Here is a 56,335-nt window from a genome sequence, read left to right on the forward strand (position 1 = left end):
GCTGCCGGACCCCGTGGGCGAGGCCTCGGGGATGTCGGGGGCCAGCTCGTCGTCGCGCGGCGGCGCCTTCCACTCGACCAGCAGCAGCGAGGCATCGTCGCTCGTGCGCCCCGCCCGGGCGGCCTTCAGCGCGTGCGACAGCCGGCGCACCGTCTCCGGCGCCGACACGCCCTCGGCCGACGTCCGCTCCAGCAGCTCGCGCAGCCGGTCCTCGCCGAACTGCTCGCCGTCGTCGAGCCGCTCCTCGACGACGCCGTCGGTGAAGAACAGGACCCGGTCGCCGGGCTCGAGGGTGACGGAGTGCTCATCGGAGGCCCCACCGCCGTAGCCGATCGGGCGGGTCGGCCGGCCGGTGAGCTCGCCGATCACGTGCCCGTCGCGCACCCACAGCGCGGGTGGGTGCCCGGCGTTGACCCAGCAGAGCTGTCCGGTGTCGGTGTCGAGCCGGGCGATCTGGCCGGTGGCGAACCGGCCGGGGAAGGTCTCGGCGACGACGCCGTCCATCTCGGCGTAGGTGCCGGTCAGCGGCAGGTCGCGGCGCCGGGCGTGCCGGTAGGCGGCCAGCACGAGGGTGGCCATGGACGCCGCGACGAGGCCGTGGCCCATCGCGTCGAAGACGGCCAGGTGCAGGACGTGCTCGTCGAGGGCGTAGTCGAAGCTGTCGCCGCCCACCTCGTAGGCGGGCTCGAGGATGCCCGCGAGGTCGACGTCCGGGGTGGTCATCGACAGCGGCGGCAGGCTCTCCCACTGCAGCTGCGCGGCCAGCTCCATCGGCTGCCGCTCGCGGACCCGGGCGAAGGTGTCGGTGTAGTGGTCCTTGGTGACCAGCAGGTCGGCGACGAGCCCGGCGACGCGCTGGGCGAGCCGGCGGTCGGCGGCGGTGGGGTCGTGCAGCACCAGCGACAGGACGCCGACCCGGTCGGAGCCGTCGAGCATCGGCAGGTGCAGCCGGACCCGGCCGCCGCCCAGCGGCTCGTCGACCGTCTCGTCACGGGCGAAGGCGGCGCCGGCCGGGCTGCCGTCGATCGGCACGGGCGCGCCGGACAGCCCCGGCCCGGTCAGCGGGTGCAGGTCCACCTGGTCGACGTCCTGCAGGAGGATCGCGACCTCCTCGATCCCGGCGTGGGCCAGTTCCTGGGCCACCAGCGGGCCGACCAGGCGGGGCGGGATCAGGTGCGCCCGGTCGAGCAGGGAGCCGAGCAGCCGCTCGCCCACGCTCTCGACCGCCGGGTACCTCCCCTCGGGGTCACCGAACGCGCGGTACGCGTCGTCCCCGGTCGCCACGGGTGGTCGGTTGCACGGACCGCGCCGTCCTAAACCCCGGGGCGGCGCCGCAGCCGGGCCGCCCACCGGCGGCGGGCGGGCACGGGCACGGGGCCGGGCGGACCGTCGTCCGGACCGTCCCCGGGCTCCGGGTCGACGGCGGCCGCGGCGGCGTGCCGCTCGTGCAGCCGGGTGCGCACCTCGTCGGGCGTGTGCGCCCGCCGCTGCCGCTCGCCGCGCACCAGCACCGCGCCGGTGGCGGCGACGCCGGCGAGGCCGGCCAGACCGAGCAGCTTCAACGCTCGCGAGGAGGGACGCACGGTCGCCTAACGTAGCCGCGTGACCCCGCCCCGCGCGCTCCCGCTCGACGAGGCGGTCGAGCTCACCCGCACCGGCGACGTCTGGGTGTTCCGCGGCGCGTCGGTGGCCGACCGGGCGATCCGGGCGCTGACCAACGCGCCGGTCAACCACGTCGGCATGGCCGTCGTCCTGGAGGACCTGCCGCCGCTGCTGTGGCACGCCGAGCTCGGCCGGTCGCTGCCCGACGCGTGGACCGGGAAGCACCAGCGCGGCGTGCAGCTGCACGACCTGCGCGACGCCGTCGTCACCTGGCGGCAGCGCTACGGGCAGCGCGCCTGGCTGCGCCAGCTGGTCGGCCCGGCCGACGACGGCGGCGTGACCCGCGAGATGGAGGACGCCGTCCTGCGCACCGTCGCCCGCTTCGACGGCCGGCCCTTCCCGACGACGCCGGGGCTGGTGCGCGGCTGGGTCAACGGGCGCCTGCGCCGGGGCACCGCCGCGGAGACGGTGTTCTGCGCCGAGCTGGTGGCCGCCACCTACACCGCGATGGGCCTCCTGCCCGCCGACCGCCCGCGCAACTGGTACGACCCGGGCAGCTTCTGGTCCGGCGACGACCTGCGGCTGCTGCGGGGCGCCACGCTCGGGCCCGAGATCCCGGTCGACGTCCCCGCCGCCGGCTGACCGCTCCCTCCGGCCGGGCCGTCCCCAGCGGGGTCGTCCCGGGCCGGGTCGTGCTCTGCACGCACCCGTGTGCAGAGCACGACCGTGCTCCGGTCGGTGCCCCGGGAACCGTCGGACCCCCGGCGTAGGAAGGGCGCAGAGCACGGGGACCCGCCCAGGAGGCCCGACATGGTCACCACCACCCTCCCGACCCGCCCGCTCGCACCCGCGCCCGCCCGGTCGCGCACCGGCGACGACGTCCTCGCCGTCGCGTGGGCGCCCGGCGCCGCGCCGCCCCGGGAGGTCCGCGTCCGGCCCGAGGTGCTCGAGCGCCTGCGCACCGTCCCCGACGCCGCCGGCCGGCCGCTGCTCGGTGACCCGGCCGGCGTGCCCGTCGTCGTCGACCCGGCGCTGCCGCGGCACCCCGGCTTCGAGGTCCGGCGGGTGCCCCCGCGCTGAGGCCGCGCTCCCCTCCGGCGGGGAGCGGGATCCCCTGCGCGGGGGAGCACCCGGGCAGCGCGCGTCCCGAGGCTGGACGGCGTCCGCCCGGGAGCCCCGGGCCGTCCCCGGGAGGTCCCCGTGCCCGCCACCGCGTCCCCGCCCCTGGTCCCCGCCGCCCGCACCGGCGGGCCGCCGCGTGCCCTGCTGCTGGCCGCCGCGGCGTGGAGCGTCCTGCACCTGGCCCTCGGCCTGCGGTGGGTGCTCGACCCCGGGAGCCGCCCCGGCCTCGACGGCGACGGCGAGAACGGCGGCGCCGGCCTGCTGACCGTCCTGCCCCCGGACCTCACCGCCTGGCTGGTGCTGGGCCTCGCCGCCGGCGGGCTGGCCGCGACGGCGGTCGCCGCGCGAGGACGCCCGTCGGCCGGCGCCGCGGCCCTGGCCCTCGCCGTCGCCGGCGGGCTCGCCGCGCTCACCGCCGACCTGCGGGTCCTGGTGCTGCTCGGCTACCTGTGCGCGATCGTGGCCCCGGCCGGCTTCCTCGTCGTGTTCACGATCGGCGCCGTGCGCAGCCGGCGGGCGCGGCCGTGGCTGCTCGCCGTCGCCGGCGTGGTGGCCGCGGGCCTGCTCAGCGGCGTGCTCGACCCCGACAGCGTCGCCCGGCTCGCCGGCGAGCTGCGCGACCCGCTCGCCCGCGAGCTGGCCTCGCGCGGGCACCTCGCCCTGCTGCTCGGCGGCACGGTGCTCCTCGCCTGGCTCGGCGTGCGGGTGCTCCGCGCCGCCCGCGGGGTCTGCGGCACCTGCGGGCGCCCCGGCCCGGCCTGGACCCGGCCGGAGGCCGCGGCGCGCTGGGGGCGCGTCGCGACGCTGGTCGCCGCCGCCTGCCCGCTGCCCTACGGCCTGCTGCGGATGACCTGGCTGACGCCGTGGGGCGTGGGCCTGCCCGACGGCGCGGACCCGGCGCTGCGGCTGTTCGGGCTGGCGCTCGGCGTCGCGGCGCTCGGCGGCGCGGTGGCCACCCTCGGACTGATCCGGCCGTGGGGCGAGGTCTGGCCGTCCTGGGTGCCGGTGCTGCGCGGCCGGCCGGTGCCGGTGCGGGTGCCGGTGCTCGCCGGCGGCACCGTCGCGGTCGTCCTGCTCGCGTCGGGCCCGTCCATGCTGGCCATCGGCATCGCCGGGCTCGGCTCGGGCGACCCGGTCGAGGCATCGTTCCTGCTGCTGTTCCCCACCCTGCTCTGGGGGCTCGCGCTGGGGCTGGCGGTCCTCGCCCACGCCCTGCGCCGGCGGGGGACCTGCCCGGTCTGCGGCGTCCGGTGAGCCGCCCGGCCTGCCAGGATGGCGCCGTGGTGCGCGTCCACCCCTCACCGGCGCTGCGCAGGTCGCTGCACCGCTGGGTGTACCTGCTCCTCGGCGGGGCGCTGGCCCTCGCCGTCGGTGTCGTCCTGGCCTGGCCGGCCCAGCTCCTGCTCACCGCGGGCCTGCCGGGGCCGCTCGCGGTCCTCCTGGCCCTCGTCGTCGTGGCCGTCCCGGTGGCGGCGCTCGGCGCCCTGGCCGAGTCCCGCTCCGTCGAGGGCGTGGCGGTCGGGGCGCTGCTCACCGGCCGCGCCGACGACCGGGTGGGCCCCTCGGGATCGGCGGCGCAGCGGGCCCGCACCGCCGTCCTCGTGGTCGGGCACGTCCTGGCCGGCGGGCTCGCCGGCGCCCTGCTCGTGGTCGGGCTGCCGACGGCGGTCGTGCTGGCCGCCGCCCCGGACGACCCGCTCCTCGACGGTCTGCCGGTGCCCGGCGACCCCGCGCTGCGCCTGGCGGCGGCCGTGGCGCTGGCCGTCGCCGCCGTCGTCGCGGGGGACCTGCTCGGCCGCGGGCTGGCCGTCCTCGCGCCGCGGCTGCTGGCCGGCTCCACCGCCGAGCGGCTGGCGGCGGCCGAGGCGGCGGTGGCCGTGCTCGCCGGCCGCGACCGGCTGGCCCGCGAGCTGCACGACAGCGTGGGCCACTCGCTGAGCCTGGTCAGCGTGCAGGCCGGCGCCGCCCGCCGGCTGATGACCCGCGACCCGGCCGCGGCCGAGGCGGCGATCCGGGCGACCGAGGACGCCGCGCGGCGGGCGCTGGTCGACCTCGACCACGTGCTCGGCCTGCTGCGCGAGGACGCCGACGGCCCGGCCGCGCCCGCGCCCGACCTGCGCGACCTCGACGCGCTGCTGGCCACCGCCCGCGACGCCGGCGTCCGGGTGGACGTGTCCGTCGGCGGCGAGCCGGGCGCGCTGCCCGCGGTGGTCTCCCGCGCCGGCTACCGGATCGTGCAGGAGGGGCTGACCAACGTGCTGCGGCACGCGCCCGGCGCGGCCTGCCGGCTCGAGGTCGACGCCGGCGCGGACCTGACGCTGCGGCTCGTGGACACGACGCCCGGCTCCGTGCCCGGCGCGACCGGCGGCGGCCGCGGGCTGCGCGGGGTGCGCGAGCGGGTGCGCGACCTGCGCGGCACGGTCACGGCCGGCCCCGACGACGACGGGCGGTTCGTGCTCGACGTCCGGCTGCCGGTGCACGCGCGGTGAGCACCGTCCGCGTCGCGCTGGTCGACGACGAGCCGCTGATCCGCAGCGGGCTGGCCGCCGTGATCGGCGCCGAGCCCGACCTGGAGGTGGTCGGCCAGGCCGGCGACGGGTCGGAGGTGCTCGACCTGGTGGGCCGCACCGCGCCGGACGTCGTCCTCATGGACGTGCGCATGCCCGGGCTCGACGGCATCGCCGCCACCCGGGCGCTGGTGCGGGCCGGCTCGGCGGCGCGGGTGCTCGTCCTCACCACGTTCGCCAACGACGCCTCGATCGTCGACGCGCTCGCCGCGGGCGCCGACGGGTTCCTGCTCAAGCGGTCGACGCCGGAGGAGGTGCTGCACGGCATCCGCACGGTGGCCCGCGGCGAGTCGCTGCTGTTCCCCGACGCGGTGCGCCGGCTGGTGCGGCGGCAGGCGGGCGCGCCCGACCCGGCGGTCGTGCCGGGGCTGTCCCGGCTCACCGCGCGGGAGGCCGAGGTGCTGCGGCTGGTGGCCGACGGCCGCAGCAACGCCGAGATCGCCGCCGCGCTCGTCGTCGGGGTGGAGACGGTGCGCAGCCACGTGGCCGCGGTGCTGGCCAAGACCGGCGCCCGCGACCGCACCCAAGCGGTGGTGCTGGCCTACCGCTCGGGCTTCGTCAGCTGACCGGCACCGGGGCGGTCGCGCCGAGCCGCAGCACCGTGTCGCCGGGCCGCTCGACGGCGTCGTCGTGGGTCACGCAGACGACCACCCGGCCGGCCAGGGCGCGGCGCAGGTCGGCCACCAGCGCGGCGGCGGTCGGCGGGTCGAGGTGCGCGGTGGGCTCGTCGAGCAGCACGACGTCGCGGTCGGCCAGCAGCGCGCGGGCCGCGGCCAGCCGCCGCCGCTCGCCACCGGACAGCGCGGTGCCGCCGGCACCGACGGGGGTGTCGAGGCCGTCGGGCAGGCCGGCCACCAGCGGGCCGAGGCCGGCGGCGGCGAGCGCCCCGGTCATCCGCCGCTCGCCCTCGGGGCCGGTCAGTGCGCCGCGGGGCGCGGCCAGCGCGAGGTTGGCCCGGACGCTGGAGGCGAACACGTGGGACTCCTGCGGCAGCCAGGCCGTCCGCGAGCGCACCGCGTCGCCGGTCAGCCGGGCGGTGTCGGTGCCGCCGAGCGCGTAGCCGCCGGCCCGCGGGCGCAGCGCGGCGAGCAGCACCGCGAGGAGCGTCGACTTGCCGGCGCCCGACGGGCCGCGCACGACCAGCCAGCCGCCGTCCGCGGAGGCCCGCGCGGACAGGTCCCGCAGCACGTCCGGGCCGCCCGGCCAGCCGGCGGTGAGGCCGGTGACGGCGAGGTCGCGCACCGGCGCCGGGGCGGGCAGCGGGTCGGCCGGGTCGGCGGGCACCGGGGCGGTGAGGACGGCGTCGAGCCGGGCGCGGGCGTCGGCGAGCGCACCGCGCCGCTGCAGCGCCGAGACCAGGCCGGTCAGCGGCTCGGCCAGCGCGAGCGGGGCGAGGCCGAGCACCGCGACCAGCGGGCCGGTCACCCCGGTGGCGGCACCGGCCGCGGTGGCCAGCACGGCGGCCAGGCCGGTGCCGAGCACCACCAGGCCGGTGCCGAGTGCGCCGGCCCGCTCGCCGGTGGCCGCGACGGCCGAGCGCCGGCCCGCGACCGCGGCCAGGTCGGCGGCGGTGGCGGCGGCCAGGCCGTGCGCGCGGAGGTCGGGTGCGCCCTCGAGCGCGGTGGTGACGTCGCGCAGCGCGGCCACCCGCAGCGCACCCTCGGCCCGGGCGGCGCCGGCGTCGACCCGCCGGTGCACGGCCAGCACGCCGGCGACGGTGAGCGCCAGGACGACGGCGACGGCGCCCGCGGCGGCGGGGGACAGCACCGCGAGCACGGCGACGGTGAGCGCCGGGACGGTGACCGCCACCAGCGCCGGCGGCACCACGCGCACCGAGAGGTCCTGCACCAGGCCGACGTCGCCGACCACCCGGGCCAGTGCGCTGCCCGGCGTCCGGTCGGCGGCCACGCCCTGCGCGGCCAGCGCCCGCCAGACCCGCACCCGCAGGTCGGCGGCCATGCGGAGGGCGGCGTCGTGGGCGGTGAGCCGCTCGGTCCAGCGCAGCAGCGCCCGGCCGAGCCCGGAGGCGCGCACGCCGACGATCGCGACGAGCAGCGTGAGCACCGGCGGCATCTCCGCGGCGCGCACGATCAGCCAGCCGGACAGCGCGGTGAGCGCGACGCCGGCGCCGGCCGAGGCGGTGCCCGCGGCGACGGCGCGCAGCAGGGCTCGCCGCGGCCAGCCCAGTGCGGTGGTGGCTACGGCGGTGGTGGCGGCTGCGGCGGTGGTGGCTGCCGGCGGGGAGGCGCCCACCTCGGCGACGTGGTCGCCTCCGGCCGCCGGTGATGACGAGACCGCCGATGTGGCGGGGAGGACGGGGGCGCCGGGCAGCGTGACCGTGCGGTCGGCGAGCGCGGCCAGCGCCGGGTCGTGGGTGACCAGCAGGACGGTCACCGTGCCCCGCAGGCCGGCCAGCACGGCGGCCACGCGGGCGGCTGCGGCGTCGTCGAGGTGTGCGGTCGGCTCGTCGAGCAGCAGCAGCCGGGCGCCGCGACGGACGCGGACCAGCGCCCGGGCCAGCGCCACGCGCTGCAGCTCGCCGGGGGACAGGGTGGTGCAGTCGCGGCCGGCCAGCGCGGTGGCGCCGACCCGGTCCAGCGCCTCCACGACGAAGGCCTCGGCGACGACGGCGTCCACGCCCGGTGCCGGCGCGGCGTGCCGGCGCAGCTCGTCGGCCACGGTCGGCGCCGTCGTCCGCGGGTGCTGCGGCACCAGCGCGACGCCGCCGGCCGGGACGCCGGTCACGGTGCCGGCGACCTCCGCGGCCGGGTCGAGGGCGCCGGTCAGCGCGGCCAGCAGCGTCGACTTGCCCGAGCCGCTGGCGCCGCGCAGCACGACGAGCTCGCCGGGCCGCAGCGCCAGGTCGGTCGGCGGCAGGGCGGGCACCGCGCGGCCGGGGTGGCGCACCGTGAGCCCGGTGACGGCGACGTCGGCGCCGCGCGGGTCGCCGTCGCCGGCCGCGCCCTCCGCCGGGGCCGGGGCGGCGAGCACCGCGCGGGCCTCGGCGGCGGCGAGGGTGGCGGCCTCGCCGGCGTGGTGGGCGGTGCCGAGCGCGCGCAGCGGCGCGAAGGCCTCGGGCGCGAGCAGCAGCGCGGTGAGCCCGACGGCGAGGCCGAGGTCGCCGTGCACCAGGCGCAGGCCGACGGTCACCGCGACCAGTGCCACCGACAGCGTGGCGATCAGCTCCAGCACCAGCGCGGAGAGGAAGGCCAGCCGCAGCGTCGCCAGCGTGCGGCGGCGGGAGGCCTCGCCGAGCTCGGCGAGCGCGGCGACCTGCTCGGCGGCGCGGCCGAGGCCGACGAGCACGGGCAGGCCGCGGACCAGCTCGGCGACGTGCGCGGCGAGCCGGTCGAGGGCGCGGGCGGCGTCGGTGGTGCCGTCGCGGGTCGCGAGGCCGACCAGCGCCATGAACAGCGGCACGAGCGGCAGGGTGACCGCGACCAGGCCCGCCGACAGCAGGTCGGTGGCGGCGAGGACGACCAGCAGCACCGGCGGGACGACGGCGGCCTGCGCCAGCGCGGGGAGGTAGCCGGCCAGGCCCGGCGCGAGGTCCGCGAGCCGGGTGGTGGCGAGCACCGCGGCCGGCGCCGGGCCGCCGGCGGCGGTCACCGCGGCCGGGGAGGCGGCCAGCCGGTCGAGCAGGGCGCGGCGCAGCGCGTCCTCGGCGCGGCGGGCGTCGCGGGCGGCGGCCCGCTCGCCGAGGGTGCCGGCGACCGCGCGCAGCACCGCGCCGGTGGCGGCCAGCGCGAGCGGCCCGGTCAGCGCGCCGTCGGCGAACCCCGCGGCGCGGGCGAGGGCGTGCGCGAGGCCGGCGGCGAGCAGGACCAGCCCCGCCGTCGACCCCAGGGCCGCGGCGGCCGCCCGCGCCAGGGCGCCGGGCACGCCCGGCACCCCGGCCAGCGGCGCGAGCGGCCCCCGGGCCGCGCCCGCCGCGCGCGGGCGGCGGGCCCGGGAGGGGCCCTCGTCGCGCGAGCGGCCCATCAGGCGGCCACCGGGTCCGCGGCGTCGTCGTGCTGGGGCTCGGCGGTGAGGCGCCGGCGGAACACCCAGTACGTCCACGTCTGGTAGGCCAGCACCACCGGCAGACCGACCGCGGCCACCCACGTCATGATGCCCAGCGTGTAGTCGCTGACCGAGGCCTGCGCGACGGTGAGGTCGAAGGCCGGGTCGACGGTCGAGGGGACGACCACCGGGAAGGCGGCGCCGAACAGGGTCGCCGCGGAGGCCAGCAGCACGGTGGCCCACCCGGCGAAGGCCTGTCCCTCGCGGTCGAGGCGCACCCGGGTCCAGGTGACGACGACGGCCAGCGCGGCGACCAGCCACAGCACGCCGGTGACCACGGTGCCCGAGCGCAGGTGCACCAGCCCGGCCCACGCCAGCAGCGGCAGCGCGCCCACCGGCGCGGAGCGGAGCGCGAACGCGCGCGCCCGCAGCCGCAGCGGGCCGTCGGTCTTGAGCGCGAGGAACAGCGCGCCGTGCACCAGTGAGTACGCGACGACGGCGACCGCGCCGAGCAGCGAGGACCAGCCGAGGCCGGCGAACGCGCCGCCCACCCGGGTGCCGTCGCCGTCGATCGGCAGCCCCAGCGTGGTGGCGCCGAGCGCGGCGCCGATGCCGGCCGCGGCCACCAGCGAGCCGCCGGTGATGACGCGCGTCCAGGTCGCGTCCCAGCGCGGGTCGTGCGACTGGTGCCGCCACTCGAAGGCCACCGCACGCACGATCAGGCCGAGCAGCACCACGACGAAGGGCAGGTAGAGCGCCGGCAGCCAGGTGGCGTACCAGCCGGGGAAGGCGGCGAACACCGCGCCGACGGCGGTGACCAGCCAGACCTCGTTGCCGTCCCAGACAGGGCCGATGGTGCGCAGCATGAGGTGCCGGTCGGCGGTGCGGCGGCCGAGCACCGGCAGCAGCGCCGCGACGCCGAAGTCGAAGCCCTCGAGCAGCAGGAAGCCGGTCCACAGCACCGCGACGGCGGCGAACCACAGGGTCTGCAGGTCCATGGGAGGGAGCTCCTAGTAGGCGAAGGAGAGGACGTCGTCGTCGGACCGCGGGCCGCCGTCGGGACGGTCGTCGTCGTCCCGGGACGAGCTGCCCACGGCGGGCGGCGTCGGGGTGGTGTCGCCGGTGGTCACGCCCCGGCGGACGAGCCGGGTGAGCAGGACCAGCTCGACGACGGCGAGCGCGCCGTAGAGGACGCCGAGGCTGACCAGCGAGGTCCAGACCTCCGCGGTGGTGACGCCGGGGGAGACGGCCTGGGCGGTGAAGAAGTACACCTGCTCGCCGACCGGGACGTCCGGGTTCGGGTAGACGACGAAGGGCTGGCGGCCCATCTCGGTGAACACCCAGCCGGCCGCGTTGGCCACGAAGGGCGCGCCGACGGCGAGCAGCGAGCCGTACACGCCGACCCGTGAGGTCGGCACCCGGCCGCCGCGGGTCGACCAGAGCGCGTAGGCCGCGACACCGGCCGACACCGCGCCCATGCCGATCATGAGCCGGAAGCTCCAGTAGGTGACCGCCAGCACCGGGGTGTAGTCGATCTCCTCGCCGGCGCGCTCGCCGAACGACGGGTCGTCGGGGTAGGTCTCGCCGTAGACGTCGGCGTACTGCTCCTGCAGCTCGTTGACCCCGGGGACGGCGGTCTCGAAGTCGCTGTGGGCGAGGAAGGAGAGCAGGCCGGGGACGGTCCAGCTGTGCACGTCGTCGCACTCGTTGGAGCCGAGCTTGGCCCAGGCGAAGATCGAGAACGGGGCCGGGGCCTCGGTCTCGCAGAGCGCCTCGGCGGAGCTCATCTTGAGCGGCTGCTGCTGGTACATGAGCTTGCCCTGCCAGTCGCCGGTGACGGCGACGAGGACGAACGCGGCCAGCGACACGAAGCCACCCACCCGCACCGAGCGGCGCCACACCGAGTGGTCGACGTCGGTCGTCGGTGCCTCGGCCAGCTTGCGCTTGCGCAGCTGGTAGAGGCCGACGCCGACGAGCAGGGCACCCGCGACCATGAGCGCGGCGACGATCGCGTGGCTGAACGCGGCCAGCGCCGTGTTGTTGGTGAGGACGGCGAGGAAGTCGACGTGCTGCGGCCGGCCGTCGGGGCCGACGGTGACGCCGACCGGGTGCTGCATCCACGAGTTGGCCGCGATGATGAAGTACGCGCTGACGATCGAGCCGATGACCGCCGCCCACAGCGCGGCGAGGTGCAGCCGCTTCGGGATGCGGCCCCAGCCGAAGATCCACAGGCCGAGGAAGGTCGACTCGAGGAAGAAGGCGAGCAGCGCCTCCATCGCCAGCAGCGAGCCGAAGACGTCGCCGACGAAGCGCGAGTACTCGCTCCAGGCGAGGCCGAACTGGAACTCCTGCACGAGGCCGGTGGCCACGCCGAGCACGAAGTTGACCAGGTAGACCTTGCCCCAGAAGCGGGTCATCCGGAGCCACTCGGGCCTGCTCGTGCGCACCCACATGGTGTGCATGACGGCGACCAGGATCCCGAGACCGATGGTCAGCGGGACCATGAGGAAGTGGTAGACGGTGGTGATGCCGAACTGCCAGCGGGCGACGTCCAACGTGTCCAGGGCCAGGAGGTCCACGGGGCCTGCTCCTCACGCCGGCTCGACCCTCGTGCCGACACCTCCTTTCTACGCCTCGTAGAACTGCCTTTCTACGTCTCGTAGAACGCGTCGAAGTGAGGTGCGCGACAGGGTCCGTGCGCCCGCCCGGCTCCGCGTTCTACGCTGGGTAGAAACGAGGAGGGGAGGCGTCGTGGCGTCGCTGGGTGACCTGGAGCGGACGGTCATGGACGTGCTGTGGGCGGCCGACGGGCCGGTCGCGGCGGCCGAGCTGCGCGACGCGCTCGCCGACCGCGAGCTGGCGCTCACCACCGTGCACACGGTGCTGTCGCGGCTGGAGGCCAAGGGCTTCGTCGAGCACGACGAGGCGCGGCCGCGCCGGTTCCGCCCGCGCGCCACGCGCGAGCAGCACGCCGCCGAGCTCATGCACGAGGTGCTCGGCGCGTCCGCCGACCGGCAGGCCGTGCTCGCCCGCTTCGTCGGCGGGGTCGACCCGGAGGAGGCCCGCCTGCTGCGCGCGCTGCTGGACGGCACGGCGCCGGGCGCCGCCCGCTGACCCGCCACCGCTGACGTGCTGCCCGCGACCGCCGCGGCGCTGGCGGTCCTGGCGGCCCTGCTGGCCTGGCCGGTGCCGGCGCTGCTCGGCCGCGCCCGCTGGCCGCGGCGCGACCCGCTCGTGGCGCTGGTCTGCTGGCAGGCGATCGGGCTGGCCGGTGGCCTGTCGATCATCGGCGCGCTGCTCGTGCACGGCCTGGCGCCCTGGGGACACTCGCTGCCCGAGGCCGGGTGGGCGGTGCTGCGCGGGCACCCCGCCGTCGACCCCGTCCGCGGCGACCACTGGGTCACCCTGACCCTCGCCGCCGTCCTGGCGGCCGAGCTGCTCGGCGTCCTCGCGCTGTCCTGGGCGCGCACCGCCCGCACCCGCCGCCGGCACCGCGAGCTGCTCGAGCTGGTGGTGCGGCCCTCGCCCGCCGCGCCCGACGCCCGGCTGCTCGAGCACCCGGCGCCGGTCGCCTTCTGCATCCCCGGCGCCCGCCCGCTGCTGGTGCTCTCCTCGGGCATGGTCGCCGAGCTCGACGACGACCAGCTCGCCGCCGTCGTCGCGCACGAGCGGGCGCACCTGGCCGAGCACCACCACCTCTACCTGCTGCCGTTCGTGGCGTGGGAGGCGGCGCTGCCGGTGCTGCCCGCGGCCGCCCGCGCGCACGCCGCGGTGCGGGAGCTCGTGGAGATGCGCGCCGACGACCGGGCGCTCGCCTCGCTGCGCGGCCCCGACCCGCGGCGCACCCTGGCCCAGGCGATCGTGGTCGCCGCCGGGGGAGCGGGCGGCGGGGTGCCCAGCGGCGCGCTGTCGGTGGCCGGCGGCGCGCTCGGCGCCCGGGTGCTGCGGCTGGTCGACCCGCCGGCGCCGCTGCCCGCCGCGGCCCGCGCCGCCGCCCTGCTGTGCGCGGGCCTGCTCCTGCTCGTCCCGACGGTCCTGCTCCTGCTCCCCGCCCTCTGAGGGGCCTCAGTAGCGCTCTCGGCCCCCTCCGAGGGGGCCGAGAGCGCTACGAGGGCCGCTCGGGTCAGTCGGGGACGGCGGACGTCGCGTTGCCCGGCAGCGGCGCGAACCGCCGCAGCCGCAGGCTGTTGGTGACGACGAACACCGAGCTCAGCGCCATCGCGGCGCCGGCGATCATCGGGTTGAGCAGCCCGGCCATCGCCAGCGGGATCGCCGCGACGTTGTAGGCGAACGCCCAGAACAGGTTGCCCTTGATGACCGCGAGCGTGCGGCGGGCCAGCCGGACGGCGTCGGCGGCGGCGCGCAGGTCGCCGCGCACGAGGGTGAGGTCGCTGGCCTGGATGGCGACGTCGGTGCCGGTGCCCATCGCGAGCCCCAGGTCGGCCTGGGCGAGCGCCGCGGCGTCGTTCACGCCGTCGCCGACCATCGCCACCGTCCGCCCCTGCGCCTGCAGCCGCCGGACGGCGTCGACCTTGTCCTGCGGCAGCACCTCGGCCACCACGTCGTCGATGCCCACCTCCGCCGCGACCGCGCGGGCGGCCGCCGACGAGTCGCCGGTGAGCAGCACCGGCCGCAGCCCGAGGTCGCGGAACTGCCGCACGGCGGTCGCCGACGTCGGCTTGACGGTGTCGGCGACGACCAGCACGCCGCGCACCGCGCCGTCCCAGCCGACGGCGACGGCGGTGCGCCCGGCGGCGTCGGCCTGCTGCACCGCGGCGGCCAGCTCCGGCGGCAGCGCGCCGACGAGCGCGGGCCGCCCGACGACGACCGCCGTCCCCTCCACGGTGCCGCGCACGCCGAGGCCGGCCTCGTTCGCGAAGTCGGTGACGGCCGGCAGGGCGCCGAGCCGCTCGCGGGCGGCGGTGGCGACGGCCGCGGCGATCGGGTGCTCGGAGGCGTCCTCGAGCGCGCCGGCCCGGCGGAGCACCTCGGCGTCGTCCTCGCCGTGGGCGGCGGCGACGTCGACCAGGCTCATCCGGCCGGTGGTCACCGTGCCGGTCTTGTCGAGCACCACGGTGTCGACCCGGCGGGTGGACTCGAGCACCTCCGGCCCGCGGACCAGGATGCCGAGCTGCGCGCCGCGGCCGGTGCCGACCATGAGCGCGGTCGGCGTGGCCAGCCCGAGCGCGCAGGGGCAGGCGATGATCAGCACGGCGACGGTGGCGGGGAACGCCCCGGCGAGGCCCGCGCCGGTGCCCAGCCAGAAGCCGAGCGTGGCCAGCGCCAGGGCCAGCACGACGGGCACGAAGACCGCCGACACCCGGTCGGCGAGCCGCTGCACCTGCGCCTTGCCGTGCTGCGCCTCCTCGACCAGGCGGGCCATCTGCGCGAGCTGGGTGTCCGCGCCGACCCGGGTGGCCCGCACGACCAGCCGCCCGCCGGCGTTCACGGTGGCGCCGACGACGGCGTCGCCCGGGCCGACCTCCACCGGCACCGGCTCGCCGGTGAGCATCGAGGCGTCGACGGCCGAGGAGCCCTCGACCACCTCGCCGTCGGTGGCCACCCGCTCGCCGGGGCGGACGACGAACAGGTCGCCGACGCCGAGCGCGTCCACCGGCACCCGCTGCTCGGCGCCGCCGCGCAGCACCGACACGTCACGGGCGCCCATCTCCAGCAGGGCGCGCAGCGCCGAGCCCGCCCGCCGCTTGGCGCGCGCCTCGGCGTACCGGCCGGCCAGCAGGAAGGTCATCACCCCGGCGGCGGCCTCGAGGTAGACGTCACCCGCGCCGTCGGTGCGCGACACCGCGAAGCTGAACGGGTGCGTCATGCCGGGCTCGCCGGCGGTGCCGAGGAACAGCGCGTACAGCGACCAGCCGAGCGCGGCGAGGGTGCCGAGGGAGACCAGGGTGTCCATGGTCGCCGAGCCGTGCCGCAGGTTGGTCCAGGCGGCGCGGTGGAACGGCCAGCCGCCCCACGCGACCACCGGGGCGGCGAGGGTGAGCGAGGCCCACTGCCAGTACTCGAACTGCAGCGCCGGGACCATCCCGAGCAGCACGACCGGCAGGCTCAGGACGGCGGAGACCAGCAGCCGCTGGCGCAGCCCCGCGTCCGGTCGAAGGACCCCGTCCCCCTCACCCCTCGCAGGCTCGGGGCGAGCCTCTGGACGGGGCCGGACGGGTTGGGCGGTGTAGCCGGCCTTCTCCACGGCGGCGACGAGGTCCTCGGGGACGACGCCGTCGGCGTAGTCGACCCGCGCCTTCTCCGTGGCGTAGTTGACGGTGGCGGTGACGCCGTCGAGGCGGTTCAGCTTGCGCTCGATGCGGTTCGCGCACGAGGCGCAGGTCATCCCGCCGATCGAGAGCTCGACCGAGCTGGTCACGGGGTGCTCCTGGCGGTGGCGGTCACGGCGGCGGTGCGGACGACGTCGCCGTGCCGGAAGTCGAAGAACAGCCGGTGGTCCCCGGCCGCGGGCACCTCGACGGCGAACCGGACCTCCGCGCCGGAGGCCGCCGTCGGGTGGACGTGCAGGTAGCCGAGGTCGCCGGCGCGCAGCGCGACCAGGTGGCCGTTCGCGCCGAGGTACGGCTGGAGGTCGGTCACCGGGACGCCGTCGCGGGCGACGGTCACCACGACCTCCGACTCGCGTCCGGCGACGAGGTCGCCGGCGAGGGTGACGGTGTAGCCGTCGACCTCCGCGGTGGGTGAGGGCGCGGGCAGCGGCACCGGGTCGCTCGCGCCGCCGACGGCGAGGTCGGCGCCGAGGACGAGGCCCTCCCCGTGCGCGGTCGGCGTCGCGTCGGCGAGCACCCGCCACGAGCCCGGCGTCAGCGCGACCGGCGTCGTCCAGGTGCCGTCGGGCGACAGCTCCGGGTGCAGGTGCTGGTAGCCGGTGAGGTCCCGCCGGACGACGACGAGGTGCAGGTCCTGCTCGTGCACCGTGTCGTACGCGGTGACCGGCGCGCCGTCGGGCCCGAGCAGGCGGAACGACAGCGGGACGGCGTCGCCGGCGGGCAGGGCGTCGTCGGCGAGGTCGAGGGTGTGGCCCTCCGCGGAGACGGCGAGCCCGGCGGGGAGGTCGTGCCCCTCCGCCTCGGGCGCTGCGTCGTGCCCGCCCTCGGCGGACCCGTGCTCCCCGGCCGCCGCGTGCTCCTCCGCGGCGCCGGGGCGGTCGACCGGGCCGGCGAGCGCGCCGGCACCCCAGCCGGCGCCGAGGACGGCGGCCGCGACGCCCAGCGTCGCGGCGGCCCGGGTGGCGGTGCGCACGGCCCTCTCCCCTCGACGCGCCCGCGTCAGCGGGCGGCGACCTCGTAGCCGGCCTCCTCGACGGCGGCGCGCACGGCGGCGTCGTCGACGGGGGCGTCGCTGGTGACGGTCAGGCCGCCGCTGGCGAGGTCGACCTGCACCCCGGTGACGCCGGGGATCTCGCTGACCTCCTCGGTGACCGAGGCGACGCAGTGCTGGCAGGTCATGCCGGTGACGGTGTAGCTGGCGGTGCTCACGGGGGTCTCCTCGCGGGGGTGGGGTCAGGAACGGACGAGGCGGGCGATGGCGGCGGAGGCCTCGCGGACCTTCTCGTCGGCCTCGGGCCCGCCGGCGGCCACGGCCTCGGCGACGCAGTGGCCCAGGTGCTCCTCGAGCAGGCCGAGGGCGACCGACTGCAGGGCCGAGGTCACCGCGGACACCTGCGTGAGGATGTCGATGCAGTACTTCTCGTCCTCGACCATCCGCTGCAGGCCACGCACCTGTCCCTCGATGCGGCGCAGCCGCTTGAGGTGGTCGTCCTTGTGGTGGATGTAGCCGTGGACGCGACCGGGGCTCTGCTCGTCGGGCACGGCTGCCACAGTACCCTTACCCCCCAGGGGTGTCACGCGTCGTCGGTCGGGTCCTCCGGGCGCTCGTCGCGGAGGCGGGCGACGGCGTCGCGCAGCCGGTCGCCGTCGGCGCGGGCGTCGGCGAGCTGGTCCTGCAGGCCGACGATCACCTCGGCCGAGGCGAGCGGGTGGCCCTCGTCGAGCAGGCCGCGCAGGCGGGCGGCGAGGACGAGCTGGTGGCGGGAGTAGCGGCGGTGGCCGCCGGGGGAGCGGTGCGGCGACAGCGCGCCCGAGCCGTCGAGGCTGCGGAGGAAGGCGGCCTGCACGCCGAGGAGGGCGGCGGCCTGGCTCATGGTCAGCGCCGGGTAGTCCGGGTCGTCGAGCCGCCGGACGGCGTCCGCGGCCGAGGGGGCCGCGGGCACGGGAGCCGTGGCGCCTGCCGGGTCCCCGGGCGCGCCGTCGTCGCGGCCCGGCCTGTCGCTGCTCGCCATGGGGACTCCTCGGGAACGGCACGGGGCCGGGCCCCCGCGGGCCCGGCCCCGTGTGCGGGACGCGCCGGTCAGCTCTCGACGGCGCGCTGCTCGCGCCCGGCCGACTCGTGCTCGATGGTGCGGCCCTCCACCGCGGCCGGCACGTCGGCCCGGGTCACGGTGATCTTGCGGGCCCGCGCCTTCTCGGCCACCGGGATGCTCACGGTGAGCACGCCGTCGTGGTAGCTCGCCTCGAGCCGGTCGGTGTCGAGGCTGCGGCCGAGGACCAGCTGCCGCGTGTAGGAGCCGTACGGGCGCTCGGCGACGGCCCACTCGGCGTTCTCCAGCTGCGGCACCGAGCGCTCGGCGGTCACGGTGAGCGTGGTGCCCTCGATCGACAGGTCGATCGAGCCGGGGTCGACGCCGGGCAGGTCGAAGTGGGCGACGAACTTGTCGCCGACCCGGTAGGCGTCCATCGGCATGCCCGACAGGGCGCGGGCGGGGCCGGTGCGGCCGGCGAGCTGGTCCAGCGCGCGGAAGGCGGCGGACGTGGCGGCGAACGGGTCGTAGGCGGTCAGCATCATGCTGGTGCACCTCCTGGGTCGTGCTGGTCGGTCGCTGCCGTGGGGTGAACCTCCAGCGGCGACTAAAGATTACCTCAACCGACGGCCGCTGTAAACATCTCTCCGCGCATGTCGTCCGCGTCGCGCATGGGATCGCGCGGCAACGGGCAGTGCCCGGGCATGGACGAGTCCGTACCGCCCAGCGAGGGGCACGCCGACGACGCCGCCGCCCCCGAGGTGACCGCCGCCCTCGACGGCGACGTCAGCCGTGTCACCGTCACCGGCGAGCTCACCGAGGCCGCCCGCCGGCCCCTGGTCCGCGCGGTCACCGACCAGCTGCTGTCGGTGCCCACGCTGTCCCGGCTGGAGCTGCACCTCGACCAGGTGACGTTCATGAACTCCGCCGGGATGGCCGTGCTGGTGCAGCTGCAGCGGATGACGCAGCCCCGGGCCGTCACCGTCGCCCTGGTCTCGCCGCCGGCCGCCGTCGCCCGGCCGCTGCAGCTGACCGGGCTGTGGCGCCGCTTCGAGGTGGTCGACGACGAGGCCGGCCCGGCCGACGCCGGGGGCTCCCCGGTGTCGGGCGCGCAGGCGCCGCGGCCCGACGGCCCCGACGGCCGCAGCGCCTGACCACTTGGCGCTCCTGTGTCGGGCGGTCCGGGGCGGGCCGCTGCTCCTAGCCTGACCGGGTGCCGCCCTCCTCCCACTCCCACGGCCCGGACCCCGACGCGCCGCCGCCGAGCGCGGAGACGCTCGCCCGGCGGCGCCGCGCCGTCTGGCTGATGCTGCTGCTGCTCGTCCCGGCGGCGCTGGCCACCGTGGTCGGGCTGTTCGTGCTCTGGCCGGGCGACGAGCCGACCCGCGCCCAGCAGGCGGCCGAGCAGTTCCTGCCGCCGGGCACCACCTACCCCGAGGGGCGGATCGTCTCGCTGCAGACGCTGTCGTGCGGGGAGACCGGCGGGGTGCAGGCCACGTGCGCGACCGCCGTCGTCGAGGTGCTCGACGGCGAGGGCACCGGGGAGTACCAGCAGGTCGACCTCGCCGCCGACGTCGTCGCGAACGGGATCGGCGAGGGCGACACCGTGGTGCTCACCCGCGACGCCGGCGCCGAGGGCAGCCCGGCCTACCAGTTCTTCGACTTCGAGCGGACGACGCCGATGCTCGTGCTCGGCGTCGCCTTCGCCGTCGTGGTCGCGGCGGTGGCCCGGCTGCGCGGGGTCGCGGCGCTGGTCGGGCTGGCCTTCGCCTTCCTCGTCCTGCTGCAGTTCGTCATGCCGGGCCTGCTGTCCGGGGACTCGCCGACGCTGGTCAGCCTCGTCGGCTCGGCGGCGATCATGTTCGTCGTCCTCTACCTGGCGCACGGCCTGTCGGCCCGGACGACGACGGCGCTCATCGGCACCCTGTTCGGCCTGGCGCTGGTCACCGGGCTCGGGGCGCTGGCGGTCGGCGTCGCCCGGCTCACCGGCCTCACCAGCGAGGAGACCGTCCAGCTGCAGACCTTCGACGCCGGCCTGAGCTTCTCCGGGCTCGTGATCGCCGGGACCGTCGTCGCCGGGCTCGGCGTGCTCAACGACGTCACGATCACCCAGGCCTCGGCCATCTGGCAGCTGCACGAGGTCGACCCGGCGATGGGCTCCCGCGAGCTGTACCGGCGCGGCATGGCCGTGGGCCGCGACCACATCGCCTCGACCGTCTACACGATCGTCTTCGCCTACGCCGGGGCCGCGCTGCCGCTGCTGCTCCTGTTCACCGTCTACTCGCAGCCGGCCGGGGTGATCCTCACCAGCTCGGCGATGGCCGAGGAGGTGGTCCGCACGCTGGTGGGTGCGATCGCGCTCGTCCTCGCCGTGCCGGTGACCACCGCGGTCGGCGCGTTCTTCGCCACCGCGGCCGGCACCGAGGCCGGGGCGGCCCCGGAGAAGCGGATGTCGGCACTGCGTGCGAGGTTCGCCCGATGAAGGACCCCACTCCCCCCCACCACTCGCAGGCTCGCGGCGGGTCCCTGCAGCGGGGCCGTTCCAGTCCCTTGCTGGCCGCCGCGGAGGCCGCCCCGGGCTTCATGCCCGACGACGAGGGCCGCGCCCTGTACGAGGCGGCGCGGTCGGTGGCCGTGCCGGGGCCGCTGCTGGAGATCGGCTCGTGGATGGGGAAGTCGGCGCTCTACCTCGCCGCGGCCGCCCGCGAGACCGGCCGGCAGGTGGTCACCGTCGACCACCACCGCGGCTCCGAGGAGCACCAGCCCGGCTGGGAGTACCACGACCCGTCGCTGGTCGACCCCGCCGTCGGCCGGATCGACACCCTCCCGCGGTTCCGCCGCACGATCGCCGACGCCGGTGCCGAGGACGTCGTCGTCGCCGTCGTGGCGCGCTCGGAGGTGCTCGCCCCGCTGTGGACGACGCCGCTCGCGCTGCTGTTCCTCGACGGCAGCCACACCGAGGAGTCCGCGCGCCGCGACCAGGACGCCTGGGTGGCGAAGCTCGCCGTCGGCGGCACGCTGGCGATCCACGACGTCTTCCCCGACCCCGCCGACGGCGGCCAGGCGCCCTTCGGCGTCTACACGCGGGTGCTCGCCTCCGGGGACTTCACCGAGCTGCCCGGCACGGGCTCGCTGCGGGTGCTGCGCCGTGAGCGCTGACGCGCTCGGCGCCGAGCGGGCGGCCGCGCAGGCGCAGATCGAGGCGCTGACCCGCCAGTTCGACGAGATCGTCGCCGCGTCACGGGCGTCCAACGCCGACGACGAGCACGACCCGGAGGGCGCCACGATCGCCTTCGAGCGCCAGCAGGTCGCGGCGCTGCTGGAGCAGGCACGCCGCCGGCTGGCCGACGTCGACGCCGCCGTCACCGCCGTCGAGTCCGGCACCTACGGCCGGTGCGAGACCTGCGGCTCGGCGATCGCGCCCGAGCGGCTGGCCGCCCGGCCCACCGCGCGCACCTGCATCAGCTGCGCGCGCTGACCGCCGGCCGCTCCGGCAGCCGCACCGACAGGCGGGGCAGCAGCACCTGGGTCAGCGGGCCGATGAGCAGGGCGTAGGCGACGGTCGCGACGCCGAGGGTGCCGCCGAGCAGCCAGCCGGTGGCCACGACGGTGGCCTCGATCGCGGTGCGCACGGCCCGCACCGACCCGCCGGTGCGCCGCACCAGCCCGGTCATCAGGCCGTCGCGCGGTCCGGGCCCGAGGTGCACGCCGACGTAGGCGGCCGTGGCGACGGCGTTGAGCGCGATGCCCGCCGCGGCGAACGCGACCTGCACGGCCAGGTGCGACGGCGCGGGCAGCACGGCGAGGGTGCCGTCGACGGCGACCCCGATGACGACGACGTTGCTGACGGTGCCCAGGCCCGGCCGCTCGCGCAGCGGCACCCAGGCCAGCAGGACCAGCGCGCCCACGACGGCGGTGACCAGCCCGAGCGACCAGCCCAGCCGGTGCGCGAGGCCCTGGTGCAGCACGTCCCACGGCGTGACCCCGAGCGAGGACCGCACCAGCAGGGCCATCGAGGCGCCGTAGAGCGCGAGGCCGGCGTAGAGCTGGACGAGGCGGCGCGGGAGGCGCGGGGGCCGGCGGACCGGGCGGGGCTGGAGCACGGCGTCCACCCTGCCGTGGGAGTGGCCCGGTCCCTGCGGGCCAATCGCCGGGATTGGCCTGGTCCCGCTCGGGGTCGGCCTCCCGAGATGCGCCCCGCGGTCGTCATCCGGCAGCGGATGACGACCACCGCCCGCATCTCGGCGCGGGACTGCTCGCCCGTCGTCGACCTGGCGTCGTCTCAGGGCCGTCGAGGCGACCACAGGTCGACAGCGGGCGCCGTGCGGCTCCTCAGCTGACGTACCTGCGGGCGGTCGAGCGGCGCTGGACGGCGTCGAGCGCGGCGAAGCGGGCCTCCGCGTGGGCGGGCAGCACCCGCCGCTCGCGCAGCACCCACGGGAGCCCGCGGACGGCGTTCCACAGGCCCTGGGCGGTCACCCGGTCCCGCGGCAGCGTGCGCAGCAGGTGCACCGTGCGGCGCAGGGCCGGGCGCAGCGGGCGGCGCAGCCACGTCGTCCAGAGCGTGTTGCGGATGCCGTCGCGCCGGCGCCGGTGCGAGTCCCGCGCCCTGGACGCCTGGTGGTGCACGGTGAGCGCCGGGAGGTAGCACAGCTCCCAGCCGGCGGCGGCGAGGTCGCCGGCCATCAGCTCCTCCTCGCCGCCCAGCCACAGCCGCTCGCTGAAGCCGCCGACCTCGAGGAACGCCTCCCGCCGCACCACGCTCGCGCCGGCCAGGAACGAGCCCAGGGCCGGCCCGGGCAGCCACTCGGCGCCGGGCACGGGGGAGTCGCGCAGCTCCGGCACGATCGGGTCCTCGCGGCCGCCGGGCTCCACGAGGATCCGCGCGGTCACCACGGCCAGCCGCGGGTGGGCGTCGAGCACGTCGGCCGCCGTCCGCAGGGATCCCGGGTCCCACCACGTGTCGTCGTCGCAGAAGGCGACGTAGGGGGTGTCGAGCCGGGCGATCCCGACGTTGCGGCCGACGGCGCCGAGGTTCTCCGGGCTGGCGACCAGCTCGACGGCCGGGAAGCGCTCGCGCACCGCCTCGGCGGTGCCGTCGGTGGAGCCGTTGTCGACCAGCACGACGTGCGGCTGCTCGGGCAGCGCCAGCAGCCGCGACAGCGCGAGCAGCACCTCGTCGCGCCGCTGGTGGGTGATGACGACGACGGCGACCCGCGGGTCCGGCGCGAGCCCGGCGCCCTCGGGCCGGGCCTCCGTGGCGGTCACGCCGGGTCCCCGGCGAGCAGCCGCCGGTCGGCCAGCACGGACGCCGGCAGCCGGCGGCGGCGGCGCAGCGCGGCGGGCAGGTCGGGCAGCGCCCGCAGGAGTCCCCGCCGGCCGGGTGCGCCGGCGCGCAGCGCCTCGGCCACCGTGGCGGCGACGTCGCGCACCGGCAGCCGCAGCACCGCGGTGAGCACCCGGGAGCGCAGGACCGCCGCCTGCCGCGCGGCGCGGTCGTGCCGGCGGGACGAGGGGTGGTGGTGCACGGTCACCGCGTCGACGTAGGCGATGTCCCAGCCGGCCGCGGCGAGGTCGAGGGACAGCCGCTCCTCCTCGCCAGGGAAGCGCACCACGGAGTCGAAGCCGCCGACGGCGAGGAACGCCTCCGTGCGCACCATCGCGGCGCACGCGATGAAGCCGAGCAGCCGCGGCCCGGGCAGGTGCGCCGGGCTGCCGAGCGGGCTGGCCGCAAGCTCCGGGCACAGCGGGTCCAGCCGCTCCTCGGGGCCGACCAGCACCCGGGCGTTGAGCACCGCCAGCCGCGGGTGCGCGCGCATGACCTCCGCGGCGCGGGCGAGGTCGCCGGGCGCCCACCAGGAGTCGTCGTCGGCGAACGCCACGAACTCCGTGCCCGCGTACCCGGCGCCGATGGTGCGCGCCCGCGCGCCGGCGTTCTCCGCCAGCGGCAGCACGGTCACCTGCGGCAGTGCCGCGCGGACGGCGTCCACGGTCCCGTCGCCGGACCCGTTGTCCACCAGCACCACCGGCGCCTCGTGCCGGGGGAGCGAGGCGAGCAGGTCCTCGCGCCGGTCGCGGCTCATGACGACGACCGTGACGCCGTCAGGGGCAGGTGGGGAGGGGGCCGGGGAGGGCGCCGGGGCGGGGGAGGAACGGGTCACGGTTGCGCCCTGCCCGGCAGCGGCGCGGCCGAACCCGTGGGTCTCGCCGCACCAGGCGCGGGCAGGGCGGTGGGGTCGGCGAACAGCGTGGACGCCGGCGTGCCGCCCGCCAGGGCCTCGACGGCGAGCACCACCGCGGCCGCCGTCCAGGTGGTGCGCTCGACCGGCCAGCGGGCGTCGTCGGCGTAGACCAGCCCGGTCCAGTACGAGCCGTCGTCGGCTCGCAGGTGCTGCATGGCGGCCACCTGCTCGCGGGCCGCCTCCGGCTGCCCGGCCGCGACGAGGGCGAGCGCCAGCTCGCAGGTCTCCGCGCCGGTCACCCACGGGCGGTCGGCCACGCAGCGGGCACCGAGGCCCGGGACGACGAAGCGGTCCCAGCCGGCGGCCAGGCGGGCGCGGGCCGCCTCGCCGGTGACCGCCCCGGCGAGCACCGGGTAGTACCAGTCCATCGACCAGCGGGAGCGGTCGGCGAACGCTGCCGGGTCGGTGCGCAGGGCCTCGCCGAGGCCGGTGACCGCCAGCTCCCAGTCGGGCTGCGGCTCCCCGACGAGCCCGGCCAGCGCGATGCCGCAGCGCAGGGCCTGGAACAGGCTGGCGTTGCCGGTGAGCAGCGCCGTGTCGTCCGGCGTGCCGTCGGGCCGCAGCGCCCAGCTGACCGCGCCGCTGCCCAGCTGCATGCGCACCACGAGGTCCAGGCCCCGGCGGACGACCGGCCAGAGCTCGGCGACCAGCGCCTCGTCCGGGCGGGAAAGCCAGCCGTGCCACAGCCCGACGGCGAGGTAACCGGCGTGGTTGCTCTCGACGCCGGGCTGCGTCTCGGCGTCGCCGCGGTACTCGGCGGCGAGGGAGCCGTCGGGCCGCTGCCGGGCGGCCAGCCAGCGGTACGCGGCCGCGGCGCGCCCGTGCTCCCCGCCGACCTGCAGCGCCATCGCGGCCTCGACGGAGTCCCACGGGTCGAGCTGGCCGCCGCGGAACCACGGCAGCGCGCCGTCGGGGGCCTGCTCGGCGGCGATCGCCGCCACCGTGCGGGCGACGTCCGCCGCGTCGAGGACCCCGGGCAGCTCCGGCAGGTCAGCCCGCGGCAGCGGTCTTCTCCCGCTCCGGGACGGCCTCCGCCGTGACGTCCGCCGTGACGTCCGCCGTGACGTCCGCCGTGACGTCCGCCGCGACCGCCGGCCGGTCGGCGTAGACGACGAGGCTCTTGCCGATCAGCGGGTCGAGCACGCGCTCGGCGGTGCGGGTCAGCCACGGCCGCTTCATGAGGTCCCACACCAGCAGCCGGTGGTAGGCGCGGACGACGGCGGCGTCGCGGTCGACCCCGACCGCGCACTTGAGCCACCAGTAGGGCGCGTGCAGCGCGTGCGCGTGGTGCGTGGCGCCGGGGACGAGGCCCGCCACCGACAGCCGCGCCCGCAGCACGTCGCCGCGGTAGATGCGGATGTGGCCGCCCTCGTTCGCGTGGTAGGCGTCCGACAGCGCCCAGCAGACCCGCTCGGGCCCCCACCGCGGCACGGTGACCGCCACCCGGCCGCCCGGCTTGAGCACGCGGGCGATCTCGGCCATCGCGCGGGCGTCGTCGGGGACGTGCTCGAGCACCTCGGAGGCGATCACCCGGTCGACGCCGGCGTCGGGGAAGGGCAGGTGCAGCAGGTCGCCGCGCACCACCTCGAAGTGCGCCCCGGCCGGGGCCTCGCCGGCCTCGGCGATCGCGCCGAGCCAGCGCTTGGTCGTCTCCACCTCGGACACGCCCCAGTCGACGGCGACCACCCGCGCGCCGCGCCGGTAGGCCTCGAACGCGTGCCGGCCCTCGCCGCAGCCGAGGTCGAGCACGGTCATGCCCGGCCGGAGGTCGAGCAGGTCGTAGTCGACGGTCAGCACGGGCGCCCCTTGTCCTCCAGCACGCGCGCGTACCAGTCGGCGGTGCGCTCCGCGGTCCGCCGCCACGTGTAGTTCGCCAGCACCCGGCGGCGCCCGGCGCGGCCCAGCTGCTCCTGCAGCGACGGCTTCTCCAGCACCAGCCGCAGCGCCGCCGTCAGCTCCCCGACGTCGCCCGCGGGCACCCGCAGGCCCGCCTGCGTGCCGACCACCTCCGGCAGCGCGCCGGCGTCGGTGGTCACCAGCGGCGTGCCGCAGGCCATGGCCTCGACCGCCGGCAGCGAGAAGCCCTCGTACAGCGACGGGATGGCGGCCACGGTGGCGGTCTGCAGCAGCGTGACCAGGTCGGCCTCGGGCAGCGGCCCGGTGAACCGGACGGCGTCGCGGATGCCGAGCCGGTCCAGCGCGGTCTCGGCCGGCCCGCCGGGCCGGGCGGTGCCGACGACGGTCAGCCGCACCGGCCGCTCGGTGCGCAGCTTGGCCACGGCCTCGAGCAGGTGCACCAGGCCCTTGAGCGGGACGTCGGCGCTGGTGGTGACGACGATCGAGTCGGTCTCCCGCGGCCGGCCGGCCGGCGGCGGGGTGAAGACGTCGGGGTCGATGCCGACCGGGACCACCTCGATGCCGGCGGCCGGGACGTGCAGGTGCGTCTCGATGTCGCGGCGCGAGCTCTCCGACACGGTGGTGACCGCGTCGAGCCGCGGCGCGACCCGGGCCTGCATCGCGGTGAAGCCGTACCAGCGGGTGAGCGTCAGCCGGCGGCGCAGGGTGGGCGCGGCGGCGAGGTCGAGCTGCCGGTCGATGGCCACCGGGTGGTGCACGGTGGCCACGGTCGGGACGCCGGCCCGCACCAGCCGCAGCAGCCCGTAGCCCAGCGACTGGTTGTCGTGGACGACGTCGTAGTCGGCGGCGCGGGGGAGCAGCGCGCGGGCGGCCCGCAGGGAGAAGGTGAGCGGCTCGGGGAAGCCGGCGGTGCACATCGCGGCGAACTCGGCGACGTCGATCCAGTCGCGGAACTCCGAGGGCCGCGGTGTGCGGAACGGGTCGGGCTCGCGGTAGAGGTCCAGGCTCGGCAGCCGGACCAGCGGCACGCCGTCGTCGAGCTCGGGATAGGGCTGCCCGCTCCACACGTCGACGGCGTGGCCGAGCGCGGTGAGCTCGCGGGACAGCGCCCGGACGTAGATGCCCTGGCCGCCGCTGTGCGGCTTGCTCCGGTACGACAGCAGTGCGATCCGCAGCCGTCGTCCCATGCGCCGGACACTACCGACCCCGTACCGTCCGGCCGCCTGACAGGGTGGGGCCCGTGATCCGACACGTCGTGCACTTCACCTGGTCCGACGCTGCCGACGCCGACCGCCGCGCGCAGACCGTCGCCGCCCTGCGCCGCCTGCCCGAGCAGGTGCCGGGGTCGCTGGCCTTCACCGTCGCGCCCGACGCCGGCCTGGTCGAGGGCAACGCGCAGACGATCCTCGTCGCCGACTTCCCCGACGCCGAGGCGTTCCGCCGCTACGCGACCGACCCGGTGCACCTCGAGGTCATCGCCGAGCACGTCCGCCCGTTCCTCGCCGCGCGCAGCGCCGTCCAGTACGAGGTCTGACCCGTACGGGCGGGGTGACCTGCGCGTCCGCCGGGCCGCGGTTAGCGTCCGGCCCATGCGCGCACGCCGTCGGCCCGTCCTCGCCGGAGCCGCCCTCACCGCCCTGCTGCTGGCCGGGTGCGGGGGTCAGGACGTCGCGGGCACCGCGTCACCGGCGCCGGGAGAGGGCCCCTCGTCGTCCGCGTCGCCGTCCTCCTCGGCGCCCTCGTCCTCCGGGTCGGCGGGCTCCTCCGACCCGGGCGGCACCGACCTCGCCGCGGGCCTGCTGCCGGCCGGGGCGTTCGGCCCGGGCGCGCAGGTCGTCCCGGTCGGGCAGGAGGAGCTCGAGCAGGGCGCCGCCCTGTCGGCGGGCTCCCTGGAGGGGCTGCAGGTGACCCCGCCGGAGTGCGCCGAGGCGTTCCAGCAGAGCCAGCCGTCCTTCGACGCCTACGACGACATCGCCGCGCAGGTCGCCACGGTGGGCACGACGACCACGGTGGAGGCGCTGGTGACCGGCGGCCCGGCCGCTGACGCGCTGTCCGGCTTCCAGGGGCCGCCCGCGGGCTGCGAGGCGATCCAGGCGACGTCGCCGCAGATCGGCACGGTCTCCGTGCAGTACGCCGCGCTCGACGTGCCCGACCTCGGCGACGGCGCCGCCGGCTTCTCCGTCACGACGACCGTCGCCGGCCCGGACGGCCGGCAGATCACCGTCCCCGCGCTGATCGGGGCGGCCCAGGACGGCGAGCGGGCGCTGGTGCTGGTGAGCACGAGCGTCGCCGGCGGGCCGCTGGACCAGGCCGGCTTCGCGGGCCTGCTCGAGGAGGCCTTCCGGGTGCAGGCCGACGCGCTGGACTGAGGAAGGACCCTCCTGCCCCCCCACCACGCGCTCCGCGCGCGGCGGGCCCCTGCAGGAGGGCCGTGTCCACAGGCGCCGCCCGGTCCACAGCTCGGCCGGGCCGCGTCCTCGGGCGGTGCCCACGCCCCAGGGTCGGCCGGGTGGACGAACCCGCGATCCCCGTCATCCGGCTCGGCGACACCGGTGAGGTCGCCGCGGCCCTCCCGCACCTGCTGGGCTTCCGCCCCGCCGAGTCGCTCGTGCTGGTCAGCCTCCGCGGGCCCGGCGGCAGCCGCGTCGGCCTGACCGTGCGCGCCGACCTCCCGCCGCCGTACGCCGCCGCGTCCCTGGCCCGCACCCTGGCCGCCAAGGTCGTCACCGACGACCCCGCCGCGGTGCTGCTCGCCGTCGTGTCCGAGGCCCCCGACGTCGGCGCGCTGCCCGTCCCGCCCGCGGACGACGGCTCCCTCGAGGCCTGGCCCGAGCTGCCGCACCGCGACGTCGTGCACGAGGTGGTGCTCGCCCTCGACGCGCGCGACGTGCCCGTGCGCGAGGCGCTGCTGGTCCGCGGCGGCCGGTGGTGGGACTACGACTGCCCGTACCCCTGCTGCGCGCCGGGCGCCGGCACCCCGGTCCCCGACGGCGACAGCCCGCTCGCCGCGGCCGCGGTCGCCGGCGGCGCGGTGCTCGCCGCCGACCGCGCCGCGCTGGCCGCCCGGATCGCCACCCCCGACGGCCCTGCCGCCGCGGCCATGGCCGACGCCTGCCTGAGCGCCGGGCGAGCGCACGCGCAGCGGCTGCGCGCCCGGGGCATCGCCGCGGTCGCCGCGGAGGGTGACGCCGCCGTGGCCGGGGCGGCGGCCGCCTGCCGGCCCGGACCCGACACCGCCGGCACCCGGCTGCCCGACGCGCAGGTGGCCGCCGTGCTGTGGGCGCTGACCGTCCCCGCCGTCCGCGACCGGGCGCTGGCCCTCGCGCTCGGCGACGACGCCGCGGCCGCCGAGGTGCTGTGGACCGAGTGCACCCGCCGCGCGCCCGTGCCGCTCGACGGCGCTCCGGCCACGCTGCTGGCCGTCAGCGCCTGGCTGCGCGGCGACGGCGCGATGGCCAACGTGGCGCTGGAGCGGGCGATCTCGGCCGACCCGGACGCGCGACTGCCCCAGCTCCTCGCCGAGGGACTCGACACGTGCCTCCCGCCGGCCGACCTGCGGGCGCTGATCGGCCGGACGGTCGCGGCCTCCTGGTGACGTGCTGGAACGGCCGCCCTCGGGGGAGAGGGGGGTCCTTCGTCAGACCAGCTCGGGCCGGCGCCACTCCTCGCCGAGGACGTGCTCGGCGAGGAAGGCGATCACCGTCTCGTACCAGACCGTCGCGTTGCCGGGGGTGAGCACCCAGTGGTTCTCGTCGGGGAAGTACAGGAACCGCGAGGGCACGCCGCGCTTCTGCAGGTCGTACCAGAGGCGGAGCCCCTCGCCGATCGGCACGCGGTAGTCCTTGTCGCCGTGGATGACCAGCATGGGCGTCCGGATGGCGTCGGCGAAGCGGTGCGGCGAGTTCTGCTCGTAGCGCTTTGGGGTGGCCAGCGGGTCGCCCCACTCCCGCTCCCAGTAGTAGGCGGCGTCGGTGGTGCCCACGAAGCTGTCGAGGTCCCACAGGCTGGCGTGGGTGACGATCGCCCGGAACCGGTCGGTCTGGGTGGCCACCCAGTTGGCCATGTAGCCGCCGAACGAGCCGCCCATCGCCGCGGTGCGGTCGGCGTCGAGGTCCGGCCGCTCGAGCGCGGCGTCCACCGCGGCCATGAGGTCGGTGTAGGGCGCGCCGCCCCACTCGCCCCAGCCGCGGCGGACGAAGTCCTGGCCGAAGCCCTGCGACAGCGCCGGGTTGGGCAGCAGCACGGCGTAGCCGCGGGCGGCGAGCACCCACGGGCACCAGCGCCACGACCACGAGTTCCAGCTCATCAGCGGGCCGCCGTGGATCCACAGCAGCAGCGGCGCCGGGTGCTCGGCGGAGGCGCCCTCGGGGAGGACCAGCCAGGACTGGACCTCGGCCCCGTCGGCGGCGGTGGTGCGGACCTCGGTCAGGGTGCCCGGCAGCGGGCCGACGGCGCCCGGGGCGGGCAGCGGGTCGGGGTGCTGCCCGGTCGCCACGGGGTCCAGGCGTACGGGCACCGGCGGCTCGTCGTAGGCCGAGCGCAGGGCGTAGAGGGCGCTGCCGTCGCGGGCCACCTGCAGGTCGCTGTAGGCGCCGTCGGCGGTCAGCCGCACCGGGGCGCCCCCGCCGACCTCGACGCGGAACAGCGCGTGCCGGCCGTCGTCGTCGGCGAGGAAGAAGACGGCGGTGCCGTCGGCGGCGAACTGCGGTGCGCTGGGCCAGCGGTCGAAGCCCCCGGTCAGCTCGCGGGCCGAGCCGGTGGCGGCCTCGACGAGGAGCAGCGTGTAGTCCGGCGGCTCGGCGTAGGTGGTCAGCGACTCGCGCACGCAGACCACGCTGGTGCCGTCGGGGGAGAAGGCGCCGGAGTAGACGTCGGCGAGCGGGTCGTCGACCAGCACCCGGCTCTCCCTGGTGGCGGTGTCGACGGCCACCAGGCGGGTGCGCCGGCCGGCCGGGCCGTCGGGCACCTGCTCGTGCCGGAGCGCCAGCGTCCCGTCGGGGGACAGGGTCACCGACTCGCCGGCGCCGATCGGCGGGGCGGCGTCGGGCGTCAGGTCGCGCAGCTCGACCGGCGCGGGCATCTCGCCGGCGACGTCCTCCGCCGGCAGCGCGCCGGCCCAGAACAGGTGCGGCGCGGCCGGGCCGAGGTCGGCGTCCCAGTACCGCACCGGGTAGCTGTCGTGCAGGATCGCCGACACCCCGGCGTCGCGCCGGGCCTTGCGCCGGGCCTCGTCGTCCTCCGCGTCCGCGGCCCCGGGCGAGGTGGAGGACACGACGACGACGTCGCCGCTGTCGGCGGCGACGTCGAACCCGCTCACGCCGCCGGGCCGGGTCACCACCGGGCGGGCCTCCCCGCCGCCGGGGGGCAGCGCCCACAGCGCCGGCTTCGGGTCACCGGCGTCCGGGCCGGCGGCGGGGTCGGGGCGGGCGGAGACGAACAGCAGCGTGCCGTCGGGCGCGAAGGCGGGCGCGGACTCCCCGGGCGCGCTGCGGGTCAGCCGCCGCGGGGCGCGCTGCCCGGCCGGGTCGACCTCCCACAGCGCCGACTGCCACTTCTTCCGCTCCGGGTCCAGGGTCTGCACCGACACCGCGAGGCGGGTGCCGTCGGCCGACAGGGCCAGGCCGCCGACCCGCGGGATCGCCATGAAGTCGGCGAGCCGCTCGAACGGGGTCGCGGGCTGGGGCTCCGCGGTGGCGCCGGGCTCGTCGGTCGGGGGTGCGGGCTGGCTCACCGGGGCTCCTCGCGGGGGTGGTCGCGGACGCTGGCGGACGCGGTGCCCCACCGTAACGAGCAGCGCCCGGCCCCTCCGCCGGAGCGGAGGGACCGGGCGCCGGGAACGGGCCGGACGGGCCTCAGAGCTGGGCCGCGGCCTCCGCCGGGGTCAGGTCCTCGTCGAGCGCGGCGACGAACAGGTGCTGCGCGACGCCGTGCGGCAGCGGGTGGTCGTCGACGGTGACCGTGCCGTTGGCCGAGCGGGCGACCACCGTGGCGCCGGGGCGTACGCCCAGGTCGGCCAGCCGGCGCAGCATCTCGCCGTCCTCCTGCAGCTGCTCGCTGATCCGCCGGATGGTCACCCGGCGGCCGTCGGCCGTGGCCGTCGTGGACAGCAGCGTGAGGGCGTCGAGCACGGCGGAGGTCTCCCCGCCCAGCGCGTCGAGGCCGGGGATCGGGTTGCCGAAGGGCGAGACCGTCGGGTTGCCCAGCAGGCTGAGCAGCTTGCGCTCCACCGCCTCGCTCATGACGTGCTCCCAGCGGCAGGCCTCCTCGTGGACGTCGGCGTAGTCCAGGCCGATGACGTCGACGAGCAGGCACTCGGCCAGCCGGTGCTTGCGCATGACCGCGGTGGCCAGCGCCCGCCCGGTCTCCGAGAGCTGCAGGTGGCGGTCGCCCTCCACGGTGAGCAGCCCGTCGCGCTCCATGCGCGCGACCGTCTGGCTGACCGTGGGGCCGCTCTGGTGGAGGCGCTCGGCGATGCGGGCCCGCAGCGGGACGATCCCCTCCTCCTCCAGCTCGAAGATCGTGCGGAGGTACATCTCCGTGGTGTCGATGAGGTCGTTCACAGGCACTCCTCCGTGTCGGTGCCGATCCTACGGGCCCCGTGCCACCCCGCCCGGGTCCTCCGCGGTGGTGCCGCGGGCGACGCGGCGCAGGTCACGGCGGAGGCGGCCGGTCCCACACCCGAGGCCGCGGGGGACGCGCGGGGAGCGCGGCCGCCAGGCACCGGCGGTAGCGTCCGGACCGGGGACGACCCCGGGACGACGGCGTCCCGGCGGCGGGTCCCGACGTCGACAGGAGGGCCCGTGAGCGACTCGGTGGCCGTCGTCTGGGACGACGCGCTGCTCGGCTACACCATGGGCGGCGACCACCCGCTGCACCCGGTGCGGCTGGACCTGACCATGCGCCTGGCCGACGGCCTCGGCGTCCTGTCCACCCCGCGGGTGGAGGTGGTGCGGCCGCAGCCCGCCGGGGAGGACCTGCTCACCCTGGTCCACGACGCCGACTTCCTCGAGGCGGTGCGGCGCGCGCCCACCGACCCCGACGAGCGCTACGGCCTGGGCACCACCGACAACCCCGTCTTCGAGGGCATGTACGAGGCCGCGGCGCTCATCGCCGGCGGCAGCGTGCAGGCCGCCGAGCTGGTGCACAGCGGCCGCGCGCAGCACGCGGTCAACATCGCCGGCGGCCTGCACCACGCCATGCGCGACCGGGCGTCGGGCTTCTGCGTCTTCAACGACGCCGCGATCGCCATCGCCTGGCTGCTCGGCCAGGGCTACGAGCGGATCGCCTACGTCGACCTCGACGTGCACCACGGCGACGGCGTCCAGGCCGCGTTCAGCGACGACCCGCGGGTGCTGACCGTGAGCATCCACCAGACCCCGCTCACCCTCTGGCCGGGCACCGGCTACCCCGAGGAGACCGGCGACCCCGACAAGGCCCTGGGCAGCGCCGTGAACATCGCGGTCCCCAACGGCACCGACGACTCCTCCTGGCTGCGCGCCTTCCACGCCGTCGTCCCGGGGGTGCTGCGCGCCTTCGCGCCGCAGATCCTGGTCACCCAGTGCGGCTGCGACGCCCACCACGAGGACCCGCTCGCCGACCTCGCGCTCACCGTCGACGGCCAGCGCGCCAGCTACCGGGCCGTGCACGACCTCGCCCACGAGCTCTGCGACGGCCGCTGGATCGCCCTCGGCGGGGGCGGCTACGGGCTGGTGCGCTGCGTGCCGCGGGCCTGGACGCACCTGCTCGCGGAGGCAGCGGGGGAGCGGCTGGACCCGGTCACGGCGATCCCGCAGTCCTGGCGCGACGACGTCGTCGCCCGCGGGCTGCGCGCCCGGCCGCCCACGCACATGACCGAGGGCGGCTACACCGGCTTCTCCGCCTGGGACCCGTTCACCGAGTCCCGCGTCGACCGGGCCATCGCCCGCAGCCGCAAGGCGTCCTACCCGCTGTTCGGCCTCGACCCGGACGACCCCCGTGACTGACGAAGGACCCCGCCGCCCCCCGCTCCTCGCAGGCTCGCAGCGGGACCCTGCGCCGGGGCCGCCCCCGGACCGTTCCGACGCCGCGCCGAAGCCGCCGGCGCACTGGGAGGCCGACATCATCGCCGCCGACGGCGGCACGGTGCACCTGCGCCCGATCTGCCCGGAGGACGCCGAGGGGTTGACCGGGCTGATGGACCGCAGCTCCGACCAGACCCGCTACTACCGGTTCTTCGGGCCGATGAAGCGGCTGTCGGAGAAGGACCTGCACCGCTTCACCCACGTCGACCACGTCGACCGGGTGGCCTTCGTCCTGCTGCTCGGCGACGCGCTCGTCGGCGTCGGCCGCTACGACCGGTACCCGGGCACCACCGAGGCCGAGGTCGCGTTCCTCATCGAGGACGCCCACCAGGGCCGCGGGCTCGGGTCGGTGCTGCTCGAGCACCTGGCCGCCGCCGCCCGCGAGCGCGGGATCACCACCTTCGTCGCCGAGGTGCTCGCGCAGAACAGCCGGATGGTGCGGGTCTTCCTCGACGCCGGCTACCAGCCCCGCCGCTCCTACGAGGACGGCGTCGTGCACCTGACCTTCCCGATCGCGCCCACCGAGACCTCGCTCGCGGTGGCCTACGAGCGCGAGCAGCGCAGCGAGTCCCGCTCGATCGCCCGGCTGCTCACGCCGCGGTCGGTCGCCGTCGTGGGCGCCAGCAACGACGAGGCCAAGATCGGCAACCTCGTCCTGCGCAACCTGCTCGACTACCGCTTCGACGGGCCGGTCTACCCGGTCAACCCGAACGCCCGGCACGTCCGCGGCGTCCCGGCCTACGCGTCCATCGAGGCCATCCCCGGCGACGTCGACCTCGCCGTCGTCGCCGTCCCCGCCGACGAGGTCGCGGGCGTGGTCGAGGCCTGCCGGCGCAAGCAGGTCCGCGGGCTGGTGGTCATCTCCGGCGGGTTCGGCGAGACCGGGCCCGAGGGGCGGGCGGCCGAGCGGGCGCTGGTGGCCGCGGCGCGGGCCTCGGGCATGCGCGTCGTCGGCCCCAACTGCCTGGGCATCGTCAACACCGACCCGGCGATCCGGCTCGACGCGAGCCTCGCGCCGCAGGTGCCCGGGCGCGGCCGGGTCGGGTTCTTCGCCCAGTCCGGCGCGCTCGGCGTGGCCCTGCTCGAGCGGGCGCGCAGCCGCAACATCGGCCTGTCCAGCTTCGTCTCGGCGGGCAACCGCGCCGACGTCAGCGGCAACGACCTGCTGCAGTACTGGGCCACCGACCCCGGCACCGAGGTGGTGCTGCTGCACCTGGAGAGCTTCGGCAACCCGCGGAAGTTCGCCCGGCTCGCGCGCAGCGTCGGCCGCACCAAGCCGGTGGTCGCGGTGAAGAGCGGCCGGCACGGCGGGCTGACGCCGGGCCTGGCCGGCACGTCCGTGTCGGTGCCCGAGCAGTCGGTGGCCGCCCTGTTCGCCTCGGCCGGCGTCATCCGCGTGGAGACCGTCGCCCAGCTGTTCGAGGTCGGCATGCTGCTGGCCCACCAGCCGCTGCCGCCCGGCGACCGGGTCGCCGTCGTCGGCAACTCCACCGCCCTGGGCGTGCTCGTGGCCGACGCCGTGCTCGACCAGGGGCTGGCGCTCGCCCACGAGGCGCCGGTCGACATCGGCACCGCGGGCAGCCCCGAGGCCTTCCGCGCCGCCCTGCAGGAGGCCGTCGACGACGACGGGGTCGACGCCGTCGTCGCGGTGTTCCTCCCGCCGCTGGTGCGCACCTCACCCGAGGCCTACGGCCGGGCGCTGCTCGAGGTCTCCCTCGGCTCGGACAAGCCGGTGCTCGGCACCTTCCTCTCCGCCGAGGGCCTGCTCCCCGAGCTCACCGTCCCCGACGCCGACGGCATGCCCGCCCGGGGCTCGGTGCCGTCCTACGCGACGCCCGAGCGGGCGGTCATCGCGCTGGCCCGCGTCGCCGAGTACGCCCGCTGGCGGCGCCGGCCGGTGGGCACGATGCCCGACCTGCCCGACGTCGACGTCGACCGGGCGCGCTCGGTGGTGCGCGGCGCGCTCGCCGAGTCGCCGGGCGGGCGCCCGCTCACCGACGACGAGGTGCTCGCGCTGCTGGCCGCCTACGGCGTGCCGCTGCTGGGCACCCGCACCGCCACGACCGCCGACGAGGCGGTGGCCGCCGCCGAGGCGATCGGCTACCCGGTGGTGCTCAAGTCGACGGCGCCGTGGCTGCGGCACCGCACCGACCTCGGCGGCGTGCGCCTCGACCTCGGCGACGCCGCCGCCGTGCGGGCCGCGTTCGACGCCATCCCCGCCGGCGACCCGGTGATCGTGCAGGAGATGGCCGCGCCCGGGGTGGCCACGGTCGTGGAGATCGTCGACGACCCGTCGTTCGGCGCCCTGGTCAGCTTCGGCCTCGGCGGCGTGGCCACCGAGCTGCTCGGCGACCGCGCCTACCGCACCCTGCCGCTCACCGACCTCGACGCCGCCGAGCTGGTCCGCGCGCCGCGGGCGTGGCCGCTGCTCGACGGCTGGCGCGGCGCGGAGCCGGTCGACGTCGCCGCGCTGGAGGACCTGCTGCTGCGGGTGGCCCGGCTGGCCGACGACCTGCCCGAGGTGCTGGGCCTGACGCTGTCGCCGGTCATCGCCGGGCCGGCCGACCCCTGGCACGGCGGCCGGTCACTGGTCGTCGCCGGCGGCACCGTGCGCGTCGGCCCGCCGACCGCCCGCGTCGAGCCCGGCCCCCGCCGCATGCGCGACTGAGTACATCGTCGGCCTCCGGCCGGCTGAGGTCCCGGGGGTCACCTCCGCCAGAACAGGTGGTGGACGACGCCGCTCGGGCTCGGCACGACGTCGCGGTGGAAGCGGTCGAGCAGCTCGTCGGGGGAGGCCCACAGCCGGGAGCCGGCGCCCAGCTCGAGCGGCGCGACGGCGACGTGCATCGTGTCGACGAGATCGGCGTCGAGGAACTGCCGGATCACCGAGGCGCCGCCGCCGAGCCGGACGTCGAGGCCGCCCGCCGCCGCGCGCGCCTTCTCCAGCACCGTGGCCGGGTCGCCGGCGACGAAGTGGAACGTCGTGTCCGACAGCGTGAACGACGGCCGCTCGTGGCGGGTCATCACGAACACCGGTGTGTGGAAGGGCGGCTCGTCGCCCCACCAGCCCTGCCACTCGAGGTCCGGCCACGGGCCGCGGTGCGGCGAGAACTTGTTGCGGCCCATGATCTCGGCGCCGATGCCGTGCGAGAAGTCGCGGATGAAGTGGTCGTCCAGGCCACGGCTGCCGCCCTCGTCGCCGCGCAGCGAGAAGCTCGCGGTGGCCAGCGCCCAGGACATCAGCACGCCGGGGTCGGCGTGCCCGAACGGGCGCTCCAGGCTCTGGCCCTCGCCCGCGCCGTACCCGTCCCGCGAGACGGTGAAGTTCTGCACCCGCACCAGCTGGCTCACTGTTCCTCCCGGAGGTCGACGGCGGGCAGACCGCCGCCGGCTCCGGAACTCATCGGTGCGGCCGCGGGCGTCCTGGCGTCGGGGGCGGCGTCAGGGCTGGCGGCCCGTGAAGGCGAGCAGCTTCGTCGCATCGTCGGCGTCGTCGGGCACGGGCACCCGCGGGCCGTAGTGCCCGCTGCTGCGCAGGGCGGCGTCCCACGGCTCGATGCCCGCGAGGAACGCCGAGGCCTCCGCGGCGTCGACCGTCTCGTCCTGGCCGGTCGCGCGGGCGAGGTCCCAGGTGTGCACCAGCAGGTCCATGAGCCCCGTCATCGCGATGAGCTCCTCGAGCGTCATCTCCCCGGCGCGGGTGCTGGTGGGCCGCCCGGCGAGGTCGGGGTCGGCGAGCAGGGCCCGGATCGCGGCGTCGGCTCCGTGCCAGGCGCCGGCCGGGTCGTCGTCGGCCGAGGGGAGCGCGGGCACCGGCAGGCCGACGGCGGGCAGGTACAGGGCGGGCATCCACTCCACGAGGTGCCGGACGACGTCGCGGGCCACCCAGCCCTCGCACGGCGCCGGGTCGTCCCACCGGCCGGGCGGGACGCCGTCGACCCTGCGGCCGAGATCGTCCGCGAGCCTCGCCCACCGCTCCGCCGTGTCCGCCATGACCAGCCTCCTCAACCGTCCGGTTGAGGAACAGCCTGGCCCGGGCGCCCGGCCCTGTCAACGCCGAGAGCCGGCTCCCCGCGTGGGGAGTCGGCTCTCTATGGTGTCGCTCAGGCCAGGTAGTCGCGCAGGGCGTCGGCGCGCTGCGGGTCGCGCAGCTTGGCCATCGTCTCGCGCTCGATCTGGCGGACCCGCTCGCGGGACAGGCCGAACTGCTTGCCGATCTGCTCGAGCGTGCGGGGCTGGCCGCCGTCGAGGCCGAAGCGCAGCACGACCACGTCGCGCTCGCGGTCCTCCAGCGTGGAGAGGACGGTGCGCACGTCGCCCTTCATCATCTGGAAGGCCACCGCGTCCTCGGCCACCGCGGCGTCGGCGTCCTCGATGAAGTCACCGAGGCGGGACTCCTCGTCGGCACCGACGGTCTGGTCGAGGGAGACCAGGTCGCGGCTGTACTCGAGCAGCTCGGTGACCCGCTCGGGCGTCATGTCGAGCTCGAGGCCGAGCTCCTCGGCGGTGGGCTCCCGCTCGAGCTCCTGGTGCACCCGCCGGCGGGTCCGCACGACCTTGTTGACCTGCTCGGCCAGGTGCACGGGCAGCCGGATGGTGCGGCCGGAGTCGGCCATCGCGCGGGTGATGGCCTGGCGGATCCACCACGTCGCGTAGGTCGAGAACTTGAAGCCCTTGGTGTAGTCGAACTTCTCGACCGCGCGGATGAGGCCGACGTTGCCCTCCTGGATGAGGTCCAGGAACGTCATGCCGTGGCCGGTGTAGCGCTTGGCCACCGAGACGACCAGGCGCAGGTTGGCCTCGAGCAGGTGCCGCTTGGCCGCCTTGCCGTCGACGGCCAGGGCCTTGTAGTCGCGCTGCAGGGCCGGGGTGAGCTGCCGCTCGGTGAGCAGCCGCTCGGCGTAGAGGCCGGCCTCGATCCGCTTGGCGAGTTCGACCTCCTGCTCGGCGGTCAGCAGGGCGGTCTTGCCGATGGTGTTGAGGTACACGCGCACCAGGTCGGTCGACACCAGGCCACTGGTGTCCGGCTCGCGGCGCGGCGAGCGGACCTCGAGGGCGTCACTGGGGGAAGACTGGAGGAGCGTCACGGGATGTCTTCGTCCTTGCCTGTGGTTCGGATGCATCCGGCGGCCCTCGTGGCCGGCGGCGGCACCCGCGTCTGGGGGGTGGGCCCCCGCTGTCCGGGCGGGAACCCGCTGTTCGTCCGTTGTGGTCCGTTGTGTTACGCCCCGTTCAACGGTCGCCACGGGGCCTGGTGTTCCACAGGCCCCCGGTTCACAGCGAACCCACAGGCCGTGTGTTCGGTCACCATCCGTACCCGGCCGGTCGCCGGATCAGACCTCCAGCAGCAAGGTCATCGGGCCCTCGTTGACCGACGACACGAGCATCCGGGCCCCGAAGACCCCGGTCGCGACGGCGTGTCCGCGCCGCCGCAGCTCCGCGACGACCTCCTCGACCAGCGGCTCCGCGACCTCGCCGGGCGCGGCGTCCTGCCACGACGGGCGGCGCCCCTTGCGCGTGTCGGCGTAGAGCGTGAACTGGCTCACCATGAGCACGGGCAGCCCGAGGTCGCCGGCCGAGCGCTCGCCGTCGCCGGTGGGGAACACCCGCAACTCGGAGACCTTCCGCGCCAGTGCCCGCGCGCGGGCCGCGTCGTCGTCCCGGCCTGCGCCGACGAGCGCCAGCAGGCCCGCGCCGATCTCCCCGACGACGGCGCCGTCGACGGTCACCGAGGCCGAGGCCACCCTGCTCACCACCGCGCGCACCGGGTCATCCTGCGCGCCCGCGGGCGGGTCGGCCGCCGCGGCTCTCCTGGACGCCTGCGACCCGGGAAGGTTAGGCTCGCCTATCTCGATCCCGGGGAGGGTCCGTGGGGCTGCGACTGCCGCTCGGTCAGGTGACCGTGCTGATGGGTGCCGAGCGCGCCCGCCGGCACGTCATGGGGGCACTCGACGAGGGCACGGGGCGCTGCGCCGGCGGGCACGGCTCCGTCGGCGTGCAGCGGCTGTCGTCGTCGCGGGACGAGGGCGTCGCCCCGCGGCTGGCGTCCGTGGCGGAGGCCCGCGACGGACGCGCCGCGATCGTCCTGGTCGACCGCCTCACCGACGGGCTGTCCGCCGCCGACCGGCGCAGCGTGCTCAGCGCGCTGCGCGGCGTCGCGGGCCCCGGGCGGGCCGTCCTGGTGGACGACGCCGACCCGGTGGCCGCGCTCTCCTTCGCCGACGGCGCGCTGCGGTCCGGCGCCGACGGCGGTCTGTCGCTCGAGCCCGTGGAGGGCCCGGGCAGCGCTCTGGACTACCTGGCCTCGTAGGTCAGGCAGTCGGCGGCGTCGGCGCCGGCGCCGACGCGCACGCCGGGGGCCGAGCACTCGAGCTGCTGGTTGTGCTTGCAGTCGGCGCGGTGGCACGCGCCGACGAGGCCGGTGCGGTCGAGGCCGCCCCGGAAGGAGATCTCCACGAAGGTGCCGCAGTGCGCGTGGTCGCCGCCGATTGTGATGGCACCGGCGTGGCAGCTCGACTCCGCGTTGTAGGAGCAGCTCGAGACCGAACAGTCCTGGACCTGGGGCAGTTCCTGCATCGTCGTCATGGCCTCAGCGTGACACCTCCCGCGGACGCCCGCCAGCAAGCTGAGGCTGCCCTGACCTGCACGGACGGGTCCCGGAGGACCTCCGCGGGCGGCCCCTCGGGCCGGCGTCAGTGGAGGGCGGCGTCGGCCGGGCCGGTGGCCCACCGGCGGAAGCGGACGACCAGGCCGGCCCGCGTCGGCGCGCAGCAGTAGGGGCCCGCCGCGACCGGCACGCCCTCCGGGAAGGGCGCGACGCGGAGCAGGCGGAACGGCTCGTCGTCGACCCGCGCGCGCACGGTCACCGCGTCCCCCGCACGGCTCGCGCGGACGGTCACCCGGCGCCCGGCCCACTCCGGCACCGGCGCCACCGACCAGTCGGACCGGCCCAGGGTGACGACGGCGCCGGCCTGGAGCGCGCCGTCGGAGACCTCGACGCCGGCCTTGAGCCACGTCTCCGCGCCCGCCCGCAGCACGAGCCCCGCCTGGTCGAACTGCTCGCCGAAGTCCGCGTCGAAGGAGACCTCGACGGCGCCCGGGTCGGGCAGGTGCGCGAGCAGCGCGTGCGCGTCGTCGTGCACGAAGCCGTAGGAGGTGTGCCGCCAGGCGTCGCTGCCCTCGGCCGCGGTGACGAGCAGGGCCGTTCCCTCTTCCGACCCCTCTTCCGACACGGCGACCGGCGGGGCGGTCCACGCCCCGGCGGACCAGGGCACGGGCTCCGTCGTCACGGGCTCGGTCGACATGGCGCCACGCTAGGGCGTGGCCGCAACGCCGTCGCGAGGTGACCGCCGGGCAGGCCACGGTCGACCGCAGGTCCGCTGCTGCTCTGGGAGCATGCCGACGTGGACCTCGAGGAGACCCTGCTCCCGGGAGTGGGCGTCCGCTACGAGTTGCGGACGCGCGCCGGCGAGGTGATCGGCATCGTCGTCGGCAGGGAGGGCTCGGCCGAGATCGCCGTCTACGACAGGCGGGACCCTGATCGTGCACGCAGCGTCCTCCGGCTCGATCCGGAGGAGGTCGACGCGGTCGCGGAGCTGCTGGGCGCGCCGCGGCTGACCCAGCGCTTCGCCGACCTGTCGCGCGAGGTCCCCGGGCTGCGCTCGGGCCGGTTCACCGTCGAGGACGGATCACCGTTCGCCGGCGCACCGCTCGGGGAGACGAGGGCGCGCACGCTCACCGGCTGCTCGATCGTCGCCATCGTCCGCGGTGCCGACGTCGTCCCGTCCCCGGGACCGGCCGACCTGCTCCAGGCCGGCGACGTTCTGGTCGCCATCGGCGCGGACGCCGGACTGGACCGGCTGCAGCGGCGTCTGCGCGGAACCGCCTAGGGCCACGGCGGTGGACCATGTCGCCGTCCTGCTGCTCGAACTCGGCCTGCTGTTCCTGGGTCTGTCGCTGCTCGGCATCCTGGCGCGGCGGCTGGGCCTGTCCTCCGTGCCCTTCGTGTTGGTCGCTGCACTCGCCGTCGGCGAGGGCGGCCTCGTACCCCTGACGGCGGCGCAACCGTTCATCGAGGTGGCGGCGGAGATCGGCGTGGTCCTCCTGCTGCTCGCCCTGGGCCTCGAGTTCTCCGCCGACGAGTTGTTCACCTCGCTGCGCCACCACGGGCCCTCGGGCCTGGTGGACCTGGTGCTCAACGCGACGCCGGGTCTCGTGGCGGGGTTGCTGCTCGGGCTGCCGTGGCAGGGCGCCCTGGCCCTGGCGGGAGTCACCTGGATCTCCTCCTCCGGCATCGTCGCGCGACTGCTCGGCGACCTGGGTCGGCTGGCCAACCGGGAGACGCCCGCGGTCTTGTCGGTCCTCGTGCTCGAGGACCTGGCGATGGCGCTGTTCCTCCCGCTGCTCGTCGTCACGCTCGCCGGTGGGGGACCGATGGCGGCCGTCGGGGGTATCGCCCTGGCGGGAGGCGTGCTGGTCCTGGCGCTGCTCGCAGCTCAGCGGCAGGGGCACAGGCTCGGCCGGATGTTGGCCTCGGAGGACGACGAGCAGGTGCTCTTACGGCTGGTGGGCCTGGCGCTGCTGGTCGCCGGGCTGGCCCAGGCGGTGGGGGTGTCGGCCGCGGTGGGTGCCTTCCTCGTCGGGCTGGCGCTACCGGCCTCCTTCGCCCAGCGGGCGCGGTCGGTCCTCGGGCCGTTGCGGGACCTGTTCGCGGCCACCTTCTTCGTGGCCTTCGGGCTGGCCACGGACCCGGCCGCGTTGCTGCCGGTACTGCCCGCCGTGCTCGCTCTGGCAGCGGTCAGTGCCGGCACCAAGGTGGCCACCGGGTGGTTCGCCGCCCGGCGCGACGGCGTCGCCGCGCCGGGGCGGCTCCGGGCCGGCACGGTCCTCGTCGCCCGCGGTGAGTTCTCCGTCGTCATCGCGGGCCTCGCCGTCGCGGCCGGGATCACCGAGCTGGGCCCCCTCGCGACCGGCTACGTCCTCGTCCTGGCCGTCGCGGGTCCCGTGCTCACCCGCCTGGTCGACGTCCGGACCCGTGCTGCCCGTGCGGACCAGGACCGTTGACCCGGCTCGTCCGGGTGCGTGCCACGTCCTCTGAGCCCGGGCGCCGGCCCGGCCACTGGAGCCGGCCGGGGCGGCAGGGACTCACGGACGAGGCCGTCGCAGGCGCGCGGCGGCCGCCGCACCCTTGTGGGCGGCGTCGGCGGGAAGCACGGCAGGCGCAGCCAGGACGGCGATGCCCAGTCCGAGGACCGTCGGCAGGGCCTGTCCCAGCAGGCCGGCCACCGGGGGACGACGAGCACCACGGTGAGCAGGAGGAGCTCGACGCCCATGGCCCACACGAGCAGGGGGTTGGCACGGTCGTCGTCACCGCTGCCGCACCGCACCCCCGGGCTGCCGCGCGATCCGGCCTCCGTCGGCGGGCCGGCACGGCGGGGACGATGCCCACCGCGCGTGGAGGGCCAGGACGCTGCCCCAGCCGACCGTCGGGGCCAGCGGCCAGGGGGACCAGGCGCCGAGTGCCGGTGCGACCACCAGCCAGCCGAGCCACAGGGTCGTCGTGACGGCGACGAAGACCACCAGGTGGTCGGTCAACGCCCGCCGCCGGGCTCGGTGCCGAGGGTCGTCCGGAGGAGAGGCCCGGAGGGCGTGCTGGTCGTCGGTGCGCATGGTGGTCTCCGGGGCCCGTCGGGATGCCGCCGGACGGCGGGCAACCCCAGCGTCGCGGTGCGGCGGACGGTGCCGCGGCGTCCGGACGTCCCGGGTGGACGGCGACCTTCGGCCCCTTCGCGGACGGCACGGGCGTCCCCACGATGCGGACATGACCGACACGCGCACGCAGCGACCGTCGACGACTGCCGGCCGGAGCGCCGCCGCCTTCGCGGTCGTGGCCGACGGGGTGCTCCTCCTGCTGAGCCACGGCTGGCCGGGATGGCAGGCCGTCCCCTTCCTCACCGACGACACGACCCGGGTGCTGCCCGCCATCGACGCGCTCCTCGTCGCGGGCATCCTGGTCGGGCTGGTCCAGCTGGTGCGGCCCCGTGGTGCGACCCAGCCTGCGGGGACCCTGATGACCACGGCCTTCGGCCTGGCCGCGACCCTCCGCACCCTGCAGGTGTTCCCCTTCGACCTCGACCCGGGCTGGGCGCTCGTCGCGCGGATCGTCCTGTGGCTCGGCGTGGTCGGCGCGGTGGTGGGACTGGTCTCCGCGTTCCTGTCGCTGCTCCGTCTGCGCGCCGTCCGGCGGTGACCTCCCGGTGCCGGAGGTCCCGGACGCCGGGACCTCCGGCACGGGAGACCTCCGCGTCCCGGGTGACACGGTCGGACCGACCGCAGACAGGGGAGGACCGATGACCAGGCAGACGGCGCGCGATCTGGACGGCAGGGCCTTCGACCCGCCCGTGGAGCAGGACGGGACCACCGTGATCACCGCGATGTCCTCGACCAGCCACACCGCGAGCGCTGGAGACGGGGACACGGGGCGCGGCCCCACCGCCGCGATGGCGGGCACACGGCCGCTGGGCGCCTTCGAGGTCCGCGACGGACGCGTGCGCTGGCACCCCGTCGTCGACGTCACCCGGGTGGTGACGACGGCGGAGGTCGTGCTGGGCGCCGTCGCCGTGGCCTCCCGGCTGGCCGGGCGTCCGTCGGCGGCCCGCGCCCGCGTCACCATGGGGCCGGGCGGCTGGGTGAGCCTCAAGAGCGGGACGGTGTCCCTGCGTCCGGCCGGCAGGGGCTGGCGCCGGACTCGGCCGGCGACACCCGCCCGGCGGCCGTGGTGGGCCCGGCTGCTCGCGGCGACCGCGCTCGAGCGTCTGCTCGGCTGAGATGGGCGTCGAGGTGCGCAACCGACTGGTCAACCCGGTCGTGCGGTCGCTGTCCCGGAGCCGGGCCCACCGCCTGCTCGGCCGCGACCTCGCCGTGCTCGGCTACACCGGCCGGCGCACCGGGCGGCGCCGCGAGGTGCCGGTGATGGCGGCGCCCGCGGGCGACGAGTTCGTGGTCCTGGTGGGCAGAGCAGCCGGCAAGACGTGGTGGCGGAACCTGGACGGCGGACCGCGGCAGGTCACCGTCCGGCGGGACGGGCGGGAGCTGTCCTGCAGCGCCCGCCTGCTCCGGGACGGCCAGCCCGGCCGGCAGGACGCCGTCGCCGCCTACCGGGTGGCCTTCCCCCGGGTGACCGTCGCGCCGGAGGACCCGCTCGTGGTCCTGGAGCCGGCGGGTACCTCCCGCGGTCCGGCCGGGCCGTCCCGCCCTGCCGGCGGGTGAGTCGACGAGGAGCCGGTCATCGACCGGCTCGCTGGACGGATCCTCACTGCCGGACGCCGTCCGCGCAGCCCCGCCGTTCCCCAGCGGTGACGTCCGTCGTGCCGGGTCGTGGGCACCGCCCCGAGGTGGGGCGCCAGGGGGACGTCCGGCTGTGTGACCCCCGGGAGCTGGGGCCAGGATGGCTCGCATGACGAGCGAGGCAGGCGCCCTGGACGTGATCCCCGTGGACGAGTGCTACGAGCTGCTGGCCGGACACGAGGTCGGTCGTCTCGGCATGGTCGTCGGGCACCAGCCGCTGGTCATCCCGGTGAACTACGGGCTGGACGGCCGGACGATCGTCATCCGCACCCGTCCGGGGACGATCCTGTCCGCCGCCGACCACGCCAACGTCGCCTTCGAGGTCGACGATCTCGACCGGCACAGCCGGAGCGGGTGGAGCGTCCTGGTGCGCGGTCTCGCGGAGGAGGTCGGGCCGGAGCACCGGGCCGACCTCGTCGCACGCACCCACGCGGTCGGCGTCGAGCCCTGGGCGCCCGGCGAGCGTGGGAGCTGGGTGCGCATCATCCCGCAGGCGGTCAGCGGCCGCCGGATCGTCCCGGGGCAGCTGCCCTGGGGGGTCGACGACCGCGCCTACCTCTGACCGACGGCCGGGGGCGCCCGTGTGGGCGTCGTCCGCCGGCCGATGCCCGGCGGTGCGCCTGGCCGGGGACGGCGCCGATCAGCCGGCAGCGGCCGCGCCGGACACGCGCCCGGCGAGGAGCCGTCCCCACTCCCGTGCCCGGTCCTGCTCTCCCTCGACCAGCGGTCCCTTGGTGCCGGCGACGGAGAAGTGCTCGGCGGGCGCGACGAGGTGCGCCCCCGTCCTGCGGAGCAGTGTCTCCTCGGTGCGGGCGGCGTGGTCCATCCGGGCGATGAGGCGGTGCTCGCCGCTCCGCGTGTCGAACGCCGCCGCCGGCAGGCGGGGAGCCGACACGTGGACGGTCTCCAGCCACTCGTGCAGACCCGTCCGGATGTCGCGGATGTCCGCTCCGTGCTGGTCGACGGCGCCCTGACGGGTGGACGGGCTGGGCATCCCGAACGCGTGGTTGGGGCCCCCGACGACGAGGAGGACGACGTCCGGGCCGATGTCCGCGGGCGCCTCCGCCGCCGCGACCACGTCGGCGGGCACGGTGCCGGACAACCCCTCGGCGACGGCCTGTGCGATCGACCGGGCGTCGCCGAAGACGGACTCGTACACCACCAGGGCGCGGGTCATGCCCACTCACCACCTTCTGTCTCGGTCTGCTGTCCCCTTCGATGCTCGCGACCGGAGCGCGTCGGGCCCACGGGCGGAGGACCCGGCGACCAGGGCCGGAGGGTCGGACGGCGCAGGACCGGGTCCGTGGTGTTGCTCTCCGCCAAGCGCCGTCTCCTCGCCGGGATGACGTGAGCCGGAGGGACGTGCTGCCCGCAGCGCGGGACCTCCGGCCCTACGGTCCCTGCGGGGCGCGCACGGACGCTCGGGAGGTGAGCACCTCCACGTTGTCCGCGCCGGCGGCCGCCCGCCCCGGGCCGTCCGGCTCCCGGCCCCGAGCGTCGCTGTGGCGTCGCTGGCTGGTGGTCGTCACGGCAGGGGAGGCCGCGGGCTTCCTGGTCCCCGTCCTGGCCGTGCTGGCGGGAGCGGCGGACCTGCCCGGTGCGTCCGGTCCGGCGGTGCTGCTCGCGGCGGGTGCAGCCGAGGGAGCACTGCTCGGGACGGCCCAGGCCACCGTTCTGGCGCGGGAGGTCGCCGGCTTCTCGCGGAGGGACTGGATCCTGCGCACCGCGGGAGCCGCGGTGGTCGCCTGGGCCATCGGGACGGCACCGAGCACGTGGGCCGCCGGGGTGCTCGACTGGCCGGTGGTCGCCCAGGTGGCGCTCGCGGTCCCTGCCGCCGCGGTCCTGCTCGCCTCCATCGGCTGGGCCCAGTGGACGGTGCTGCGCCGTCACGTCCCCCGGGCCGGGCGGTGGATCGCCTGGACGGCGACCGCGTGGCTGGCCGGACTCGCCGTCTTCACCGCCCTCACCACCCCGCTGTGGCAGCCGGGCCAGGCGCCTGCGCTGGTCGCGGCGATCGGCGCCGCCGGCGGCCTGGCCATGGCGCTCACCATGGCCGCCGTGACCGGCCGTGGCGCGGTCCGGCTGCTGGGTGGCCTCACGCACGTGGCGGTGCCCGGCCCGGACGACGGGGCCGGCCCGGCTCCGTGGACGCTGCCGGTGGCCGAGGTCGCCGTCCGGGCCGGTACGGACCTCGCCACCGGCCTGGACGACGCGGAAGCGGCGACCCGGCTGCTCGCCGACGGCCCGAACGCGGTCAGCACCGATCCGCCGGTCTCCCTGCTCCGCTCCGTGCTGGGGCAGCTGCGGGACACCCTGGTGCTGGTCCTGCTCGCCGCCGCGGTCCTCACGACGGCGACCGGTGACCTCGTCGACACCGCGGTCATCGGGCTGGTGGTCGTCGTCAACACGACCCTCGGCGTCGTGCAGGAGCGGAGAGCGCTGCGGGCCGTGGCCGCCCTGTCGGACCTCGTCGCGCCCTCGGCCCGGGTGGTGCGCGGAGGGCGCGACGTCTGGGTACCCACCCGAGACCTCGTCCGCGGAGACGTGCTGCGCCTGACCGCAGGTGACGTCGTAGGTGCCGACGCGCGTCTGCTGAGTGGCACCGGGCTGCAGGTCGACGAGTCCCCCCTGACCGGGGAGTCGTTGCCGGTGCACCGGGACGCGGACACCATCTCGCCGGCGGGCGCGCCGCTGGCCGAGCGGTCGGGCATGGTGCACGCGGGCACCACCGTCGTCCGCGGCACCGGGGTGGCCGTCGTCGTCGGCACCGGGGCGGCCAGCGCGGTCGGCCGGGTCGCCGCGCTGGTGGAGCGGCGGTCCCCGATGACGCCCCTGCAGCGGCGGCTGGCGCGGCTGGGGCGGCAGATCGCGCTCGCGGTCGCCGTCGCCGGCGTGCTGTTCGTGGCCTCGGGCCTGCTCCGCGGCCAGCCGTGGGAGACCACGGTCGTCGCCGCGGTCGCCCTCGCGGTCGCTGCCGTGCCGGAGTCCCTCCCGGCCGTGGTGACCCTGGCCCTGGCCGGAGGAGCCGCCCGGATGAGCCGACGCGGCGCGGTGGTGCGCTCGCTGCCCGCCGTCGAGACGCTGGGCTCGGTCACCCTGCTGGCCACCGACAAGACCGGGACCCTCACCGCCGGGGCGATGGTCGCCGAGCGGGCGTGGACGCCCGCCGACGGTGCCGTGCGGCTGACCGATCCGGACGTCCCGCCCTCGGTCCGGGCGCTGCTCGAGGCGGCCGTCCTGTGCAACGACGCCGATCCGTCCGGAGGCGGCGCCGCAGGCGCGGCCGGGACGGCGGACACCGAGACCTCGCTCGTCCGGGCCGCCGCGGCCGTCGGGATCGACGTCGCCGCCGTCCGCGCCGCCTGGCCGCGGACGGCCGAGGAACCCTTCGACGCGGTCACCCGACGCATGACCACGGTGCACCGTGCGCCCGGGGCGGGGACGTCCACGGTCACCAAGGGGGCACCCGAGGCGGTCCTGCCCGGCCTGCCGGGCGCGGGGCCGGCCGAAGAGGTGGCTGCAGCCTGGGCGGCCGACGGCGCCCGGCTGCTCGCCGTCGCCCGGGACGGTGTCCCCCTCGGGCTGGTGGCCCTGGCCGACCCGATCCGGCCCGAGGCCGCCGCGGCGATCGCCTCCTGCCACCGGGCCGGCATCCGCCTGGTGCTGGTCACCGGTGACCACGCCGGCACGGCGGAGGCCGTCGCCCGGTCCGTCGGGCTGGTCGACGACGACCACCCGGTGGAGACATCGGTGCTCGCCCGCGTCGAGCCCGAGGGCAAGCTGCGGTACGTCACCGCCCGGCAGGCCGAGGGGCAGGTCGTCGCCATGACCGGCGACGGCGTCAACGACGCGCCCGCCCTGCGGGCGGCCGACATCGGCGTGGCGATGGGGCAGCGGGGCACCGAGGTGGCCAAGCAGGCCGCCGATCTCGTCCTCGCCGACGACAGCCTGGCCACCGTCACCGCAGCCGTCGCCGAGGGCCGCCGCGTGTACGACAACGTGCGCCGCTTCGTCGGCTACGGCCTGGCGGGCGGCCTGGCCGAGGTGCTGGTCATGCTGCTGGGTCCCTTCCTCGGGCTGGGGCTGCCGCTGCTGCCGGCCCAGATCCTCTGGGTCAACCTGCTCACCCACGGGCCCGTCGGCGTGGCCATGGGCAGCGAGCCGGCGGCGCCGGACGTCCTCGACCGCGCCCCGCGCCGTCCCTCGGCCGGCGTCGTCGACCGCGCCATGACCACCCAGGTCCTCGCCGTGGGCGCGGCCATGGCCGTCGCCTGCCTGCTGGTGGCCCTCGTGGCCAGAGCCGAGGACGGAGCCTGGCAGACACAGCTGTTCGTCACCCTCACCGCCGGCCAGCTCGCCGTGGCCCTGGCACTGCGGCCGCCGGGTGCCTGGGCGGCCGGCCGCGGCGGGTCCGCCCTACCGCTGGCGGTCGCGGGCAGCGCGGCGCTGCTGGCCGCTGCCGTGTACGCGCCGCCGCTGCAGCAGCTGCTGGGGACCCGGGCGCTCGGTGTGCCCGAGCTGACCGCGGCCCTCGTCGGGGCACTGCTCCCGGTCTTCGCGGTCCTGTGGGTGCGGTGGGGGCAGGGTGGGCACCGGACGACCGTCAGCACGACGTCGAGGGGATGAGAGCGTGGAGCAGCAGCAGTGGACCCGGATCGTGGGCGCGGCCACCCGGGCGCCGTCGATCCACAACACGCAGCCGTGGCGGTTCACCGCCTCCGGCGACAGCCTGCAGGTGCGGACCGACCCGGCGCGGGCCCTCCACGCCCTCGACCGCAGCGGCCGGCAGCGGATCGTCTCCTGCGGCGTCGCCGTGGAGTTCGCCGTCGTCGCGCTACGCGCTCTCGGTTCCACGGTCGACGTCGAGGTCTTGCCCGATCCGGCCGACCCCGACCTGCTCGCCACCCTGACGGTCACCGGGCGACAGGCCGTCGACACCCGCGCGGAGGAACTGGCGGCGGCCATCGACGCCCGGCACACCGAACGGGCACCGTTCCTGCCCCGGGCCGTGCCGAGCGAGGTGCTCGACCGGATCCAGGACACGGCGGGGGAGCTCCGCGTCTGGTCCAAGGCGATCGCCGGGGAGGACGAGGAGGTCACGGCGACCTTCCTCGTCTCCCGGGCCGAGGAGATCGAGCAGCGCGAGCCCGAGTACCTCGAGGAGCTCCAGCAGTGGATGCGCACCGATCCCGCCGCCGCCGACGGCATCCCGGTCGCCGCGGTGCCCGCGGAGGACCCCGCCGTCCGGCCGTCCAACTGGCTGATCCGGGACTTCGTCGTGGGCTCGAGGCCGGCGGGGAGCCACCGCGGGCTCGATCCCGACGCGCCGCCGCCCCCGGTGGAGCGCCCCGCCGTCGTGCTCCTGGGCACCGACGGTGACGACCGGCGGGACTGGGTCACCGCGGGACGGGCGCTGGGCCGCGTGCTGCTCGAGGCCACCAGCTCCGGGCTGGTCGCCTCGCCGCTGACGCAGGCCCTGGACTGGCCGGCCACGCGCGCCCAGCTGCGCTCACGGTTGTCCCTGATCGGCCACCCCCAGATGCTGCTGCGGCTGGGTTACCCGAGCGAGGACCGCAGTCCCTCGACCAACCGCCGCCCCGTGTCCGACGTCCTCACCTTCGACTGAGGTCGGCAGCAGCGCGCGCACTAGGTCCCCCGTCGTCACCCGGGGGACCTGGTGCGGGAGGAGCACGGGTCCGCGATGCCGCCGCCGGCTGCCTCCCGTCGCTCTCACACGGGCACACCTGTCGTGGCCCGCTGCGAGGTCACTCGCGGCCGACGCGGACCCCCGCGTGCGACGGCGGCCCGGGGGTCAGTCGGCCGAGCGTCCGGTGCCGGTGCGGACCACCGTCACGGGGCACGGGGCGTGGTGGACCACTTGGTCGCTGGTGGACCCCAGCACCAGACCGGCGAAGCCGCCACGCCCGCGTGCCCCCACGACGAGCAGGTCCGCGCCCGCGGCGGCGTGCACCAGGGCGCTGGCCGGCGAGCCGTGCACCACGTGCGTGTGCACGTCGACCGCCGGGTCGAGCCCCGCGGCGGCGACGCAGCGCTCGACCTCCTCGTGGACGGCACGCTCGAAGTCCTCCATCGGCGGCACGTAGCCCGGCTCCCACGTCGACGGCCGTGGGGCGGAGGTGAGACTCCACGCCCGCACCACGTGCAGGGGACGTCCGGTCCGGGCGGCCAGCCCGCCGGCCCACACGAGCGCCTCCTGCGCGCCGGCCGAGCCGTCGTGCCCGACCAGGATGCCGCCGTCGATGGTCACGCTCTCGCTCACGTCGGTCACTGTGTCCACTCCTCCTCGAGGGTCCATGTCCCGGGCCGGCCCGGAACGGTGTCGCCACCGGGGCAACTGCTCACGTCTCCGCTGGGTTCCGCGCCCTGCCCCGCACGTGGCGCGGACGGTTCCAGGACGGGAGTCCCGCGACCACGGCCAGTGGTCCCGGCGGGTGGGCCGGAGGTCCCGGGAACGGTCCCTCGACCGGGGGCCTCCTGCCCCCGCCGCCGGTGCCTTCCGGCTGTCCTCGGAGCCCATCGGGCGCACCTAGCGTCGGATCCGTCGCCACAGGGTGACGGCGGCCGGGACCACCGGCCGCACCACTCGAGCCCCGGGGGAACGGATGACCGCCTCGACGCACGAACGGCCCGTGAAGACGACACGGCCCCCGTCCGCCTTCACCCGACGACTGGGCACGGCCGGCCTGCCCACGGGGCCGTTCCGCGCCGAGCCGGTCGGCGAGGAGGACCTCGCCGGCCTGCCGTCCGCCGCCGCCCGGTACCTGCGGGCCATGGGCGTCCCGGGCCGGCCGCGGACCTGGTCACTGCAGGCCCACTGGAACGGACGCTTCCGCCTCGGCGCCGACCGCCCCTGGATGCCCTGCGACGCCTGGCAGTACAACAGCGCCGAGGAGATCGCGCGCTACTACCGCATGCGCCTGCTCGTCGGCGGTGCGATCCCGATGTGGGGCTGGGACACCTACCGCGCGGGTGCCGGGCGGATGCTCGGCAAGGCCCTCGGCCTGGTGACCGTCGCTGACGGCTCCGGACCCCGGTTCGACGCCGGGGAACTGGTGACCTGGCTGGACGACGCCGTGCTGCTGGCACCGGGCATGCTGCTCCATCCCCGCACCCGCTGGGAGGGGCGCGGCCACGACGCGTTCGAGGTCTCGGTCACCGACGCCGGCCGCACCGTCTGCGCGCGGGTGCTCCTCGACGACGACGACCTGCCGCGTGACGTCCGGACCGACGACCGCTGGGCCGACCTGCCCGGCGGGCCGGTACGGGCGCCGTGGAGCACCCGGGTCGACGGGTGGACCGTCGTCGACGGCAGGCCCCGGGTGACCGGTGGCGTGGCCCTCTGGCACCTGCCCGAGGGCGAGTACCCGTACGGCGAGATGGCCCTGGTCACGCTCGAGCACGACGTCCTCCCCGGGCGGTGAGCAGCGTGCCGGGACGGCTGGCCCTCACAGCTGCGGCCGGGATCGCCGGACTCGAGGCCTTGCACCGTCGCCGGAACTGGGGCGCGACGGCGGACGAGATCACCCGCGTCCTCCCCGGTGACGACCTCGTCCCCGAGCCCGCGGAGCAGACGACCCTCGCGGTGACCGTGGCCGCCTCCGCGGAGGCGACCTGGGCCTGGCTGGTCCAGATGGGCCAGGGCCGCGGCGGGATGTACAGCTACGACTGGCTGGAGAACCTCATCGGCCTCGACATCCACACCACCGACGAGATCCGCGAGGAGTGGCAGCACCTGGCCGTCGGCGACCGGGTGGTCGTCGTCCCAGGGGGATGGGGGCCGCTGCCGGACGGCTACGCCTTCCGGGTCGCCGAGGCGGAACCACCGCGGGCGCTCGTCCTGCGCCAGTCGCCGCCGGAACACCCCTGGAACGGCGTCTGGTCCTTCCACGTGCTGCAGGCCGATGCGGGACGCTGCCGGCTCCTGGCCCGCTCCCGGACCACGACCACCCCGCACGTCGGGGCGCGCCTCGCCGGCCGGGTGATGGAACCGGTCACGCTGGTCATGACCTGGAGGATGCTCCACGGCATCCGGGAGCGCGCCGAGGCCCGTACCGAGGATGCGCGGGCGGTGCCCGTCCCGGACGGAGCAGCCCGGGCCCCGGGCGCGACGCCGTGACACGCCTCTGGCGGCGCTCCGCGCCCGTGACGGTCGATCTCCCCGCGGCGGTGGTGGCCGGCGAGCCGTTCCAGGTGACCGTCCGGTGTGCTGGCGCCGGTCCGATCGCCGGCGGCGTGGTGGAACTGGTGCGGGACACCGCCGTCACGCACACGCGGCGCCAGTGGGCCGGCGCCGTGAGCGCCGTGGCCGACCGGGACACGGCGGTGGTCGCGCGGGCCGACCTCGACCCCGCGGGATGCTGCCGGCTCGCCGTGCCACCCGGGGAGGCGACGATCGCGGGCCACCTCGTGCAGCGGGACTACTCGGTGCTCGCCTGGGTGCGCGGCGCCGCCGGTCCCGGAGGCGAGGGCGCAGCGCCCGTCCGGGTCCTCGCCTCCGCTCCGGGAGCGGCAGCGGACGAGGCTGCTCCGGAGGACGTCAATGCCCAGGGTCCCGTCGTCCTGTCGTTCGCGGACCTCCCGGGCAGGACGGTCCGTCCGGGCACCGAGATCCTCGGCACCGTGACCGCGACGGCACGCGAGGGACTCGCAGCCCGGGGCGTCCGCGTCGAGCTCGTCCTCGACGAGCACGTCCCGGCCCGGGCGGCCGAGCAGGTGGAGGACGAGCGCTCGGCGGTCACCGTCGTCGCCACCGTCTCCCTGTCCGGGCCGATCCGGCTCACGGCGGGGGAGTCGCTGCGGTGGCCGTTCCGCCTCCGCGCGCCGGACCCCCTGCCCGCACCGACCACCGCCACGGAGGAGTTCACCGTCCGGTGGCTGCTGCGGGCCGTCGTCGACCGAGCCGTACGGACGGACTGCGTCACCACGGTCGGGCTCAGAGGGTCGACCGCGCCCTGATCCGGAGCCCGCTCACGGACGCCCACGCAGCTGCCGCCAGTGCAACCAGCCGATCAGCCCCAGCAGCGGGACGTGGACGGCCGGCAGGTTCCGCGCGAACCAGCGCGGGAGGTAGATGTCGGTGACCGCGCCACTGGTGGCCCCGGCGGCCTCGGCGAGCCCGGTGAGCGGACAGCGGAAGCCGTCCGCGGCGAAGACCAGGCACCCGCGCCGACGACGACGGCGGCGGCCGCCGCGGCGCGCCGGTCGCTGCGGCCGGTCATCCCGGACCACAGCAGGTAACCGACGCAGGACTCGATGGAGGCCCAGGCTGCGGTGTGCACCGTGCGGATGGCCGCGAGCCGGCGGGGATGCACCGCGGGCGGGACCCGTCGGCGGTGCTCCGTCTCGGCCCGCTCGCGGATGCCGCGCAGCATCCGCCGCATCATCGGGAAGTCCCCGAGCTCGAGGAGCAGGACTCCGAGCAGGCCCGCCGGGTGCCGCAGGTCGAACCGGGCCCGCAGCCGGGTCACCAGCCGGGTGCGGTCGCCTCCCAGCGGGACGAGCCGCCAGGCCCACGTGCTCGTCGGCGTCCGCCACAGCATCTCCCGCGGCGCGTCGAGCGAGGAGACGACGAAGGCCGTTCCCTCGCTGGGCGTCGGCGCCATCGGCAGCCAGGTCCCGACACGGACGTCCTGGAGTTCCGGGACCACCTCGCGGGCGCTCGGGTGGCCCAGGTGGTCGAGCAGGTCGTCGGCGTACCAGCCGGCGCGCCGGCACCCGACCTGCACCAGCCAGGGCCACACCTCCGCCGGTGGTGCCGCGATGGTGATCGCACGGGTACAGCGGTACCGAGCGCGGGCCACCAGGTCGTCACCGGGCATCGCCGCGGCCACCTCCGCGGCCGTGGCACCCCAACGGAGGCGCCAGGGGCGCACCAGAGGAGCGGTCAGGAAGCGCGGCAGGTCGGCCACGACGTCCCGCACCTCCCGGGCGAGATCGGCGGCGGTGGGCCCGGCGGGGGCCTCCCGGGCGGGGTGCCGCTCGCGGTCGCCTGGTCGGACGGATCGCCGGGACCTCGGCAGCACTCCGGTCATGCCACCAGCCTCGACCGGGCGCGCCTCGGCGGGCAGGGGCCGTCGTCGGGGCCGGACGGTGCCGATGGTCCTCGCCACCGGTGCGGTGACGAAGGTCCCCGGAGGACGGGGACGTGCGCCCGCGTCCGGTCCTGGCGGAACGGCGGAGGGTCGGTACAGGCCCGGCGGACGATCGGGCGGGAGCGGAGGTGCGCGGTGAGCAGCATGCAGGCGGAGGCACGGTCCCCGGGAACCGGACGGGTGGTCGTGGGCGTCGACGGGTCCCCCGGGGCGCGCGCCGCACTCGGCTGGGCCCTGGGCGCCGCCGCCCGCGCCGGCGGCTCGGTCGAGGTGGTCAGCGCCTATCCGGTCGACTTCTACTGGATGGACCCCTACCTGCTCGACACCGGGCGGCTGGACGCGATCCGGCAGGACACCGAGGAGCGTGTCCGGGCCCTGGTCGCGGAGGTCCGGCAGGACCCGGCCGTGACCGCCGTGCCCGGCACCGCGAACGTCCGCGCCGACATCGTCGTCGCCGGCGGCGCACCGCTCGAGCACCTCGTCGCGCGGGCCGAGGGAGCGGACCTCCTGGTGGTCGGCAGCCGTGGCCGTGGCGGCGTCCGCAGCACCCTCCTGGGCTCGGTGGCCCTGCACTGCGTGGCCCACGCCCCCTGCCCCGTCGTCGTGGTCCACCCGGGGACCGTCGAACCCCCGCTGCGGGTGGTCGTCGGCGTGGACGACTCGCCCATGTCGCGGGCCGCGTTGTCCCGCGCGTCGGAGGAGGCCGCACGTCTCGGAGCACGGCTCGAGGTCGTCGCGGCCTACCAGCCGGAGGCCTACTGGAGTGACCTGTACGCGGTCACCGCCCCGCCCCTGTCCGAGACCGAGGAGCAGGCCCGCGCCCGCGTGACGGCCATCGTCTCCGAGGTGCTTGGCGCCGGAGCGGACGCCGAGGTGCACGTGGTCGGGGGAGCTCCGGGGGAGGTCCTCGTCCAGCGGGCCGACGGGGCCGCACTCCTCGTCGTCGGCAGCCGCAGTCACAGCCGGGTGGCCGGCATGGTCCTGGGCTCGGTGGCGCTGCACGGCGCCGTGCACGCACCCTGCCCGGTCATGGTCGTGCACCCGCAGCCCACGCAGCGGGCCGCGGCCGACGCCGTCCCGGTGGCCGTGGCGGTCCCGCACCCCG

58 protein-coding genes (1 of these 58 cut by a window edge) are annotated in these 56,335 nt (G+C 77.0%); 29 read left to right on the plus strand and 29 right to left on the minus strand.

What is annotated here, in order from left to right; all coding sequences use genetic code 11:
* A partial coding sequence (locus WA616_RS21380; protein WP_336033027.1) for a PP2C family protein-serine/threonine phosphatase occupies positions 1–1,284 on the minus strand: 1,284 nt, incomplete at its 3' end.
* A gap of 29 nt (positions 1,285–1,313) precedes the next feature.
* The gene (locus WA616_RS21385; RefSeq protein WP_336033028.1) at positions 1,314–1,562 is read right to left on the minus strand and encodes a hypothetical protein; all 249 of its coding nucleotides are present in this window, start codon (positions 1,560–1,562) and stop codon (positions 1,314–1,316) included.
* Positions 1,563–1,602: 40 nt separating this feature from the next.
* Here WA616_RS21385 and WA616_RS21390 point away from each other — a divergent pair, with 40 nt between their 5' ends.
* The 5 genes from WA616_RS21390 to WA616_RS21410 all read left to right on the plus strand — a co-directional run bounded on the left by WA616_RS21390 (position 1,603) and on the right by WA616_RS21410 (position 5,857).
* A complete protein-coding gene (locus WA616_RS21390) occupies positions 1,603–2,244 on the plus strand; it encodes a hypothetical protein (RefSeq protein ID WP_336033030.1) in 642 nt (213 codons plus the stop codon).
* 168 nt (positions 2,245–2,412) lie between these two features.
* Positions 2,413–2,682 carry a hypothetical protein gene (locus tag WA616_RS21395; protein ID WP_336033031.1) on the plus strand — a complete coding sequence of 90 codons (270 nt, stop codon included), beginning with the start codon at positions 2,413–2,415 and terminating at the stop codon, positions 2,680–2,682.
* 120 nt (positions 2,683–2,802) lie between these two features.
* Positions 2,803–3,978: a hypothetical protein gene (locus WA616_RS21400; protein WP_336033032.1), complete on the plus strand. Its 1,176-nt coding sequence runs from the start codon at positions 2,803–2,805 to the stop codon at positions 3,976–3,978.
* Between the two features lie 26 nt (positions 3,979–4,004).
* Positions 4,005–5,213, plus strand: a complete 1,209-nt coding sequence (locus WA616_RS21405; RefSeq protein WP_336033034.1) for a sensor histidine kinase — start codon at positions 4,005–4,007, stop codon at positions 5,211–5,213.
* Positions 5,210–5,857: a response regulator transcription factor gene (locus WA616_RS21410; RefSeq protein WP_336033036.1), complete on the plus strand. Its 648-nt coding sequence runs from the start codon at positions 5,210–5,212 to the stop codon at positions 5,855–5,857. The genes WA616_RS21405 and WA616_RS21410 overlap by 4 nt, the downstream gene beginning before the upstream one ends.
* Here the strand turns inward: WA616_RS21410 and cydC are convergent.
* From cydC to WA616_RS21425, 3 genes are read right to left on the minus strand one after another with little or no spacing between them, the layout of a single operon-like run.
* Positions 5,850–9,272: a thiol reductant ABC exporter subunit CydC gene (gene cydC / locus WA616_RS21415; protein WP_336033037.1), complete on the minus strand. Its 3,423-nt coding sequence runs from the start codon at positions 9,270–9,272 to the stop codon at positions 5,850–5,852. The two genes, WA616_RS21410 and cydC, sit on opposite strands and share 8 nt — an antisense overlap.
* Positions 9,272–10,291 (minus strand): cytochrome d ubiquinol oxidase subunit II, encoded by a 1,020-nt coding sequence (gene cydB / locus WA616_RS21420; RefSeq protein ID WP_336033038.1) that lies wholly within the window; start codon positions 10,289–10,291, stop codon positions 9,272–9,274. Before cydB ends, cydC begins: the two co-directional genes overlap by 1 nt.
* Positions 10,292–10,303: 12 nt before the next feature.
* Entirely contained in the window at positions 10,304–11,872 is a 1,569-nt protein-coding gene (locus WA616_RS21425; RefSeq protein ID WP_336033039.1) for a cytochrome ubiquinol oxidase subunit I, read from the minus strand.
* A 172-nt stretch (positions 11,873–12,044) separates the two neighbouring features.
* Here WA616_RS21425 and WA616_RS21430 point away from each other — a divergent pair, with 172 nt between their 5' ends.
* Positions 12,045–12,407 carry a BlaI/MecI/CopY family transcriptional regulator gene (locus WA616_RS21430; protein ID WP_073420396.1) on the plus strand — a complete coding sequence of 121 codons (363 nt, stop codon included), beginning with the start codon at positions 12,045–12,047 and terminating at the stop codon, positions 12,405–12,407.
* 15 nt (positions 12,408–12,422) lie between these two features.
* Complete coding sequence (locus WA616_RS21435; protein ID WP_073420395.1) at positions 12,423–13,352, plus strand: M56 family metallopeptidase; 930 nt, start codon at positions 12,423–12,425, stop codon at positions 13,350–13,352.
* A 64-nt stretch (positions 13,353–13,416) separates the two neighbouring features.
* Here the strand turns inward: WA616_RS21435 and WA616_RS21440 are convergent, their stop codons facing one another.
* The 6 genes from WA616_RS21440 to WA616_RS21465 all read right to left on the minus strand — a co-directional run bounded on the left by WA616_RS21440 (position 13,417) and on the right by WA616_RS21465 (position 18,158).
* On the minus strand, positions 13,417–15,639 hold the full coding sequence (locus WA616_RS21440) for a heavy metal translocating P-type ATPase (RefSeq protein ID WP_336033260.1): 2,223 nt from the start codon (positions 15,637–15,639) through the stop codon (positions 13,417–13,419).
* A 29-nt stretch (positions 15,640–15,668) separates the two neighbouring features.
* Complete coding sequence (locus WA616_RS21445; protein WP_336033043.1) at positions 15,669–16,556, minus strand: hypothetical protein; 888 nt, start codon at positions 16,554–16,556, stop codon at positions 15,669–15,671.
* Positions 16,557–16,582: 26 nt separating this feature from the next.
* Positions 16,583–16,792: a heavy-metal-associated domain-containing protein gene (locus tag WA616_RS21450; RefSeq protein ID WP_336033044.1), complete on the minus strand. Its 210-nt coding sequence runs from the start codon at positions 16,790–16,792 to the stop codon at positions 16,583–16,585.
* Between the two features lie 24 nt (positions 16,793–16,816).
* Complete coding sequence (locus WA616_RS21455) at positions 16,817–17,125, minus strand: metal-sensing transcriptional repressor (protein WP_175562854.1); 309 nt, start codon at positions 17,123–17,125, stop codon at positions 16,817–16,819.
* 32 nt (positions 17,126–17,157) lie between these two features.
* Positions 17,158–17,595, minus strand: coding sequence for a MerR family transcriptional regulator (locus WA616_RS21460; RefSeq protein ID WP_336033047.1), 438 nt, complete (start codon positions 17,593–17,595; stop codon positions 17,158–17,160).
* A 68-nt stretch (positions 17,596–17,663) separates the two neighbouring features.
* Positions 17,664–18,158, minus strand: a complete 495-nt coding sequence (locus WA616_RS21465; RefSeq protein ID WP_336033048.1) for an Hsp20/alpha crystallin family protein — start codon at positions 18,156–18,158, stop codon at positions 17,664–17,666.
* Positions 18,159–18,317: 159 nt separating this feature from the next.
* Here WA616_RS21465 and WA616_RS21470 point away from each other — a divergent pair, with 159 nt between their 5' ends.
* The 4 genes from WA616_RS21470 to WA616_RS21485 all read left to right on the plus strand — a co-directional run bounded on the left by WA616_RS21470 (position 18,318) and on the right by WA616_RS21485 (position 21,091).
* Positions 18,318–18,767: an STAS domain-containing protein gene (locus tag WA616_RS21470; protein WP_336033050.1), complete on the plus strand. Its 450-nt coding sequence runs from the start codon at positions 18,318–18,320 to the stop codon at positions 18,765–18,767.
* 59 nt (positions 18,768–18,826) lie between these two features.
* Positions 18,827–20,095 carry a YibE/F family protein gene (locus tag WA616_RS21475; protein ID WP_336033052.1) on the plus strand — a complete coding sequence of 423 codons (1,269 nt, stop codon included), beginning with the start codon at positions 18,827–18,829 and terminating at the stop codon, positions 20,093–20,095.
* A 68-nt stretch (positions 20,096–20,163) separates the two neighbouring features.
* On the plus strand, positions 20,164–20,772 hold the full coding sequence (locus WA616_RS21480; protein WP_336033054.1) for a class I SAM-dependent methyltransferase: 609 nt from the start codon (positions 20,164–20,166) through the stop codon (positions 20,770–20,772).
* Positions 20,762–21,091 (plus strand): TraR/DksA family transcriptional regulator, encoded by a 330-nt coding sequence (locus WA616_RS21485; protein WP_073420388.1) that lies wholly within the window; start codon positions 20,762–20,764, stop codon positions 21,089–21,091. The genes WA616_RS21480 and WA616_RS21485 overlap by 11 nt, the downstream gene beginning before the upstream one ends.
* On the opposite strand, the gene yczE is transcribed toward WA616_RS21485, so the two are convergent.
* The 6 genes from yczE to WA616_RS21515 form a co-directional block, all read right to left on the minus strand.
* A complete protein-coding gene (yczE, locus tag WA616_RS21490) occupies positions 21,075–21,716 on the minus strand; it encodes a membrane protein YczE (RefSeq protein ID WP_336033056.1) in 642 nt (213 codons plus the stop codon). The two genes, WA616_RS21485 and yczE, sit on opposite strands and share 17 nt — an antisense overlap.
* A gap of 229 nt (positions 21,717–21,945) precedes the next feature.
* Complete coding sequence (locus WA616_RS21495; RefSeq protein ID WP_336033057.1) at positions 21,946–22,881, minus strand: glycosyltransferase family 2 protein; 936 nt, start codon at positions 22,879–22,881, stop codon at positions 21,946–21,948.
* Complete coding sequence (locus WA616_RS21500; protein ID WP_336033058.1) at positions 22,878–23,696, minus strand: glycosyltransferase; 819 nt, start codon at positions 23,694–23,696, stop codon at positions 22,878–22,880. The genes WA616_RS21495 and WA616_RS21500 overlap by 4 nt, the downstream gene beginning before the upstream one ends.
* A gap of 74 nt (positions 23,697–23,770) precedes the next feature.
* Positions 23,771–24,796 (minus strand): prenyltransferase, encoded by a 1,026-nt coding sequence (locus WA616_RS21505; RefSeq protein ID WP_336033060.1) that lies wholly within the window; start codon positions 24,794–24,796, stop codon positions 23,771–23,773.
* 49 nt (positions 24,797–24,845) lie between these two features.
* Positions 24,846–25,652 (minus strand): class I SAM-dependent methyltransferase, encoded by an 807-nt coding sequence (locus WA616_RS21510; RefSeq protein ID WP_336033061.1) that lies wholly within the window; start codon positions 25,650–25,652, stop codon positions 24,846–24,848.
* Complete coding sequence (locus WA616_RS21515) at positions 25,646–26,899, minus strand: glycosyltransferase family 4 protein (protein WP_336033062.1); 1,254 nt, start codon at positions 26,897–26,899, stop codon at positions 25,646–25,648. The genes WA616_RS21510 and WA616_RS21515 overlap by 7 nt, the downstream gene beginning before the upstream one ends.
* Before the next feature lie 53 nt (positions 26,900–26,952).
* Between WA616_RS21515 and WA616_RS21520 the strand changes: the two genes are divergently transcribed.
* The 3 genes from WA616_RS21520 to WA616_RS21530 all read left to right on the plus strand — a co-directional run bounded on the left by WA616_RS21520 (position 26,953) and on the right by WA616_RS21530 (position 29,307).
* On the plus strand, positions 26,953–27,246 hold the full coding sequence (locus WA616_RS21520) for a Dabb family protein (RefSeq protein ID WP_336033063.1): 294 nt from the start codon (positions 26,953–26,955) through the stop codon (positions 27,244–27,246).
* A gap of 55 nt (positions 27,247–27,301) precedes the next feature.
* Entirely contained in the window at positions 27,302–28,081 is a 780-nt protein-coding gene (locus WA616_RS21525; RefSeq protein WP_336033065.1) for a hypothetical protein, read from the plus strand.
* Between the two features lie 140 nt (positions 28,082–28,221).
* Positions 28,222–29,307, plus strand: a complete 1,086-nt coding sequence (locus WA616_RS21530; RefSeq protein ID WP_336033067.1) for a DUF4192 domain-containing protein — start codon at positions 28,222–28,224, stop codon at positions 29,305–29,307.
* A 42-nt stretch (positions 29,308–29,349) separates the two neighbouring features.
* Here WA616_RS21530 and WA616_RS21535 read toward each other — a convergent pair whose 3' ends face one another.
* Both WA616_RS21535 and WA616_RS21540 read right to left on the minus strand, forming a co-directional pair.
* Entirely contained in the window at positions 29,350–31,443 is a 2,094-nt protein-coding gene (locus WA616_RS21535) for a S9 family peptidase (RefSeq protein ID WP_336033068.1), read from the minus strand.
* Between the two features lie 121 nt (positions 31,444–31,564).
* Positions 31,565–32,272: a metal-dependent transcriptional regulator gene (locus WA616_RS21540; RefSeq protein ID WP_073420380.1), complete on the minus strand. Its 708-nt coding sequence runs from the start codon at positions 32,270–32,272 to the stop codon at positions 31,565–31,567.
* A 240-nt stretch (positions 32,273–32,512) separates the two neighbouring features.
* Between WA616_RS21540 and WA616_RS21545 the strand changes: the two genes are divergently transcribed.
* Positions 32,513–33,694 (plus strand): acetoin utilization protein AcuC, encoded by a 1,182-nt coding sequence (locus WA616_RS21545; RefSeq protein WP_336033070.1) that lies wholly within the window; start codon positions 32,513–32,515, stop codon positions 33,692–33,694.
* Positions 33,687–36,440 (plus strand): bifunctional acetate--CoA ligase family protein/GNAT family N-acetyltransferase, encoded by a 2,754-nt coding sequence (locus WA616_RS21550; protein WP_336033072.1) that lies wholly within the window; start codon positions 33,687–33,689, stop codon positions 36,438–36,440. Before WA616_RS21545 ends, WA616_RS21550 begins: the two co-directional genes overlap by 8 nt.
* Before the next feature lie 38 nt (positions 36,441–36,478).
* Here WA616_RS21550 and WA616_RS21555 read toward each other — a convergent pair whose 3' ends face one another.
* The 4 genes from WA616_RS21555 to dtd form a co-directional block, all read right to left on the minus strand.
* A complete protein-coding gene (locus tag WA616_RS21555) occupies positions 36,479–37,123 on the minus strand; it encodes a dihydrofolate reductase family protein (protein ID WP_336033074.1) in 645 nt (214 codons plus the stop codon).
* A 90-nt stretch (positions 37,124–37,213) separates the two neighbouring features.
* Positions 37,214–37,765 carry a TIGR03086 family metal-binding protein gene (locus WA616_RS21560; protein ID WP_336033076.1) on the minus strand — a complete coding sequence of 184 codons (552 nt, stop codon included), beginning with the start codon at positions 37,763–37,765 and terminating at the stop codon, positions 37,214–37,216.
* Positions 37,766–37,875: 110 nt separating this feature from the next.
* A complete protein-coding gene (gene sigB / locus WA616_RS21565; RefSeq protein WP_336033078.1) occupies positions 37,876–38,859 on the minus strand; it encodes an RNA polymerase sigma factor SigB in 984 nt (327 codons plus the stop codon).
* A 246-nt stretch (positions 38,860–39,105) separates the two neighbouring features.
* Positions 39,106–39,537, minus strand: a complete 432-nt coding sequence (dtd, locus tag WA616_RS21570) for a D-aminoacyl-tRNA deacylase (protein ID WP_336033079.1) — start codon at positions 39,535–39,537, stop codon at positions 39,106–39,108.
* Between the two features lie 104 nt (positions 39,538–39,641).
* Here dtd and WA616_RS21575 point away from each other — a divergent pair, with 104 nt between their 5' ends.
* Complete coding sequence (locus WA616_RS21575) at positions 39,642–40,082, plus strand: hypothetical protein (RefSeq protein WP_073420375.1); 441 nt, start codon at positions 39,642–39,644, stop codon at positions 40,080–40,082.
* On the opposite strand, the gene WA616_RS21580 is transcribed toward WA616_RS21575, so the two are convergent.
* Positions 40,067–40,357 carry a DUF1540 domain-containing protein gene (locus WA616_RS21580; RefSeq protein WP_073420374.1) on the minus strand — a complete coding sequence of 97 codons (291 nt, stop codon included), beginning with the start codon at positions 40,355–40,357 and terminating at the stop codon, positions 40,067–40,069. The two genes, WA616_RS21575 and WA616_RS21580, sit on opposite strands and share 16 nt — an antisense overlap.
* A 107-nt stretch (positions 40,358–40,464) precedes the next feature.
* Positions 40,465–41,076: a DUF1349 domain-containing protein gene (locus tag WA616_RS21585; RefSeq protein WP_336033082.1), complete on the minus strand. Its 612-nt coding sequence runs from the start codon at positions 41,074–41,076 to the stop codon at positions 40,465–40,467.
* A gap of 99 nt (positions 41,077–41,175) precedes the next feature.
* On the opposite strand from WA616_RS21585, the gene WA616_RS21590 reads away from it, so the two are divergent.
* Both WA616_RS21590 and WA616_RS21595 read left to right on the plus strand, forming a co-directional pair.
* Positions 41,176–41,661 (plus strand): cation:proton antiporter regulatory subunit, encoded by a 486-nt coding sequence (locus WA616_RS21590; protein ID WP_336033083.1) that lies wholly within the window; start codon positions 41,176–41,178, stop codon positions 41,659–41,661.
* Between the two features lie 10 nt (positions 41,662–41,671).
* Entirely contained in the window at positions 41,672–42,835 is a 1,164-nt protein-coding gene (locus WA616_RS21595; RefSeq protein ID WP_336033085.1) for a cation:proton antiporter, read from the plus strand.
* 303 nt (positions 42,836–43,138) lie between these two features.
* Here the strand turns inward: WA616_RS21595 and WA616_RS21600 are convergent, their stop codons facing one another.
* Positions 43,139–43,441, minus strand: a complete 303-nt coding sequence (locus tag WA616_RS21600) for a 2TM domain-containing protein (protein ID WP_336033086.1) — start codon at positions 43,439–43,441, stop codon at positions 43,139–43,141.
* A gap of 151 nt (positions 43,442–43,592) precedes the next feature.
* Between WA616_RS21600 and WA616_RS21605 the strand changes: the two genes are divergently transcribed.
* The 4 genes from WA616_RS21605 (at position 43,593) to WA616_RS21620 (ending at position 45,680) form a co-directional block, all read left to right on the plus strand.
* On the plus strand, positions 43,593–44,021 hold the full coding sequence (locus tag WA616_RS21605; RefSeq protein ID WP_336033087.1) for a hypothetical protein: 429 nt from the start codon (positions 43,593–43,595) through the stop codon (positions 44,019–44,021).
* Positions 44,022–44,121: 100 nt separating this feature from the next.
* Complete coding sequence (locus WA616_RS21610) at positions 44,122–44,598, plus strand: hypothetical protein (RefSeq protein ID WP_336033088.1); 477 nt, start codon at positions 44,122–44,124, stop codon at positions 44,596–44,598.
* A 1-nt stretch (position 44,599) separates the two neighbouring features.
* The gene (locus WA616_RS21615; protein ID WP_336033089.1) at positions 44,600–45,040 is read left to right on the plus strand and encodes a nitroreductase/quinone reductase family protein; all 441 of its coding nucleotides are present in this window, start codon (positions 44,600–44,602) and stop codon (positions 45,038–45,040) included.
* Between the two features lie 187 nt (positions 45,041–45,227).
* Entirely contained in the window at positions 45,228–45,680 is a 453-nt protein-coding gene (locus WA616_RS21620; protein ID WP_336033091.1) for a pyridoxamine 5'-phosphate oxidase family protein, read from the plus strand.
* 78 nt (positions 45,681–45,758) lie between these two features.
* On the opposite strand, the gene WA616_RS21625 is transcribed toward WA616_RS21620, so the two are convergent.
* Positions 45,759–46,295 carry a flavodoxin family protein gene (locus tag WA616_RS21625; RefSeq protein WP_336033093.1) on the minus strand — a complete coding sequence of 179 codons (537 nt, stop codon included), beginning with the start codon at positions 46,293–46,295 and terminating at the stop codon, positions 45,759–45,761.
* Between the two features lie 251 nt (positions 46,296–46,546).
* On the opposite strand from WA616_RS21625, the gene WA616_RS21630 reads away from it, so the two are divergent.
* Positions 46,547–49,744 carry a cation-translocating P-type ATPase gene (locus tag WA616_RS21630; protein WP_336033094.1) on the plus strand — a complete coding sequence of 1,066 codons (3,198 nt, stop codon included), beginning with the start codon at positions 46,547–46,549 and terminating at the stop codon, positions 49,742–49,744.
* A gap of 4 nt (positions 49,745–49,748) precedes the next feature.
* On the plus strand, positions 49,749–50,744 hold the full coding sequence (locus WA616_RS21635; RefSeq protein WP_336033095.1) for an Acg family FMN-binding oxidoreductase: 996 nt from the start codon (positions 49,749–49,751) through the stop codon (positions 50,742–50,744).
* 186 nt (positions 50,745–50,930) lie between these two features.
* Here WA616_RS21635 and WA616_RS21640 read toward each other — a convergent pair whose 3' ends face one another.
* Positions 50,931–51,398, minus strand: a complete 468-nt coding sequence (locus WA616_RS21640; protein WP_336033097.1) for a universal stress protein — start codon at positions 51,396–51,398, stop codon at positions 50,931–50,933.
* Between the two features lie 370 nt (positions 51,399–51,768).
* On the opposite strand from WA616_RS21640, the gene WA616_RS21645 reads away from it, so the two are divergent.
* From WA616_RS21645 to WA616_RS21655, 3 genes are read left to right on the plus strand one after another with little or no spacing between them, the layout of a single operon-like run.
* Positions 51,769–52,560, plus strand: coding sequence for a DUF6544 family protein (locus WA616_RS21645; protein ID WP_336033099.1), 792 nt, complete (start codon positions 51,769–51,771; stop codon positions 52,558–52,560).
* A 59-nt stretch (positions 52,561–52,619) separates the two neighbouring features.
* Positions 52,620–53,255 carry a hypothetical protein gene (locus WA616_RS21650; RefSeq protein ID WP_336033101.1) on the plus strand — a complete coding sequence of 212 codons (636 nt, stop codon included), beginning with the start codon at positions 52,620–52,622 and terminating at the stop codon, positions 53,253–53,255.
* Positions 53,256–53,281: 26 nt separating this feature from the next.
* Complete coding sequence (locus WA616_RS21655; RefSeq protein WP_336033102.1) at positions 53,282–54,094, plus strand: hypothetical protein; 813 nt, start codon at positions 53,282–53,284, stop codon at positions 54,092–54,094.
* A 53-nt stretch (positions 54,095–54,147) separates the two neighbouring features.
* On the opposite strand, the gene WA616_RS21660 is transcribed toward WA616_RS21655, so the two are convergent.
* The gene (locus tag WA616_RS21660) at positions 54,148–55,170 is read right to left on the minus strand and encodes a hypothetical protein (protein WP_336033104.1); all 1,023 of its coding nucleotides are present in this window, start codon (positions 55,168–55,170) and stop codon (positions 54,148–54,150) included.
* A 204-nt stretch (positions 55,171–55,374) separates the two neighbouring features.
* Between WA616_RS21660 and WA616_RS21665 the strand changes: the two genes are divergently transcribed.
* Positions 55,375–56,335 carry the 5' portion of a universal stress protein gene (locus WA616_RS21665; RefSeq protein ID WP_336033261.1) on the plus strand. The gene runs 5 nt beyond the window's last position, so only the first 961 of its 966 coding nucleotides appear in the window; it begins with the start codon at positions 55,375–55,377; the stop codon falls past the right edge of the window.

It is taken from the genome of Geodermatophilus sp. FMUSA9-8, assembly GCF_037034165.1.
Classification (GTDB): Bacteria; Actinomycetota; Actinomycetes; order Mycobacteriales; family Geodermatophilaceae; genus Geodermatophilus; species Geodermatophilus nigrescens.

Bases quoted from the DNA above. Each gene is read 5' to 3' on its own strand.
- WA616_RS21465 (WP_336033048.1), bottom strand. From the start codon at position 18,158: ATGATGCTGACCGCCTACGACCCGTTCGCCGCCACGTCCGCCGCCTTC.
- WA616_RS21560 (WP_336033076.1), bottom strand. From the start codon at position 37,765: ATGGCGGACACGGCGGAGCGGTGGGCGAGGCTCGCGGACGATCTCGGC.
- WA616_RS21585 (WP_336033082.1), bottom strand. From the start codon at position 41,076: ATGTCGACCGAGCCCGTGACGACGGAGCCCGTGCCCTGGTCCGCCGGG.
- WA616_RS21440 (WP_336033260.1), bottom strand. From the start codon at position 15,639: ATGACCTGCGCCTCGTGCGCGAACCGCATCGAGCGCAAGCTGAACCGC.
- WA616_RS21660 (WP_336033104.1), bottom strand. From the start codon at position 55,170: ATGACCGGAGTGCTGCCGAGGTCCCGGCGATCCGTCCGACCAGGCGAC.
- WA616_RS21580 (WP_073420374.1), bottom strand. From the start codon at position 40,357: ATGACGACGATGCAGGAACTGCCCCAGGTCCAGGACTGTTCGGTCTCG.
- WA616_RS21610 (WP_336033088.1), top strand. From the start codon at position 44,122: ATGACCAGGCAGACGGCGCGCGATCTGGACGGCAGGGCCTTCGACCCG.
- cydC (WP_336033037.1), bottom strand. From the start codon at position 9,272: ATGGGCCGCTCGCGCGACGAGGGCCCCTCCCGGGCCCGCCGCCCGCGC.
- WA616_RS21625 (WP_336033093.1), bottom strand. From the start codon at position 46,295: ATGACCCGCGCCCTGGTGGTGTACGAGTCCGTCTTCGGCGACGCCCGG.
- WA616_RS21515 (WP_336033062.1), bottom strand. From the start codon at position 26,899: ATGGGACGACGGCTGCGGATCGCACTGCTGTCGTACCGGAGCAAGCCG.
- WA616_RS21600 (WP_336033086.1), bottom strand. From the start codon at position 43,441: ATGCGCACCGACGACCAGCACGCCCTCCGGGCCTCTCCTCCGGACGAC.
- WA616_RS21620 (WP_336033091.1), top strand. From the start codon at position 45,228: ATGACGAGCGAGGCAGGCGCCCTGGACGTGATCCCCGTGGACGAGTGC.
- WA616_RS21460 (WP_336033047.1), bottom strand. From the start codon at position 17,595: ATGGCGAGCAGCGACAGGCCGGGCCGCGACGACGGCGCGCCCGGGGAC.
- WA616_RS21470 (WP_336033050.1), top strand. From the start codon at position 18,318: ATGGACGAGTCCGTACCGCCCAGCGAGGGGCACGCCGACGACGCCGCC.
- WA616_RS21615 (WP_336033089.1), top strand. From the start codon at position 44,600: ATGGGCGTCGAGGTGCGCAACCGACTGGTCAACCCGGTCGTGCGGTCG.
- WA616_RS21395 (WP_336033031.1), top strand. From the start codon at position 2,413: ATGGTCACCACCACCCTCCCGACCCGCCCGCTCGCACCCGCGCCCGCC.
- WA616_RS21525 (WP_336033065.1), top strand. From the start codon at position 27,302: ATGCGCGCACGCCGTCGGCCCGTCCTCGCCGGAGCCGCCCTCACCGCC.
- WA616_RS21500 (WP_336033058.1), bottom strand. From the start codon at position 23,696: ATGAGCCGCGACCGGCGCGAGGACCTGCTCGCCTCGCTCCCCCGGCAC.
- WA616_RS21605 (WP_336033087.1), top strand. From the start codon at position 43,593: ATGACCGACACGCGCACGCAGCGACCGTCGACGACTGCCGGCCGGAGC.
- cydB (WP_336033038.1), bottom strand. From the start codon at position 10,291: ATGGACCTGCAGACCCTGTGGTTCGCCGCCGTCGCGGTGCTGTGGACC.